The 57,671-nt window shown below is 59.6% G+C and carries 46 protein-coding genes and 3 pseudogenes (1 of these 49 cut by a window edge); 12 read left to right on the plus strand and 37 right to left on the minus strand.

Features of this window, described 5'->3' with window-relative positions; genetic code table 11:
- Positions 1–225 precede the first annotated feature (225 nt).
- The 8 genes from adhE to AC1AWK_RS05410 form a co-directional block, all read right to left on the minus strand.
- Positions 226–2,958, minus strand: a complete 2,733-nt coding sequence (gene adhE, locus AC1AWK_RS05375) for a bifunctional acetaldehyde-CoA/alcohol dehydrogenase (protein WP_476568769.1) — start codon at positions 2,956–2,958, stop codon at positions 226–228.
- Positions 2,959–3,352: 394 nt separating this feature from the next.
- Complete coding sequence (gene rpsI / locus AC1AWK_RS05380) at positions 3,353–3,844, minus strand: 30S ribosomal protein S9 (protein ID WP_476568771.1); 492 nt, start codon at positions 3,842–3,844, stop codon at positions 3,353–3,355.
- A 21-nt stretch (positions 3,845–3,865) separates the two neighbouring features.
- Positions 3,866–4,315 carry a 50S ribosomal protein L13 gene (gene rplM / locus AC1AWK_RS05385; protein ID WP_476568773.1) on the minus strand — a complete coding sequence of 150 codons (450 nt, stop codon included), beginning with the start codon at positions 4,313–4,315 and terminating at the stop codon, positions 3,866–3,868.
- A 214-nt stretch (positions 4,316–4,529) separates the two neighbouring features.
- Positions 4,530–6,698, minus strand: a complete 2,169-nt coding sequence (gene malQ / locus AC1AWK_RS05390) for a 4-alpha-glucanotransferase (protein ID WP_476568775.1) — start codon at positions 6,696–6,698, stop codon at positions 4,530–4,532.
- A gap of 76 nt (positions 6,699–6,774) precedes the next feature.
- Positions 6,775–7,380, minus strand: a complete 606-nt coding sequence (locus AC1AWK_RS05395) for an AbrB family transcriptional regulator (RefSeq protein ID WP_476568777.1) — start codon at positions 7,378–7,380, stop codon at positions 6,775–6,777.
- A gap of 6 nt (positions 7,381–7,386) precedes the next feature.
- A complete protein-coding gene (locus AC1AWK_RS05400; RefSeq protein ID WP_476568779.1) occupies positions 7,387–7,905 on the minus strand; it encodes a low molecular weight protein-tyrosine-phosphatase in 519 nt (172 codons plus the stop codon).
- Between the two features lie 142 nt (positions 7,906–8,047).
- Positions 8,048–8,719: a dihydrofolate reductase gene (locus AC1AWK_RS05405; protein WP_476568781.1), complete on the minus strand. Its 672-nt coding sequence runs from the start codon at positions 8,717–8,719 to the stop codon at positions 8,048–8,050.
- A 49-nt stretch (positions 8,720–8,768) separates the two neighbouring features.
- Complete coding sequence (locus tag AC1AWK_RS05410) at positions 8,769–9,641, minus strand: thymidylate synthase (RefSeq protein ID WP_476568782.1); 873 nt, start codon at positions 9,639–9,641, stop codon at positions 8,769–8,771.
- A 125-nt stretch (positions 9,642–9,766) separates the two neighbouring features.
- Here AC1AWK_RS05410 and AC1AWK_RS05415 point away from each other — a divergent pair, with 125 nt between their 5' ends.
- Positions 9,767–10,180 (plus strand): OsmC family protein, encoded by a 414-nt coding sequence (locus AC1AWK_RS05415; RefSeq protein ID WP_476568784.1) that lies wholly within the window; start codon positions 9,767–9,769, stop codon positions 10,178–10,180.
- 140 nt (positions 10,181–10,320) lie between these two features.
- On the opposite strand, the gene AC1AWK_RS05420 is transcribed toward AC1AWK_RS05415, so the two are convergent.
- From AC1AWK_RS05420 to AC1AWK_RS05430, 3 genes are all read right to left on the minus strand, one after another.
- Positions 10,321–11,364, minus strand: a complete 1,044-nt coding sequence (locus AC1AWK_RS05420; protein ID WP_476568786.1) for a universal stress protein — start codon at positions 11,362–11,364, stop codon at positions 10,321–10,323.
- 166 nt (positions 11,365–11,530) lie between these two features.
- Positions 11,531–12,265: a C40 family peptidase gene (locus AC1AWK_RS05425; protein ID WP_476569637.1), complete on the minus strand. Its 735-nt coding sequence runs from the start codon at positions 12,263–12,265 to the stop codon at positions 11,531–11,533.
- A gap of 203 nt (positions 12,266–12,468) precedes the next feature.
- Positions 12,469–13,431, minus strand: coding sequence for a CHAP domain-containing protein (locus AC1AWK_RS05430; protein ID WP_476568788.1), 963 nt, complete (start codon positions 13,429–13,431; stop codon positions 12,469–12,471).
- Between the two features lie 318 nt (positions 13,432–13,749).
- On the opposite strand from AC1AWK_RS05430, the gene serC reads away from it, so the two are divergent.
- Positions 13,750–14,922 carry a phosphoserine transaminase gene (serC, locus tag AC1AWK_RS05435; protein ID WP_476568790.1) on the plus strand — a complete coding sequence of 391 codons (1,173 nt, stop codon included), beginning with the start codon at positions 13,750–13,752 and terminating at the stop codon, positions 14,920–14,922.
- Between the two features lie 36 nt (positions 14,923–14,958).
- On the plus strand, positions 14,959–15,213 hold the full coding sequence (locus AC1AWK_RS05440; protein ID WP_476568792.1) for a DUF2530 domain-containing protein: 255 nt from the start codon (positions 14,959–14,961) through the stop codon (positions 15,211–15,213).
- A 92-nt stretch (positions 15,214–15,305) separates the two neighbouring features.
- Here the strand turns inward: AC1AWK_RS05440 and AC1AWK_RS05445 are convergent, their stop codons facing one another.
- Complete coding sequence (locus AC1AWK_RS05445) at positions 15,306–16,595, minus strand: sensor histidine kinase (protein ID WP_476568794.1); 1,290 nt, start codon at positions 16,593–16,595, stop codon at positions 15,306–15,308.
- A gap of 198 nt (positions 16,596–16,793) precedes the next feature.
- Between AC1AWK_RS05445 and phoU the strand changes: the two genes are divergently transcribed.
- Entirely contained in the window at positions 16,794–17,474 is a 681-nt protein-coding gene (phoU, locus tag AC1AWK_RS05450; protein ID WP_476568796.1) for a phosphate signaling complex protein PhoU, read from the plus strand.
- A gap of 180 nt (positions 17,475–17,654) precedes the next feature.
- On the opposite strand, the gene AC1AWK_RS05455 is transcribed toward phoU, so the two are convergent.
- From AC1AWK_RS05455 to hflX, 5 genes are all read right to left on the minus strand, one after another.
- Positions 17,655–18,395, minus strand: coding sequence for a phosphoglyceromutase (locus AC1AWK_RS05455; protein WP_476568798.1), 741 nt, complete (start codon positions 18,393–18,395; stop codon positions 17,655–17,657).
- 112 nt (positions 18,396–18,507) lie between these two features.
- The gene (locus AC1AWK_RS05460) at positions 18,508–19,608 is read right to left on the minus strand and encodes a UbiA family prenyltransferase (protein ID WP_476568800.1); all 1,101 of its coding nucleotides are present in this window, start codon (positions 19,606–19,608) and stop codon (positions 18,508–18,510) included.
- Complete coding sequence (locus AC1AWK_RS05465; RefSeq protein WP_476569639.1) at positions 19,605–20,252, minus strand: IMPACT family protein; 648 nt, start codon at positions 20,250–20,252, stop codon at positions 19,605–19,607. The genes AC1AWK_RS05460 and AC1AWK_RS05465 overlap by 4 nt, the downstream gene beginning before the upstream one ends.
- A gap of 365 nt (positions 20,253–20,617) precedes the next feature.
- On the minus strand, positions 20,618–21,580 hold the full coding sequence (locus AC1AWK_RS05470; RefSeq protein ID WP_476568802.1) for an L-lactate dehydrogenase: 963 nt from the start codon (positions 21,578–21,580) through the stop codon (positions 20,618–20,620).
- A 153-nt stretch (positions 21,581–21,733) separates the two neighbouring features.
- Entirely contained in the window at positions 21,734–23,296 is a 1,563-nt protein-coding gene (gene hflX / locus AC1AWK_RS05475) for a GTPase HflX (RefSeq protein WP_476569641.1), read from the minus strand.
- 181 nt (positions 23,297–23,477) lie between these two features.
- Here hflX and AC1AWK_RS05480 point away from each other — a divergent pair, with 181 nt between their 5' ends.
- The 3 genes from AC1AWK_RS05480 to AC1AWK_RS05490 all read left to right on the plus strand — a co-directional run bounded on the left by AC1AWK_RS05480 (position 23,478) and on the right by AC1AWK_RS05490 (position 29,323).
- Positions 23,478–24,155, plus strand: coding sequence for a class I SAM-dependent methyltransferase (locus AC1AWK_RS05480; protein WP_476568804.1), 678 nt, complete (start codon positions 23,478–23,480; stop codon positions 24,153–24,155).
- Positions 24,156–24,212: 57 nt separating this feature from the next.
- Entirely contained in the window at positions 24,213–28,286 is a 4,074-nt protein-coding gene (hrpA, locus tag AC1AWK_RS05485; RefSeq protein WP_476568806.1) for an ATP-dependent RNA helicase HrpA, read from the plus strand.
- A gap of 62 nt (positions 28,287–28,348) precedes the next feature.
- Positions 28,349–29,323 (plus strand): hemagglutinin, encoded by a 975-nt coding sequence (locus AC1AWK_RS05490; RefSeq protein WP_476568808.1) that lies wholly within the window; start codon positions 28,349–28,351, stop codon positions 29,321–29,323.
- 81 nt (positions 29,324–29,404) lie between these two features.
- Here the strand turns inward: AC1AWK_RS05490 and AC1AWK_RS05495 are convergent, their stop codons facing one another.
- The 7 genes and pseudogenes from AC1AWK_RS05495 to hisD all read right to left on the minus strand — a co-directional run bounded on the left by AC1AWK_RS05495 (position 29,405) and on the right by hisD (position 36,283).
- The gene (locus tag AC1AWK_RS05495) at positions 29,405–30,742 is read right to left on the minus strand and encodes a glutamine synthetase family protein (protein WP_476568810.1); all 1,338 of its coding nucleotides are present in this window, start codon (positions 30,740–30,742) and stop codon (positions 29,405–29,407) included.
- Between the two features lie 146 nt (positions 30,743–30,888).
- Positions 30,889–31,611 (minus strand): bifunctional 1-(5-phosphoribosyl)-5-((5-phosphoribosylamino)methylideneamino)imidazole-4-carboxamide isomerase/phosphoribosylanthranilate isomerase PriA, encoded by a 723-nt coding sequence (gene priA / locus AC1AWK_RS05500; RefSeq protein ID WP_476568812.1) that lies wholly within the window; start codon positions 31,609–31,611, stop codon positions 30,889–30,891.
- Positions 31,612–31,688: 77 nt separating this feature from the next.
- Positions 31,689–32,321, minus strand: a pseudogene (gene hisH / locus AC1AWK_RS05505) (imidazole glycerol phosphate synthase subunit HisH); the annotation flags it as partial.
- Between the two features lie 71 nt (positions 32,322–32,392).
- Positions 32,393–33,046: a hypothetical protein gene (locus AC1AWK_RS05510; RefSeq protein WP_476568814.1), complete on the minus strand. Its 654-nt coding sequence runs from the start codon at positions 33,044–33,046 to the stop codon at positions 32,393–32,395.
- Positions 33,046–33,645, minus strand: a complete 600-nt coding sequence (gene hisB, locus AC1AWK_RS05515) for an imidazoleglycerol-phosphate dehydratase HisB (RefSeq protein WP_476568816.1) — start codon at positions 33,643–33,645, stop codon at positions 33,046–33,048. Before hisB ends, AC1AWK_RS05510 begins: the two co-directional genes overlap by 1 nt.
- Positions 33,646–33,695: 50 nt before the next feature.
- The gene (locus tag AC1AWK_RS05520; protein ID WP_476568818.1) at positions 33,696–34,892 is read right to left on the minus strand and encodes a histidinol-phosphate transaminase; all 1,197 of its coding nucleotides are present in this window, start codon (positions 34,890–34,892) and stop codon (positions 33,696–33,698) included.
- Positions 34,889–36,283, minus strand: a complete 1,395-nt coding sequence (gene hisD / locus AC1AWK_RS05525) for a histidinol dehydrogenase (RefSeq protein WP_476568820.1) — start codon at positions 36,281–36,283, stop codon at positions 34,889–34,891. Before hisD ends, AC1AWK_RS05520 begins: the two co-directional genes overlap by 4 nt.
- 193 nt (positions 36,284–36,476) lie before the next feature.
- Here hisD and AC1AWK_RS05530 point away from each other — a divergent pair, with 193 nt between their 5' ends.
- Positions 36,477–37,364 (plus strand): PPK2 family polyphosphate kinase, encoded by an 888-nt coding sequence (locus AC1AWK_RS05530; protein WP_476568821.1) that lies wholly within the window; start codon positions 36,477–36,479, stop codon positions 37,362–37,364.
- Positions 37,365–37,429: 65 nt separating this feature from the next.
- On the opposite strand, the gene dnaE is transcribed toward AC1AWK_RS05530, so the two are convergent.
- The 9 genes from dnaE to AC1AWK_RS05575 all read right to left on the minus strand — a co-directional run bounded on the left by dnaE (position 37,430) and on the right by AC1AWK_RS05575 (position 48,954).
- On the minus strand, positions 37,430–40,981 hold the full coding sequence (gene dnaE / locus AC1AWK_RS05535) for a DNA polymerase III subunit alpha (protein WP_476568823.1): 3,552 nt from the start codon (positions 40,979–40,981) through the stop codon (positions 37,430–37,432).
- A gap of 151 nt (positions 40,982–41,132) precedes the next feature.
- Entirely contained in the window at positions 41,133–42,050 is a 918-nt protein-coding gene (locus AC1AWK_RS05540) for an RluA family pseudouridine synthase (RefSeq protein WP_476568827.1), read from the minus strand.
- Positions 42,047–42,610, minus strand: coding sequence for a signal peptidase II (locus AC1AWK_RS05545; RefSeq protein WP_476568829.1), 564 nt, complete (start codon positions 42,608–42,610; stop codon positions 42,047–42,049). The genes AC1AWK_RS05540 and AC1AWK_RS05545 overlap by 4 nt, the downstream gene beginning before the upstream one ends.
- A 26-nt stretch (positions 42,611–42,636) precedes the next feature.
- Positions 42,637–43,950, minus strand: a complete 1,314-nt coding sequence (locus AC1AWK_RS05550; protein ID WP_476568831.1) for a DivIVA domain-containing protein — start codon at positions 43,948–43,950, stop codon at positions 42,637–42,639.
- Positions 43,951–44,049: 99 nt separating this feature from the next.
- On the minus strand, positions 44,050–44,340 hold the full coding sequence (locus tag AC1AWK_RS05555) for a YggT family protein (RefSeq protein WP_476568833.1): 291 nt from the start codon (positions 44,338–44,340) through the stop codon (positions 44,050–44,052).
- Between the two features lie 104 nt (positions 44,341–44,444).
- A complete protein-coding gene (locus tag AC1AWK_RS05560; RefSeq protein WP_476568834.1) occupies positions 44,445–44,918 on the minus strand; it encodes a cell division protein SepF in 474 nt (157 codons plus the stop codon).
- Positions 44,919–44,949: 31 nt separating this feature from the next.
- Positions 44,950–46,143 (minus strand): cell division protein FtsZ, encoded by a 1,194-nt coding sequence (gene ftsZ / locus AC1AWK_RS05565; RefSeq protein WP_476568836.1) that lies wholly within the window; start codon positions 46,141–46,143, stop codon positions 44,950–44,952.
- 83 nt (positions 46,144–46,226) lie between these two features.
- Positions 46,227–47,489, minus strand: a complete 1,263-nt coding sequence (gene dusB, locus AC1AWK_RS05570) for a tRNA dihydrouridine synthase DusB (RefSeq protein WP_476568838.1) — start codon at positions 47,487–47,489, stop codon at positions 46,227–46,229.
- Positions 47,476–48,954 carry a glycine--tRNA ligase gene (locus tag AC1AWK_RS05575; protein WP_476568840.1) on the minus strand — a complete coding sequence of 493 codons (1,479 nt, stop codon included), beginning with the start codon at positions 48,952–48,954 and terminating at the stop codon, positions 47,476–47,478. Before AC1AWK_RS05575 ends, dusB begins: the two co-directional genes overlap by 14 nt.
- A gap of 315 nt (positions 48,955–49,269) precedes the next feature.
- Between AC1AWK_RS05575 and thiM the strand changes: the two genes are divergently transcribed.
- From thiM to AC1AWK_RS05595, 4 genes and pseudogenes are all read left to right on the plus strand, one after another.
- Positions 49,270–50,283 carry a hydroxyethylthiazole kinase gene (gene thiM / locus AC1AWK_RS05580; RefSeq protein WP_476568842.1) on the plus strand — a complete coding sequence of 338 codons (1,014 nt, stop codon included), beginning with the start codon at positions 49,270–49,272 and terminating at the stop codon, positions 50,281–50,283.
- A 217-nt stretch (positions 50,284–50,500) separates the two neighbouring features.
- Positions 50,501–51,187: pseudogene (gene thiE, locus AC1AWK_RS05585) on the plus strand (thiamine phosphate synthase); the annotation flags it as partial.
- A 162-nt stretch (positions 51,188–51,349) separates the two neighbouring features.
- Positions 51,350–52,132: pseudogene (gene thiD / locus AC1AWK_RS05590) on the plus strand (bifunctional hydroxymethylpyrimidine kinase/phosphomethylpyrimidine kinase); the annotation flags it as partial.
- Positions 52,109–52,492 carry a thiamine-binding protein gene (locus AC1AWK_RS05595; protein ID WP_476569643.1) on the plus strand — a complete coding sequence of 128 codons (384 nt, stop codon included), beginning with the start codon at positions 52,109–52,111 and terminating at the stop codon, positions 52,490–52,492. The pseudogene thiD and the gene AC1AWK_RS05595, both read left to right, overlap by 24 nt.
- Before the next feature lie 6 nt (positions 52,493–52,498).
- On the opposite strand, the gene AC1AWK_RS05600 is transcribed toward AC1AWK_RS05595, so the two are convergent.
- The 4 genes from AC1AWK_RS05600 to kdpB all read right to left on the minus strand — a co-directional run.
- Positions 52,499–53,212 carry a response regulator transcription factor gene (locus AC1AWK_RS05600; protein WP_476568844.1) on the minus strand — a complete coding sequence of 238 codons (714 nt, stop codon included), beginning with the start codon at positions 53,210–53,212 and terminating at the stop codon, positions 52,499–52,501.
- The gene (locus AC1AWK_RS05605; protein WP_476568846.1) at positions 53,193–55,976 is read right to left on the minus strand and encodes an ATP-binding protein; all 2,784 of its coding nucleotides are present in this window, start codon (positions 55,974–55,976) and stop codon (positions 53,193–53,195) included. Before AC1AWK_RS05605 ends, AC1AWK_RS05600 begins: the two co-directional genes overlap by 20 nt.
- Before the next feature lie 132 nt (positions 55,977–56,108).
- The gene (kdpC, locus tag AC1AWK_RS05610; protein ID WP_476568848.1) at positions 56,109–56,741 is read right to left on the minus strand and encodes a potassium-transporting ATPase subunit KdpC; all 633 of its coding nucleotides are present in this window, start codon (positions 56,739–56,741) and stop codon (positions 56,109–56,111) included.
- Between the two features lie 41 nt (positions 56,742–56,782).
- On the minus strand, positions 56,783–57,671 hold the end of the coding sequence (gene kdpB / locus AC1AWK_RS05615) for a potassium-transporting ATPase subunit KdpB (RefSeq protein WP_476568850.1). 1,253 nt of this gene lie beyond the right edge of the window; only the last 889 of its 2,142 coding nucleotides appear in the window; its start codon lies off the right edge, out of view; the stop codon is at positions 56,783–56,785.

Below are 57,671 nucleotides of genomic sequence, written 5' to 3' on the forward strand. Positions count from 1 at the left end.
ACCATTGAGGGTAGCCTTATGCATGCCGGGCGTGTCGCGTCAACCACGGACACAACCCCAAGCTATGTGGACGTCCTGGCGTCATCATCGAATCTAACCATAGGCACGCCGAAAGCAACAATGCGACCCCCTTCACAACGCGTTTGGGGATGGCCCCGTACGGAACCATCCCCAAATCCATCAGCCAATACTGGACACAACCAGTTTGACCGTCGCTTCGGCTATTTAAGCGCGCTCAGAAGCCTCCACCGTGGCATCCTTGCCCTCACGCTCAACGCGAAGACGATGGCCCTCGGCCTGGCTCACTCCGTAGTAGGCCGCGATGGCGATATCCTTCATATCCTCAATCTGGGGGATACGCGGATTAGCCGGGGCGCACTGATCCTCGTACGCACGCATGCCGATCTGCTCGAGCACCGACCAGAAGTAATCCTCATCGACGCCGCAATCCTGGAAGCTCTTGTTCATACCCAGCTTGTTGTCGCGGTAATCCTCCACGGCCTTGGCCAGGTTCTCCACAGCTTCCTGTGCGTTCTTGCCCGGATCGACGCCCAAGTTGCGCGCCAGATCCTGATAACGCTCCGGAGCGATGTACTTGTTGTACTTCGGCCAGCTTGTCGGCTCCTCGGGAATGGAACCGTTATAACGGATCACATACGGCAGCAGGATGGAGTTCGTGCGGCCGTGCGCCACATGGCACAGCGCGCCGATGGTGTGTGCCATCGCATGGCACATGCCCAGGAAGGCCGAGCCAAATGCCATGCCGGCCATCGTGGCGGCATTGTGCATCTTCTCCTGCGCCTGCGTGCGCTCCTCTCCAGGCTCGGCGTTCACCGACGGAGCGAGGTTGTTCCAAATCAGCTTCGCCGCATGCAGCGCCATGCCATCTGTGAAGTCGTTGGCATACACGGACACATACGCTTCGAAGGAATGCGTCAAAGCATCGAAGCCAGCATCGGAAGCCAGCTTACGCGGCTGAGTGCGAGCCAGAACCGGATCGACAATGGCGACCGACGGAGTCAACGCATAATCCGTAATCGGATACTTGTAGCCGGTCTTGTGGTCGGTGATCACCGCGAACGGCGTCACTTCCGAACCTGTACCCGACGAGGTCGGGATGCACACCAGCTTGGCCTTCGATCCCAGCGGCGGAATCTTGAACGCACGCTTGCGGATATCGAAGAACTTCTCACGCACATCGGAGAAGGAAATTTCCGGGTGCTCGTACAGCAGCCACATAATCTTGGCCGCATCCATTGGCGAACCGCCGCCAACCGCGATGATGGTATCCGGCTCGAACTCCTCGCGCATCATCTCAGCGCCACGCTCAACCGTCTCCACCGAAGGCTCCGGCTCAACGTAATCGACGATACGGAACGTAACGTTGTTGGCACGGGCACGCAGCTGATCGATGATCTTGTCGACCACACCCAACTGCTCCATCACCTTGTCACACACGATGACGGCCTTTTCAATGCCGTCCATATCGCGCAGGTACTTGATGGCATTCGGCTCGAAGTAGGTCTTCGCCGGAATCTTGAACCACTGCATGTTATTGTTCCTCCGCGCAATACGCTTGACATTGATCAGGTTCACGGCCTGGACGTTGCCAGACACGGAGTTGCCGCCGTACGAACCGCAGCCCAAGGTCAGCGAAGGAGCGATGGCATTGTAGATATCGCCCACGCCACCCAGTGAGCTGGGAGAATTCCAAATGATACGGCAGGCGTGCATACGCAGACCATACTCACGCACCAAATCCTGGTTGTTCGTATGAATCGCAGCGGTGTGGCCGGCGCCGTGCACCAGCATCTGCTCGCACATCGCAAACGCCTGATCCTTATCATCGGCCTTGAGCACAGCCTGCACCGGAGCAAGCTTCTCCATGGTCAACGGCTCATTCTCACCAATCTCCTTGCATTCTGCGGCCAGAATCGTGGCATCCTGCGGAATGTCGAAACCGGCGGCCTTGGCGATGAACTGCGGCGACTTGCCCGGCACCACCGAATTGAGCTTCGGCGTATTGCCCGAATACGCGGTGCAGCCGAACATGTACTGCTCCAGCTTGGCCTTCTCCTCATCGTTGACGAAGTACGCCTTGCGGTGCTTGAGTTCCTTGACCAGCGGCGCATACACGTCCTTGTGGGCGATGATGGCCTGCTCGGTGGCGCAGATCATGCCGTAATCGAAATGCTTCGACAGGATAAGGTCGTTGGCGGCACGCACGATGTCCACATCGCTGTCGACATACGCCGGAGCATTGCCCGCGCCCACACCCAACGCCGGCTTGCCCGACGAATAGGCGGCCTTGACCATGCCGGGACCACCGGTGGCCAGAATCGTAGCGATGCCCGGATGCTTCATCAGCGCACCGGTGGCCTCAATTGAAGGATGCTCGATCCACTGGATGCAATCCTGCGGAGCGCCTGCTTCGACAGCGGCATCACGCACGATGCGGGCGGCTTCGACGGAGCACTGCTGCGCGAAGGGATGGAAGCCAAAGATAATCGGACAACGGGTCTTCAAGGCGATCAGCGACTTGAAGATGGCCGTCGAGGTCGGGTTCGTCACCGGGGTGACGCCGGCGACCACGCCAACCGGCTCGGCGATCTCATCGATACCCATGACGTCATCCTCGCGGATAACGCCCACAGTCTTCTGACCGGCCAGGTAGTTGGTGACGTGCTCGCAGGCGAAGATGTTCTTCGTAGCCTTGTCCTCAACCAAGCCGCGGCCCGTCTCATCCACGGCCATCTTGGCGAGCACCAGATGCTTGTTCAAGGCAGCGATGGAAGCCTTGGCGACGATGCGGTCCACCTGAGCCTGATCCAGCTGCTCAAATTCCTTCAAGGCCTTGAGGCCTTTTTGTACCAGGGCATCAACCTCGGCTTCAGCGGCGGCCTGAGCGTCTTCGGGTGCAGGCTTTGCCACGGCTTCGGCATTCTTTGCTTTTGCCACTTGGTCCTCCTCGATCGTGATAGGTGCAAGGTGTATGTCCGCCTTACGGCAGTATGTCTCAGCATTGGATTCTGTGACCTGCATCACAATGTAGCGGAAGAGTGGTACGTTTAAGCCCCTTCACCGTGTTGAGCGTTTCGTGAGTTTCTCCGCAATATTTATGTGAGATTTTGTGCATAAAATGTCAATTTTTATGTTCACATATATACAGTAATACTTTTCAGATGCAATCCCACCGGGGACATCGCCACTGCCGCACCGATCCATCGTTTCACAGCACCATCACCACAACCTGTCACCGACACCGACCGCCACTATATGTTCTTCCACAAATATCAGCAAGGCCCCAGCCATAACGGCCGGGGCCTTGCATGATGCCAGTAGTAGGCAACAATTAACGCTTCGAGAACTGAGGAGCGCGACGAGCCTTGTGCAAACCAGCCTTCTTGCGCTCCACGACGCGAGCGTCGCGAGTCAGGAAGCCGGCCTTCTTCAGCGCGGCGCGGTTCGCATCACGATCGATGGCGTTCAGCGCGCGGGCCACGCCCAAACGCACCGCACCGGCCTGGCCGGTGGTGCCGCCGCCGTCCACCAGGACGATGACGTCGAACTTGCCCTCGAGCTTGAGCAGCACGATCGGGGAGTTCACTTCACGCTGCAGCAAACGCGACGGGAAGTACTCCTCCAGCGTGCGACCATTGATGGTCCACTTGCCAGTGCCCGGAACCAGACGAACACGGGCGACAGCTTCCTTGCGACGGCCTGTGCCGTAGCCCGGAGCAATCGCGGAAGTGCCGGTGCCAGCACCAGCGTTGGTTTCGGTGGTGTACGAGGTGAGTTCCTCTTCGGTCTCGAGAACCGCGGAGTTATTGGTATTTTCAGCCATGTTTCTCTATCTCCCTTCGGCTCACTTGCCCTGCTGCGAAACCTGAGTGATTTCGAACACCTGCGGCTTCTGCGGCATGTGCGGATGCTCCGCACCACGGAAGACACGCAAACGGTTCAGCTGCACCTTGGACAGACGGTTCTTCGGCAACATGCCCTTAACCGCAGCCTTGATGATGCGCTCGGGGTTCTTCTCCAGCAGCTCAGCATAGCTGTCACGACGCAGACCGCCGGGGCGACCCGAGTGCGAGTAGAGTTCCTTGCCCATCTTGCTGCCGGTCAAGGCAATCTTGTCGGCATTGAGGACAATCACATGGTTGCCGGAATCAGCATGCGGCGCAAAGGTCGGCTTGTTCTTGCCACGCAGCAAGGTAGCCACCTGAGTGGCGAGACGACCGAGCACCACGTCAGTGGCGTCAACGACATACCAGTCATGAGTCAGATCAGCTGGCTTCGGTGTGAAAGTTTTCACGATGTACCTTTTCTATTCATTGTGTTCCGGACCTCACCGCCATGCCCCGCGTTGAAGCGTCGCAAAGCATAACCGCTTGGTCTCATTATCCGTGGGCTCCCTGAAAGTCCTCGATGGCGAGTGGGAAAGCGCTTTGAAGGACCCCGTAGGGAAACACAACAATCCTCTAGTATATCGCCAGTCTTGACTTTCGGCAACACGAATGACAAACCGGCTATTCGCCACGCATAATTGCCGACAGCGACCGCAAACGCTCATTGGAGAACAACGACTCCAGCGGCACTACATCGCCATGAGCATCGGCCAGCGGCACACGCCAATTGGGATACTCATTATTCGTCCCCGGTTGATTCTGTGCGCGGCGTTCACCCACGGCATCAACCAACGATGCGGCCAGCAACTTGCAAGGCGACGCCTTCAACGCGCGGTACAGTGCCTCAACGATCTGCTGGCCATGAACCGACTCATCCTCCAGCGCCGCAGCATCCAAGAAACCTTGCTCCACCAGCATTGCCATCATGGCTCGATGTTCGCGTCGGGCATCGCTCATAAACTCCTCAGTCGAGCATGTCAGCAGATGCAAACGCTCACGAATCGCCACGTGCTCATAGGCAAGGTACCCGGCAGCCGGAGGCATATCGTGCGTATTCACCGACGCCAACGCATACTCGCGCCACTGCGATGGTGGTACAAACCGCCCATCATGCTGCTCGAACCACTCCACCGTGCAGCCCAACACGCCGTGCTCGCGCAGCGACTCCTGCACATAGTCAGGAACCACTCCCAAATCCTCGCCGACCACCACGCCGCCGGCACGTGACGCTTCCAACGCCAAAATGCCCAACATCGCTTCGGCGTTGTAATGCACGTATGCACCATCGGCGGCACCGCGTCCCTGCGGGATCCACCACAAACGGAACAAGCCAAGGATATGGTCAATGCGCACCGCACCTGCCTGGGCAAACATATCATGCACCATATCGCGGTACACGCGGTAGCCCGTACGCTCCAACTCCATCGGATGCAACGGCGGTTGGCTCCAGTCCTGACCTTGTTGATTGAAGTAATCCGGAGGAGCGCCCACCGTCGCACCCTTGGCAAATCGCTCCGGATGCCACCACACGTCGGAGCCGCACGGATGAACGCCAACCGCCATATCCGCCATAATGCCAATGCGCATGCCAGATTGACGCGCCACATGCTGCGCATGGCGCAACTGCTCAACCGCAATCCACTCCAGCCAACGATAGAATTCCAAGTGCTCGGCAAACCGCTCACGCAACGCCTTCACCGGTGCGCTGTCCTTGCCGTATCGATGCGCCCAATCCGTGGACGAACCATCCGGCATCCCCCACTGCTCCACGCATAAACACCACGTCGCATACGATTCCAGCTCATCGCCGCATGACTCGCAATACCGCTGGAACTGCAAGCGCCGCGCATCGCTCATGCCCGAGCGGAACACAATCCACAACGCCTCGCGTTTGGCATTCCACATGGCATCACGGTCAATCAACTGCGCATCGCCGTTCAACGCATCCACCTGCTCGTGCAATTGCTCAATGCGCTGGCGATCCTTGGCCGACAACAGCAAATATTCGGCAACACGTTCCGGACGGATATACGTCACATTCACAAACCGGCGGGAAATCGGCAGATACGGAGACGGCGTCAACGGCGACACCGGTTCCGCAGCATGCAAGGGATTCACCAACATAAAATCAGCGCCGGTGGCACTTTTAGCCTGAGACAGCATCGTTGCCAAATCCTCAAAATCACCCACGCCCCACGACTGTGACGACCTCACCGAATACAGCTGGGCCATCCATCCCCACAGCTGGCCCTGCTTCATCGCATCCAGCATCGGCACGCGACGCGGCGCGCTAATCAGCGTAGCCTCCTCAACGCGCTCGCCCACCCGCACACGCAGCGTATGATACCCAAGCGGTAAATCCGCGGGCAGCACCAAACCGGCAGTAGTCAAAAAACCCTCCGCAGTCGGATAGGCCGCTGACCCATCGCCTGATTGCCACCGCAAACGCCCCTCGAACGGCATACCGTTTTCCAACACGATATCCGCATGCGGCATGGTATGCACTTCCGTACGCACCAACAGCACCTGCCGTTCCCCAGCCATATGCAGCACCGTCGGCGGAACCAAACGACGCAAGCGCTCGTCAAGCATACGATTCGTTGCCTCATCGATCGCCGCAGCCGACGAGGCATCGATGCCCAACGCCGCCAATACCTCGACCAAGACCTCATCGCCGATTTCGTGATAATCGCCGGTCTGCCCCACATAACTAGTGGCGACGCCTGCCAAACGAGCCAAACGAATCAGCGGACGCGCAAGGCGTTCCTTATGTTCACTATGAGCAACCATAGTCCCAATTCTATGGTGTCTGTCACACAAATCGCCGTAAGGACGCGCTCCTTTTTGACAACGTATGCAGATAAATTCACGACTCCATACGGCACTGCGCCGCATGAGCAACATCATCCGATGCATCCTGCGCCAACACAGCCAACGTCTGTGCATCCGTATTCGGGTTCAACGCCACGGCACGACGCACCATTGCCGACAACACGCTCGGTGCATCCGGTTCTGTCTCAACTCCCAACTTCGCCAAAAACGCCAGCGTGTCAGCATCGCAATCCGTCGACTGCGCCCCCTCAAGGCGCATCTTCCATGAGGTGCGAGGATTGCGCAACGCCGCGGACCGCACCTGCGGGTCAGCATCTTTGGTCAACCGCCCCACCAGCCAGTTTTTGTCATCCTCGTTGCCGGCCACCGCGCAACGCACCTGCGGATCGGCATCCCGAGACAACTTCACCAGCACATTCGGAAACGGCATGGTCTTGGCCAGCATAATGCGGTCTTCCACCGGTGTATGCACATTGCCCGCCACCGCCTCCAACAATGCGGTGGCACGGGAAAACGCCGCTTGCTCGGAACGGTCAGGCAGCGTGCGACATGCAAATTCATGCAACTGCGCAACATCTTCGGAATGGCGAAGACGCTCATACGTCGCCGTCAACGGCTCTCCCTCATGATCCTGCGCCATGCCCGTTCACTCCTGTTCCAGCTGCTGCTCAACCCAATCAACAATATATGGCGCAGCCTGTTCGATCTGGTCAATCGCAACCTCAAACTCATGAGTACCGCCATACCACGGGTCAGCCAAATCCAACGCGGCGGCATCCTCACCGTGGAGGGGCTTGACCTGCGGATCAAAGCTGCGGTACATCTTCACCGCATCACGACGGGACGCCGGCAGCTGACGCAACAACGCGCGCATATGCGACACCGTCATGGGCAGGAACACATCCGTCTGCTCAATTTCATCGGCACCAATACGATGCGCAAAATGATGCGACGGAATCTCATATCCACGCTCCCGCAACACCCGTACCGCACGCCGATCAATCGGATTGCCATATTCCTCATCGCTCACGCCACTCGATTGCACCCGCACGCGGTCGGACAGTCCACGCCGCTCAACCTCCGTACGCAGCACAATCTCCGCCATCGGCGAACGGCAAATATTACCGGTGCACACCGTCATAATCGTCCAAGGATAATCCCTCATGACCATGCCTTTCTCTGTCTGAGACCCGTCCGTCATTGCCTATCCAACTGTGTGCTGCCATCAATAGCGACGTCGTGCGCCTTGCGGCGGTGACGCCATGAGCCGACTCAACAACAGCCCAAGACCGCCATAGTGCCATAGCCTATGCGGCATCATGATGCACGCGAGCATACGTGACAAAACGATACGCACGAATATTCGGTTCCTCATGAGCGGGAACCTCCCACTGGCCTTCCTCCACCAGCTCCCAAGCACCCTGCCGCACCAAGTCATCGATATCCGGCGCATACGTATCGGCATCCACCCGAGCATCAATCTGCGTGACAAACGCCTTGTCCGCGAACGGCAACACCTGACGGAACAACTCGCCGCCACCGATCACCCAAATCTCGCCGCGATCCATGCCGTCGTCAGGAATCGCCTCCTGACGCGCCAAATCAAGTGCATCTTCAAGATCATCGACCACCGTGGCACCGGGCGCGGCAAACATATGATTGCGCGACACCACGATATTGTCACGATTCGGCAGCGGGCGAAAACGCGCGTCCAACGACTCCCACGTACGCCGTCCCATAATCACCGGGTGCGACACCGTAAGCTCCTTGAAACGCCGCATATCCTCAGCCAAATGCCACGGCATGCCGCCCCGAAAACCCAACACGCCCGCGCGACCGTCATTGTCGAACGCCTGCGCCCAAATCACATTCACGGAAAACGTCTTGGGAAAATCGTCTCCCCAATCCTCGCTCTCCTCCAGCCCGGCTACCCCGGGCACGGGTTCGTGATAGCCACTACGGCTACTGTCATGCTCCATTTCATTCACTCCTTGGAAATTGACTGCTTGAGGAAGTTTACTGGACACCTCAGACCGCGATAGGGGCCTTGATGGTGGGATGATGCCGGTAATCCACTATCGCAAAATCATCGTAGTCATAAGTGAACAACGAGTCGGCCTTGCGAATCTCAATCGTCGGATACGGATACGGCTCCCGCGACAACTGCTCCAACACCTGCTCGACATGGTTGTCATAAATATGGCAATCGCCCCCCGTCCATACGAACTCCCCGGGCTCAAGCCCGGCCTGCTGCGCCATCATCAACGTCAACAGCGAATACGACGCGATGTTGAACGGCACACCCAGGAACATATCACAAGAACGCTGATACAGCTGACAGGACAGCTTGCCATCCGCCACATAAAACTGGAACAAGGCATGGCACGGCGGCAACGCCATATACTCCACTTCGGCAGGATTCCACGCACTGACCACCATACGACGCGAGTCAGGATGATGCTTGATCAAATCAAGCACATTCGTGATCTGGTCGATGGTCCTATTCGGATCCTGCGGTGTGGGAGCAGGCCAGCTACGCCACTGCACGCCATACACCGGGCCCAAATTGCCGTCCTCGTCGGCCCACTCATCCCAAATATGCACATTGTGCTCCTGCAGCCAGCGCACATTGTTCGACCCCTTGAGGAACCACAGCAGCTCATAGGCCACCCCCTTGAAAAACACGGTTTTGGTGGTGAGCAGCGGATACGAATTCGACAAATCAAACCGCATCTGGCGGCCGAACAACGAAATCGTGCCCGTGCCCGTGCGATCCGACTTCAACGTACCCTCGAGAAGAATGGTACGCAGCATATCCTCATAGGGCGTCGGCACATCGCTGTGCGGACGCTCGGGAATGCGGGAACGGATATCGGCAAGTTGGTCATCAGTCAAAGCCATGAGTACCAGCATAACAAAGTCACCAACCAGCGTGTTCATCCCGTGCCAAAGCGGGCACCACCCTGCGGTAGATTGAACATAACGCCGCAATCAGCGGCAACACCGCAAGCAATAAGGAGGCATCAATGGGCAAGCGACTGTGGGTGGAGCGCGACGACCAAGGCACGTGGCACGCCTACCGCGAAGATGGCGCACATCTGGTCTTCGGCAAAGGCCCGGGCGAGTTCAATCCAGGCGACCTCATGAAAATCGCCCTCGCCGGATGCGCGGCGCTTTCCAGCCAAACCGCCATCGAACAGGTATTGGGAGATAACCGCGGCGCACGTATCATCGTCGACGGCACCTATGACCCCGATGCCAACGGATACCTAAACTTCGGCGAACAGATGGTGGTGGACGCCAGCGACGCCACACTCAGCGACGAGCAAGTCGACGAACTACGCGAACGCATCACCCGGCACGTCGACAAAGCCTGCACGGTAAAACACACCTACGAAACCGTTACACCGGTTCGCATGAACATCACTATCAGCCGATAGCGCAAAACGCGTACATACACCCATTTATCAGATTCCTCGCATAGACAAGGCGGGCACTCCCCCACCGGGACCGCCCTCCTTGTCGCAATCTCATCGAATAGTGGCACGGCTATGCCGACAACGCCATCCGACCGGCCTGTTCACTGCCCATCATGCAATGGGTCGATTGTCGATTCGATATGCGCAGCTTGGCTGGCATCGGCCTTCGGCACTGATACCTGCTGCACGCCCGTAATATCGTCCAATGGCTTCGTCGGTACCTCAGCCGGCGACGACGGCACGGTATCCAGTCGAGACTCGGCGGCCTCCACATACTTACGCGGCACCACATACACCGGCGTCACCGCATGCTGCAGCAGACCTTGGCTCGTCGACCCCAACAACAGCCCCGTAAAGCCACCGCGACCCCGAGAGCCCACCACAACCACATCATGGTCATAGCTGGCCTTGGTCAACGTATCCACCGCTGAACCAGGCACCACCGACTTACGCACCACCAGCTCCGGATGCGACTCCATAATCGGCTTGATCCGGGTTTCCAAATCCTCCATGTACGAGTCCATCACGCCCTTGTCGCCATCGACGCCCTGAACGTGCGGCACCGCCGAAATGACATCCAGCTGCGCGCCCCAAGCATCGGCGAAATCAGCAGCGATCTGCAAGGCTTTCAAGCCCCACTTCGATTCGTCCGAACCAACGGCGACCTTGGTAATCGTATTGTTCAAATGCATGAGGTTGCCATCGTCGTCGGTGTACGGTACCACTACAATCGGGCAATACGCATACGCAGGCAGACTTGAACTCGTCGTACCCAAAAGTCGCTCGGCCAAGCCGCCTTTGCCACGGTTGCCAATCACAATGAGATTGTAATTGCGCGACAATTCCACGAACACCGAGGCCGGATCGCCGGTAACAATCAGCGTCGTCGCCTGCACGCCCTGACCGTCGGCGATGGCCTTGGCCTTGGACAAAATCTCCTGCGCATCACTATGCGCCGCATTGTCGTCACCCATCACCGTATACGTGGCATCGAACGACACCGCCGCATAGCTGGGCAAGGAATACGCGCAGATAATCTGCAGCGTCAACCCTGCATGTTTCGCATAATTCGCCGCCCACCATGTCGCCTTGTAACTGGCATTGGAGCCATCCACACCGACCAATATCGCCTTGTCCTGAATCATGGTGACCTCCTTGAGGATCCGACGACGCTACACGCATCGTTCCGTGTGTCCACCTTACCGCGATTCAGACCGTACACACGCGCAACGCTGCCACAAGGTAGCCATACGTTGGGCGAGTCTCCCCTACATGTCGTATATTCAGCGCCGACATATAGCGATGTGAGTACTACAGCACCCGACGAATCGCATAACTGCCGTGGAACACCCACGACACCGGGGAATACATAGTGCCACCCATCTGCGCGTTGACCACCATGCCATTGCCCACATAAATCGCCGCATGCTCCGCATTCGCCACGATATCACCTGGCTGCGCCTGGTCCAGACTCGCCACAGCAGTGCCCACAGTCGCCTGACCACTCGACGAATGCGGCAACGTGATCCCCATAGATGCGTACACATACTGAACGAATCCCGAACAATCCCAACCAGCCGTAGTCGATCCACCCCAACGATATGGAACCTTGCCCACAAACTGATCGGCATATGCGAGCAACGCCGCAACTGACTGACCATCAGGAGGAGTTTCCGTAAACGATTGCGACTGCTGCACAGCGTCACGCTGCGCAGAACGGCTGGCCGCAGCCTGCTGTTCCTGTTCGAGCCGGGCTTGCTCCTGCTCCTCTTGCGCGGCCTGACGCGCAGCCTCGTCGCGTTCCGCCTGCGATTGCGTCTGCGGCACATCCAACTGCTCGACCCCGCCCCAATCAGCCTGGTCATCAACACTAGTAGACGTGGACTCCGCCGTAATATCCCGACGAACCACATTGGCTTTCGGGAAAGACCGTGCAGATGCCAACGTCTGCGGGACATCAGCCAACGCAACCGGCACTATGCCAGCGCCAAGCAAAACCGCAATCAGCGCCACAACCAACATGATGCGCAAACGTAACGTGTCCATCACCAGACAACTGTAGCATGACGACATCGCGCTTAAGGAAATATACCATCATCCGGACACACCATGTCATCTAGCTGAGACATATTGCAGTGGCGCAATCAGGATGATACGGATAAGGAGGCGTCATGCGACACACCGTTATACATTAAGCTCCACACACCACGGCGCCGATAAGCCGACGGCATTAGCAACACCGCCGCTAATCAGTAATGAATGAACTGGAAATCGCTTGTGTTGGTATACGTGCGAGAATACGTCTTGCCCTGCATGGACTCGCCACACTCAGAGGTAACGATGGAACCATCAGGATTAATCTTTTCGACGATTGCCACATGACCATAGAAGGGATCGGAACCGGCTTGACCGGCGGCAAACACCATGATGTCACCCACATGACGCGGTGTATTGTCCACCCAATAGCCCAGAGAACGAGCAGTGCGTGCCCACATAGCGCCATTGCCCATATGCGAACCAACTGGCAATCCCAGCTGATGGCGGCGCACATAGACCCACCACGTGCACTGACTGAACTCATAAGCGTTGCCGACATCGCCCGTAGCGTGATTCGGGTCAAAGCCTTGCGGCAACAATGAAGAATCTTGCTCGACCAACGACGCTACCTGTGGATTATCCGCCAATGAACGAGAAAGCTGATCGACGTCAGCCACCATGTTGGAATCACCCAACTGCCAATCACCTTGGCTAGACGTGGACGACTGCTGCGACTGTTCTGTTTGCGTCTGAGACGACAACGCCGTACGTTCCTCGGAACGTGACACGCTGCTGCCCGCACCAATCGCCTGCATCTGCGTAGTCGTCGTGGCATCATCGGCAACAGCCAGCGAAGCCACCCCCTGTTGATTGGCCAGCGACACCGTCGTTGCCGCAGTACCCACCAATGCCGCCAAGGACGCCGACGCCAACAACAACGAACGCCGCTCAGCGGCACGAGCTGCCTGACGCATGGAACGACGAGTTAACGGAGCCACCTCATTGAGCTTAGCCGCCAACGCAGCATCAATGTCCGACATGACGGTACGCCCCTGCGCCAACTGCGCCATACGCACCGAACCGGCACGGTGAGAGCCCTTGCCAGAAGCAAACAGCGCCGCCGGATCAAAGGGTCGCCTGGAAGCTTTTGCTGCTTTATGGGCACCATGCTTCATGCTGAGGTCACTCCTTGTGGGACGACATAATGTACACAGCGCGCGAATCAGCCCCGCCGATTCAACGCAACACAATTACCCTACCGTCTGACATGCCCAGAGGCAACCACCACCGCGCCCAACACTGAACGGTCGTCCACCGGCCAGATAGGACACAAACACTACGGACCATGCGGTAAACCACCCCCACGGTAAGTTCCCTCAATCAACTGTATATTCTGTAGCGGCCGGGCGTGTCGACAAAACTTCCGTCATCGCTCGCGCTCATAGCGTGAAACATTCGACGCATAGTGTGAGTTCTCCGATAAGCTGGTCATCATGAGCCAGGACATCGTTATCCCACCGAATCTACTGCCCACGGATGGCCGATTCGGTTCGGGCCCCAGTCTTATTCGTACCGAACAAATGGATGAGCTGCGCCAATGCGCCACGACCGTATTGGGCACTTCACACCGCCAAAGCGGAGTACGCCATGTGGTCGGCGACATCCGGGAAGGACTGCGCGAACTGTTCGCCGTCCCCGACGGCTACGAAGTGGTGCTGGGCAACGGAGGCGCCACCGCGTTCTGGGACATCATCTGCTGCAATCTCATCACCCGGCGCGCCGCATGTGGCGTCTACGGCTCATTCAGCGCCGGACTTGCCGACGCCATACGCCACACCCCATTCCTGCACGAGCCCATCATCAACCAAGCACCGGCCGGAAGCTACACACTGCCGCAATACCACCCCGATGTGGACGCCTACTGCTGGGCGCACAACGAAACCTCAACCGGCGTGCAAGCCCCCGTCACCCGCATCCCCGGCAGCGAGCGACAAGCGGCACTGACCATCATCGACGCCACCAGCGCCGCCGCAGCGCTGCCCGTAAACCTACACGAGGCCGACGTCTACTATTGCTCGCCGCAAAAAGCCCTCGGATCCGACGGCGGACTATGGCTGTCCATACTCTCCCCAGCCGCCATCGAACGAGCCAACGCCATCGCCGCCAGCACCCGGCTCGAAGGCGCACGACGATGGATCCCCGGATTCCTCTCCCTTACCGACGCCATCGCCCAAAGCCGCAAGGACCAAACCCGCAATACCCCGGCCATCGCCACACTTATTCTGCTACGCAGCCAGCTACAGTGGCTGAACGACCACGGTGGGCTCACCTGGGCGGTTTCGCGCTGCCAACGGTCGGCCGATACGCTCTACCAATGGGCCGAACGCAGCGACTACGCCTCACCTTTCGTCACCGATCCACACGCGCGTTCGCAGGCCGTCGTCACCATCGATCTTGACGAACGATTGAGCGCCGACACCATCGTGCGCATCATGCAACGCCACGGCATCGTCGACATCGCCGGATATCGCAAACTGGGCCGCAACCAATTGCGCATCGGCGTATTCCCCTCCGTAGACCCCGACAATGTGCGCGCGCTCACCCATTGCATCGACTACGTCGCCGAGCGATGCCTCGACAACGGCAACACAGCATCGCACGCATAACCCCATCTGGACACGGCACGCGCTACAGTTAGAGCCATGAAGTTCGCCCCGATTATCGATCCCAACGTGCGCAAACCAGCTCCCAAGCCGGTACGCGTCGACCTGCGGATCGTCTTCGGCATCGGTACGGCGCTGTGGGCAATTGCCGCCGTCATCTGCGTCATCGCCGCATGGATGGGAGCGAACACACTCAAAGCCTGCGTAGTATGCGTAACCGGCGTGATTATCGGACTGCTCCTGTTGCTCTGGGAATACTTCGACCGCTGGGACTACCGCCGGCTGGGCTTATAAACTCCGACAAATACGGCCGCATCGCACCATTCCCCTCGCCACACCAGCGTGTGGTGTGGCGACTTGTCATCCGATAATGCTCACGCTGCCCACTATCGAGCGGCAGGCAACGTCAAGCTAAACGTACTGCCCTGCCCGGGAGCACTCCACACGCCCACCGAACCATGATGGGTAAGCGCCACATGCTTGACGATGGCCAGCCCCAAGCCAATACCATCCTGCGTGCGATCGGTTTGGTTGCGGCCACGGTAGAAGCGTTCAAAAATACGTTCCTGTTCGTCACGGGAGATCCCCACGCCACGGTCAATCACCCGTATCACCACGCCGTCGCCCGCAGGCGTAGCGGCAGCCGTCAATGCAACCTGCATGCCAGGCGACGAATACCACAAGGCATTGCGCACCATTTTCTCCACTGCCACGCCAATCTGCCCGGCATCGCCATGCACGGTCAATCCCTCATCGGCGCCCACCTGCACCGTCACCTGTGCCGACTCGGCTTCCGGCTGCAATCGCTGAGCCACCCGCTCCAACTGCTCCGCTACCGTCACGCGATTGTTCGCCGACGGCTCCACCGGTGCCTGCGCTTTCATCAGCAGCAGCAAATCAGCCACCATATGCTCCATGTGGGCGCACGAGCGACGCACCTGCAGGGCATCACGGCGGATCGCCTCACGATCATCCATATCCCCGCACTCCAGCGCATCAGCCAAATGACGCAATGCCTGGGTGGGCTTGAGCAACTGCTGTGACACATTCTCGATAAAGGCATCGCGCACCTGCCCGAAACGAATCCCCTCGCTGACATCATCAATCAACACCACGATCCAACGTCGCCCCATACGCCCCACCGTCACCCGCAGCCAATTGGGACGCGACACCATGCTCATGCCTTCCTCGACACGGTGTTCCTCACCACTATGGGCCTGCGAGCTGGAAGGCAAAAACTGCTCCGGCGTCATGGTCTGCAACTCGCAATGCCGACGCCCGCCATACTCGCGCACCTCGTGAATAGCGGCGAGCACTTCCTTGTTGACAATCTCATCATCGCGCATCAAACCAAGTCGATACGCCTCAGGATTGGCCCGCACCACCTCGTTGGCAGGCCCCACCACCAACGAGGCCGTCGGCAATAGCGCCAGCAACGCGGCCGTGGTATCATCCACGTCATCGTCACCATCCCCCCCATCGTCCTCATCGCGCTGAGACCCACGACGATGCACCCATGCCGACAACGATTCCCCCACTGTCACGCCGCCAAGCAAACGCGATACCACGGGCTGCACACGATCCCACACCATGAATCCCACAGCAAGCACCACGGCAAAGCCCACAATGCCAAAAGCCACGAAAATCATCACCGATGACGCATGAATCGATTCCATACGGCTCATTGTCGCATATTACCGACCCGACACGCGTTGTTATCGCTCCCCATGCAATAGGCAAAGTGAACATGGCGTGAATGCCGCAAGAATTTTCAACGGCTATTTTCGCACAACCCGCCAAGTCACCTGCAAAAAACCAATAAACCGCATACACTGGTATGCATTGCACACCATCCATGTAGGAAAGGCACAGACATGCGCGCTATTTTCAATGAAGAACTCAAGGCCGTCGCCGATGACCTCGACCGTATGGTTCAGGACGTGCGCACTGCCATCAACGGCGCCGGCAAGGCGCTGCTCCACTGTGATCTTGAGGCAGCGCAGGCTGTCATCGAGGGCGACATCGAAATCGATGCCCTCGAAGCCAGCATCACCGATCAGTGCGTCAAACTGCTCGCCAAGCAGAACCCGGTCGCCACAGATCTGCGTGTAGTGGTCTCCACCATGCGCCTAGCCTCCACTTTCGAGCGCATGGGCGATTTGGCCAGGCATATCGCCGAAGCCGCGCGACGCACATACCCACAGCCCTCGATTCCCGAAGAAGCCAATGAGCTGTTTACCAATATGTACGACTTCCTCGCGGTAATGGCCGATCGTATGGAACTCATGCTTGCCGAGCGTGACACCAAAACCGCCGAGCAGGTCATTATCGATGACGATCAGCTGGATCATCTGCACCATCGCATCTTCGACATGGTGCTATCCGATTCATGGAGCGGCACCAAGCAACAACTCATCGACGTGGTGCTGCTCAGCCGCTTCATGGAACGCATGGGCGACCACGCCGTATCCGCGGCACGCCGCGTGGTGTACATCGTCTCCGGCTTCGACCCGACCAAGGAGCCGACGCGCGACGAGGGCACCGATATCGACTGATGCGTTTGCCGGGACTGTCCCACGGCCAAGGACGCCCCGTTACATTGGCATATAACGCAAGAACGGGAAGTCACCACAGTGGCTTCCCGTTCTTGTTATGCGCGGCCATGCCTTCACACAGCAACACCCCGAGTCGGTGTGTGCCTCACGCTTGTTGCCGGGCACACACCGACATTCGACTCACTTCTGGCCCTGAGCGGCCACAGCGGCGGCACCGGCGGCGGCGGCCTCAGGATCGAGGTATTCGCCACGAGGCTTGATCGGCTTGAAGTTCTCATCCAACTCGTACAGCAGCGGGATGGCGGTAGGAATGTTGACCTTGGCGATCTCCTCCTCCGACAGGCCGTCCAGCATCTTCACGATGGCACGCAAGCTGTTGCCGTGAGCGGCGATCATCACCGTCTTGCCAGCCTTGAGCTGCGGAATGATGGCGGACTCCCAGTACGGGGTCACACGCTCGACCACGTTTGCCAAGGCCTCGGTTTCCGGCACCGGCTCACCCGCGTAACGCGGATCGCCGTTCTGGGCGTACTCATCGTTCGGATCGATTTCCGGCGGCGGGGTCGCGTAGGAACGACGCCAGATCATAAACTTCTCGTCGCCGTATTCCTCACGAATCTCGGTCTTATTCTTGCCCTGCAGCGCACCGTAATGACGCTCGTTCAGACGCCAGTTGCGCTCCACCGGAATCCACAGACGATCGGCAGCATCCAGCGCGATGTTCGCCGTGTTGATCGCACGACGCAGCAGCGACGTGAACACGATGTCAGGAAGAACGTTCTTCTCCTTGAGCAGCTCGCCGCCACGCTTGGCTTCCTCGACGCCCTGCTCGGTCAGCGGGACATCCACCCAGCCGGTGAATTGATTGGTTTTATTCCATGCGCTCTGACCATGTCGGAGCAATACTAGTTTGTAAGTCATGCCCTTCAGTCTAGGCCGGGCAAGGGACGAACCGCATGATTGCTAGCGCAGACTCACACCAACGGATACTCCCATTACACACACGCGAACACCTACTCACGCCCCTACAGGCCTATACCGTCACCAGCGTCCATGTGACCACCACCAGCAACGGCAACACACCCGCGCAGGCCAGTGCACCGGCATATCGATTCTCCAGCATGGCCGCACGCAATCGCTGCAGCCCTGTCAACACCGCAGCCAGTGGCACCATCATCACCGACAGACGCACCACCACCGACCACCAGCCCGGCAATGCCATCCGAACTGCAGTAGCCTCTGATACCCCGAAAATATCCAACGCCGTAGCCGTCAACACCAATGTCACCAATATCATCATCAACGCCACTTGGGTGACCATCATCAACCCCATCGCCCATGAGACCCCATACCGTGTTGCCAAGGTATGTTTGCCATGAGCCTCATCCGAGCCCACATCACGAATATTGTTCACCAGCATCAGCAACACGGCAGGAAAACCCGCCGACAACGACGCCAACGCCAGCATCGCGGCCGTTCTCCAACCACCATACTCGAGCACCGGCCAGCCAACCAACGCATACGCGGTACCGCATACCGCCACCGGACCGAATACCAGCAACACCGCCACTTCCCCACAGGCATGATAACCATAAGGATGTTTGCCCCCGGTGTACCCCCACGCCGCCAGCACACACGCCAGGCCAAGCAGCAGCAATCCCCAGCGTACACTGGCCAACGTCACAACAACACCCGTCAGCGATGCCACCGCCGCCGCCATGACTCCCGCACGTCTCACCGCACGGACAGGCACTCCAGACGCCACCAATCGAGCTGGCGCCTCCATCCCTTCGCCACCCGGCGAAGCCACCCGATGATCATCCAGTCCGCGTGCACCATCATCGGCGTCATTGAACAGATTCGCGGCAATCTGCAAACCACATGCCACCACAGCGCACCCCAACGACACCGCAATCCACCATAGAGGTGAGCATAGCGGCGCCTGCACAGTCAAGCCGCCAGCACCACCACCGGAGTCAGCACCAGCGCTGACCACCGGCCGACAGATCAGCCAGGCCGCGCACACACCCAAACATACGCTGGAGAACGACACCGACAGCGTGCGCAGTCGCATACCCCGCAACCAGACACGCCAAGACACGTCATTCCTACCATCCATCACATCGTGATTCATGACGCTTCCACCGGTACGGGCCGAGCCACCACACCCAACGGCTGGGGCGTCACCGACGCATGGAACCCCTCGCGCACTTTGCGTACAAACATGTCAGCCGCCGCCATCGGCACCGACACCGTCAGCTCCACATCGGCACCATACGATACCGCCTCCTGCACGCCATCAACGGAGGCCACCACATACTGCATCGACCCCAATTGCGCATAATCCAACGACAGTCGATATTGCTGGCACGGTACAATCAACGCCTTATGTGCCGCTTTAAGCGCCACCGCAGCGCCGGTGGCATACGCGCGAATCAACCCGCCGGAGCCCAACAACACCCCGCCGAAATATCGTGTCACCGCCACCACGCAATCGGTAAGCTCCTGAGCTCGAAGCACGTCCAAAATCGGCTTGCCAGCCGTACCGGATGGCTCACCGTCATCGCTCATGCGTTCGGACAAGGCGCCATCCGCACCACCGCAAATCGCCGCATACGCCACATGCCGCGCTTTGGGATGCATCTGACGAATCGTCTCCACCACTTCCAACGCCTCCCCCAGCGTCGCAATATGGCAGGCGTCTCCGATAAACTCCGATTTGCGTTCCACAAACGCATCATGCGCCGGATGGGCGGCATCCTCCGTCAACGTCCACATCATCATCCTCCCACATAGTCCCCATCCAGCCTAACCGATATCGGCCTTGCCCCGCGCCGCCGAAACCGCGACACACCCAACAAGGATGTCCCGATATCCACCGCGGCACAAGCCCCATCCGTAATAATGCTGATTGGAGACGGAAGGACAACGGCGTGCTTCCGGCTCCACTTTTAGACACCACGGCTTGCCCGCAACCAGTGGATCCATACGCACGAAACGCCCTACAGTACCCGAACATAAGACTCGACTTTACTACGACAAGGCGGGCACGACCCTGTGATCGCACCCGCCTTGAGCGGCATCCTAGGATTATCGCCCGACGCCGATTCCGCACGCCGGAAATACGAAGTCGTCAGCCGTGCTTAGAAACCGAACTTTGCCGCGGTTTCCTTCAACGTCTCCGCCGAACGCTTCAACGCCGCCAGCTCCTTATCCGACACCGGCGTGTTGATACGCGAGTTCACGCCGGAACGGTTGATCAGCGTCGGCACAGACATGCACACGTCGGAAATGCCATGGAAATCATCCAAGAGCGAGGACACCGGCAAAATGCGGTTGGTGTCACGCATGACGGCTTCGATGATATCCACGCCAGACATGGCGATGGCGTAGTTCGTCGCACCCTTGCCGTTGATGATGCGGTACGCAGCGTTCTTGACTTCCTGATGGATTTCCTCACGCTTGGCGGCATCCAGCGGTTGATGGCCCGGCAACTCCTTCCAATCGCACATGGGTACGCCACCGATGGTGGCGGACTCCCACAGCGGCACTTCGGAGTCGCCGTGCTCGCCGGCAATGTAGGCGTGCACGTTCTTGACGTTCACACCGGTCTGCTGCGCGATCAAGAAGCGTAGACGAGCCGAATCCAAGTTGGTGCCCGAGCCGAACATCTGGTTCGACGGCAAGCCCGAAAGCTTGAGGGACACATGGGTAACCACGTCAACCGGATTGGTGATGAGCATATAAATCGCGTTCGGCGCGACGTTCACCACATTCGGGATGATGGACTTCATGATATTGATGGTCGCTCCCGCCAAGTCAAGACGGGTCTGCCCGGGCTGCTGGCGAGCGCCGGCGGTGATAACCACCATGTCGGCGTCACGGCAGATTTCGACATCGTCGGAACCGGCGATGGAAACGGTGGGATAGAAGCTGGAGCCGTGCTGCATATCGAGCACTTCGGCCTCCACACGTTCCTTGGCAATGTCCTGCAGGACAATCTGACGGGCGAGGCCGCGCTGGGCGGCAGCGAACGCCAGTGTGGAACCGACTGCGCCGGCACCGATAATCGCAAGTTTTGTGGGTTTAATTGGTGAATCCACCATAGTGTTTGAACCTCTCTACACACACATGCCCGTCCCTTGACGGGTATCACGATACACGCCCTTCTACTGTACCGAGATACATTGACCCACACAACCTCGCAGCGCGTAGTGCAATGTGGAACTAGTCACATTGTGCAGTCGGCATCATGGCACTTATGCCGCAGTAGGTTGCGGCCCGTCTGACGAAGGTATCGAAGTGTCGGACGGCAATGCCTGATCCATAATCTGCGCGGCCAGCGCCCCATCGACGTCGGCTTCCAGCAGCACGCCGTCGTCACGATATTCGATCTGGTCCACCACACCGTATTCGCGTACTTTCGACAGCACCGAACCACTGGAGTACGGCAGCACCGCGCGCACATGCACACGCGGCACCGGCAGCAACGATTCCACCGCATCGCGCAAATCCTCGATACCCTCGCCACTGGCAGCCGATACCTGCAAGGCATCCGGCATCAACTGCGCCAATCGTTCGCGCGCCGCCCCATCCATGCGGTCTGCTTTGTTGAACACCACCAGGCAGGGAATTTCGTCAACACCTGCAATCTGCGACAGCACGGCGTTCACGGCATCGATCTGCGACATCGGGTCGGGATGCGACCCATCCACCACATGCACGATAAGGTCGGCGTCGCCCACTTCCTCCAGCGTCGACTTGAACGCCTCCACCAACTGTGTGGGCAGACGGCGCACGAAACCGACGGTATCGACCAACGCATAATAACGCCCGTCGCGCGAGCGAGCACGGCGTACCGCCGTATCCAACGTGGCGAACAGAGCGTTCTCCACCAATTCGCGCGAGCCGGTGAGCTGATTCGTCAACGACGATTTGCCCGCATTGGTGTACCCCACCACCGCCACCGTCGGCAGCGCATAGCGTCGGCGAGCGCCGCGTTTGACATCTCGCGCGGGTGCCATGTGTTCGATGTCGTGACGCAATTTGGCGATGCGGCTGCGTATGGCGCGACGGTCCATTTCGATTTTCGTCTCGCCCGGGCCTCGCGAACCAATGCCGGCATCTGCGGCCGCGCGTCCGCCCGCCTGCCTCGACAGCGACGCGCCCCAACCGCGCAGTCGCGGCAGCATGTACTGCAGTTGCGCAAGCTCCACCTGCGCCTTGCCTTCGCGGCTTGTGGCGTGCTGGGCGAAAATATCAAGAATCACGGCTGTACGGTCCACCACCTTCACTTTGGTGGCGTCCTCCAGGGCACGGCGTTGGCTGGGCGGCAGATCGTCGTCCACCACGATGGTGTCCGCTTCCTCACGCGCCACGACGCCGGCGATCTCCTGCGCTTTGCCGGAGCCGACATAGGTGGCCGCGTCGGGACGGTACCGATGCTGCAACACGCCGTCGCACACCACGGCGCCTGCGGTTTGCGCCAATGCCGCCAACTCGCGCAAGGATTCCTCGGCCTGCGCCAGCGTCGTCTCCCGGCTGGACCATACGCCCACCAACACCACGCGTTCCAACCGCACCTTGCGGTATTCGACTTCGGTGACATCCTGCAACTCGCCCAAACCGGTGACATGCTTGAGCGCATTGCGCGAAGTACGCTCCTGCCACAGGTCGTCGCGTTCTTCGCCGATCAGCCAGGACCGCCCCTTGTCGGCAATCAGCACGTCGGATTCGTCGGAGAGGATGCCACGCGATTCATCACGCGCGGCGTCTTGGTCGGCGACGGTCGGTTCCGCAACGAAATTCTGGGCAGTATCCATAGGAATATCCGAATACGACTCGTTCATGAGCTCCTCGTCGCGTTCACGATTGTGTTCTTGATTCAACGGCACCTCTCAGTATTGCACTATGGTCGTTATTATCATCATCTTGGCAGACATGCCGCGCGAACGCCATCCGTCCGGAGCTCACGCGCGGCACACCCTTGGCGAAGGAGTACCCATGGCACGGCGACAGCGCGAACACCAGCACAGCGAATCCAGCCGCACACCAGACGCGCAGCCGCGCGGCGGCGAGCAATATTTTGCCTCGGCACCCGCCTCCCAAGACGTGCGGCGCACCCTGAACGTCACCTTGCGCGGCATACCGGCCGCCGTGGAAACGTCAAACGGCGTATTCTCCGCCCACCGTTTGGACCTAGGCACCTCCGTGCTGCTGCGCGAAGCTCCCGAGCTGCCCGCGCATGGCACCTTCCTTGACATCGGATGCGGCTGGGGCCCCATCGCATTGTCCATGGGCCTGCAATCGCCCGAAGCCACCGTATGGGCCGTGGACATCAACGAACGCGCCCGTGACCTGACCCGCGCGAACGCCGAGGCCAATGGCCTGTCCAATATCACCTGCGTCGAGCCCGAAGCGGTTCCCGAGACCGAGCGTTTCGACGTCATCTGGTCGAATCCGCCCATCCGCGTCGGCAAGGAGGCCTTACATGCATTGCTGATGACCTGGCTGCCGCGCCTGTCCGAGCAGGGCGTCGCCTATCTGGTCGTCCAACGCAACCTCGGCTCGGATTCACTCATCCCCTGGCTGGCCGAACAGCTTGGACAAGGCTACGAAGTCAGCAAATACGCCAGCGCCAAAGGCTTTCGCGTCATCGAAGTCGCACGCGTCGACGCCTGACCGCGCGCCGCACCTCACGCCAGCCACACCAGCGCCCCTTTCCAGGTAAGGACATCCATGCGTTTCACGTATCCGCCGCAACTGCCGGTCAGTGCCTCCCACGACATCATCATCGAGGCCATACGCACCCATCAAGTGGTGATTGTTTCCGGACAAACCGGCTCGGGCAAAACCACCCAGCTGCCAAAAATGTTGCTGGAAATGGGGCGCGGTGCCGACGGCAGGCAAATCGTGCACACCCAACCACGCCGGCTCGCCGCCCGCACCGTCGCCGAACGCATCGCCGAAGAAATGGGCGTACGACTGGGCACCGAAGTGGGCTACCAAGTCCGATTCACCGACGAAAGCTCCGCGGACACACGGTTGCGCGTGGTCACGGACGGCATTCTGCTCGCGCAAATCCAACGCGATCCCACACTCAGCCGATACGACACCATCGTGATCGACGAGGCGCACGAGCGCAGTCTGAACATCGATTTCCTCCTCGGCTACCTCACCGCACTGCTGCCCAAACGCCGCGATCTCAAGCTCATCATCACGTCCGCCACCATCGACTCAGAGAAATTCCGCGAACATTTCGCCAACGCCCTGCATGAAGACGTGCCGGTCATCGAAGTGTCGGGACGCACCTACCCCGTGCAGATCGTCTACGAGCCGCTTGGATCCGCACCAACGCTGATGCGGCACGTGCCTGGATTCGCCGATGGTGTCATGCCCGGCAGCGACGATTACGGCGATCCCGACGCGACCGCGATGGACATGCCCACCGCGGTGGCCCGCGCCTGTGCCGAGCTGGTCATCCACTCCAGCCATGTGCAAGGTCCGCGCGACATCCTGGTGTTCGCCGCCGGAGAGCGCGACATCCATGACTTTGAAACCGCGCTGCGCCGCCATTTCGGCACTCGCACTTCGGATATGCGCCGCCCGGACGCCCTCGAAATCATGCCGCTGTTCGCACGGCTCTCCTCGCAGCAGCAGCACAAAGTCTTCGAGCCACACGCTCACCAACGCATCGTCATCGCCACCAACGTTGCAGAAACCTCGCTGACCGTGCCTGGCGTGCGTTACGTCGTCGACCCAGGCATGGCCCGCATCTCGCGCTATTCCAAAACCGCCAAGGTGCAGCGTCTGCCCATCGAGCCCATCTCGCAAGCCAGTGCCGACCAACGCTCGGGACGTTGCGGACGTATCGCCGACGGCATTGCGATACGCCTCTACGCGCGCGACGATTATGAAAACCGACCGCGCTTCACCGAACCGGAAATCCTACGCACTTCGCTGGGAGCCGTCGTACTGCACATGCTGTCGGTGGGCGTGGCGAAAAATGCGGACGACGTGACGCATTTCGGATTCATCGACCCGCCCGACACCAAAGCCGTATCCGATGGATTCAATGAATTAACCGAGTTGCGTGCCATCGGCCGGCGACACGGCGAAGTAACCCTCACCCGTATCGGCCGCCAGCTCGCCCGTATCCCCATCGACGTGCGGTTGGGGCGCATGGTTATCGAAGCGGCAGCCAATACCACGCCGAACACGCTGGCCGCCGTACTGGTCATCGTGGCGTTCCTCAGTTTGCAGGACCCACGCGAACGGCCCGACGAGCAGCGCGAGGAAGCCGATCGCATCCACCGCCGCTATGCCGACCCCACCAGCGATTTCCTCACTGCGCTGAATGTGTGGGATCATGTGTTCCAAGCCGACGGCGAACCCAGCAACAGTGCCCTGCGCCGTTTGTGCGCCGCGGAGTTTCTTCACCTGCCACGCATGCGACAATGGCGCGATCTGGTCAGCCAACTGCGCCAGATGTGCAAGGAGCTGCATTTCAAAGTCGGCGATCCGCTCCCCATCAGCCGCCCGGAACTGACTGTAAGGCAACTGCCCAACAACCAGCAGGCCGCCCATAGCCTGTGCTGTTCGTGGGACAGCCAAGGCATCCACACCTCCATGCTGGCCGGCTTATTATCCATGATGGGTATGCAGGTGATCCGAGAACCCAAGGCCTCCGATTTCGCGGGATTGTCCGGAGCCGCCAAGGCACGCGCCATGAAACGCGCCGCGAAGATGGCGTACAACGACTACCAGGGCGCACGCGGCACGCGCTTTTCGCTGTTCCCCGCCTCCGCAGTCGCCAAAAGCACGCCACCATGGGTGATGAGCACCGAACTGGTGGAAACCTCGCGGCTATGGGCACGCTACTGCGCGGCCATCGATCCGGCATGGGCCGAACCGCTCGCCGGATCGCTCACCCGCATCACCTATGCCGAACCCCATTGGTCAGGTTCGCGCGGAGCGGCCGTCGCCAATGCCACCGTACTGCTATATGGATTGCCCATCGTACAAGGACGAGCCGTGCAATGGGGACGCATCAACCCCGCCCAAGCGCGTGATTTTCTCATTCGCCAAGGATTAGTCGAGGGCGACATCCAACAACGGTTTGCCTATGACGGTTTTGTCCAGGGCAATCTGGACATCCTGCAGAACGCCGCCGACGACGCCAATCGAACCCGGCATACCGCCGGCACGGTCAACGACGAAGATCTGGTGGATTTCTACCAATCCGTCATCCCTCCGAACGTCACTTGCGTCTCCGAGCTGGCCGCATGGGTCAAGCGCGAGCATGCCGACAATCCCAACGCACTCACCTTTGATCCACAGGCCGTCGAGCGCTTGCAGGACAGCGAATCCGTAAGTCTGGACGACTACCCCGACCGATGGCATACGCTCGGCACGGACGGCACGCCGTTCAGCCTGCGATTGAGCTACGTGTATGATCCACACGACCCCGCTGACGGCGTCACCGTACACGTGCCGCTTTCCGCGCTGTCACGGCTCACCCCGGAACAATTCACCTGGAGCGTGCCAGGCTTGCTCGACGAGCTGATTCTTGCGATGATCAAATCCCTGCCCAAAGCATTGCGCGTGCAATTCGTCCCCGCACCGGACAGCGCACGCGCCATCCGCTCCTGGATTGACGAGCATTATCCCGATTTGCCCGGCCGCGCCGACGGAGACACCCCGCTGCTACCGCCGCCCAACCCCCATACCGGCACCGCCGCCTGGCAGGATTTCGCGCATGTGTTCACCCAAGCGGCCATCGCCACCGTAGGCGCGCAAATCCATCCGGAGGTCTTCACCGAAGCACAGCTTGCCAAACTCGCGCCTCATCTGCGCATGACCTTCGCCATAGAAAAGCCTGCCCCTGTGTCCAACAACCGACGCCGCCGGCAGACACGACGCACCATGACGGTGCTGGGTACCGGCAAATCGCTGGTGGAGCTGCAGCGCCGCTTTGCCGACGAAGCTACCCGCAGCGCCCGCCATATGGTGCAACGGCGAGCCGAGCAAGCCCAAGCGCAAGGCCATGTGGTCGAACGCGCCAACCTGTTGCACCAAGCCGGAGCCACTACCCAACGACGCGCCAGCATGCTCTGGCAAGGGGCGATGGACGCCCTGAAGTTACCCGACGAGCGTATCACCTCACGATGGCTAGGCACCGAAGCATTGATGCTGGCCTCCGCCCCCTACGATTCCTCGGCAGCGCTGGCGCAAGATCTGCAGCTGGCGGCCGTCAAACGATTGCTGCCCACCATCGATGAACTTGCCGACGACCTGGCCCTGGCCCAAGCCATCGACGGAGCACGCGAACCATTTGAAGACACCGTGTATGCCGTCGCCCACGACGTAATCGCCATATTGCGCCGATACGCCGACGTACAGCATGCGGTATCCGGCCCCGCGGATTTGCCCATGCTTGCCGTACTGCAATCGATACGCGAACACGCGGCGGCATTGGTACGCCCCGGATTCATCGGCAGCACACCACCGGCGTACCTTCCGCATATCGACCGTTATCTACACGCCGACATCATGCGTCTGGACAAAGCCAAAACCGACAAAAACCGCGATGTACGATGGGCATGGCAGGCAGACGAGGCCAAACAACTGGTGGACGCTGCCACCAAACGTGCCGCATCTACCCCGCCGGGACCACGCCGCGATGCGCTTGAACAGCAAGCCGAACACGCACGATGGCTGTTGGAAGAGTTCTATGTCTCCCTCTGGGCGCAGGAACTGGGCACGGCACACCCCATCAGCATCCAACGCCTACGCAAGGCGTTGACCGCATAACACCACGGCTGCACGGACCCCCAGACCTCGACTGCGCAAGTCCACGAACGAAAGGCAACCCCATGAACGCCCCCACACAATACCAGCAACGGCAACGACGCCAGCGGCAAGGTACCCCTCGGCGAGGAGGAACACGATCCCACAGCCGTCACCCGCTGCCGGTCCGCATGATACGCGCCTACGTCCGCCGTTGGAAACGCGGCAACCGGCAACAACGACGCCGCCAAGCCGCGATCACGCTGGTGGCCTTATGCTGCGTGATCGCGCTGGTGGCCGCACTCGTGCAGGTCGTGCGCTACCATATCGCCGTCACCGCCGCACGAAGCAACCAAGCCGCACTCAGCGCACTATATGACTTCAATCCCGGCAACATCATCGACGACGCGCACTTCTTCAATCCCGACGCCATGACCCGCGACGAGGTGCAACAGTTCCTTGATGACCATGTGTCCCAAGGCTGCTCCGAAGGGCAATGTCTCAATACCATGACCTTCGACACCACCGATCAACCAGCAGACGACTACTGCAACGCCTACGCAGGCGGCACCGGGCAACGCGCCGCGGATATCATTGACGGTGCTGCACGAGCCTGCGGCGTCAGCCAGCAAGTATTGCTCACCATGCTGCAAAAAGAACAGCAACTTATCTCCACCGTCAACCCCAGCGACTTCCAACTCAAAGCGGCCATGGGCTTAAGCTGCCCCGATAACGATCATTGCGATCCGCAATACGCCGGATTCTTCCAACAGGTGTATGGCTCGGCCAAACGCTACCAGTATTACCGCGTCCACGAAGACCAGTACGGCTACCATGCCCGACGCCTCAACTACGTGGCGTATAATCCCGACCCGTCCTGCGGCGGCGACACCATCTACATTGAAAACGACGCCACCGCGCTGCTCTACATCTACACGCCGTACCAGCCCAACACCGCTGCACTGAAAGCCGGCGCAGGTACGGGAGACTCCTGCTCGACGTACGGCAACCGCAATTTCGCTCTCATCTACACCGGCTGGTTCGGTTCGGCACATAACTGACACGACCGCAGCCGATATGCAATCAGTCTCCTACACAACTGGCCGGGACCGCAACTATCGACACAGCCCCGGCCAGTTCGCTCACAATTTGGGCAGATACTTCGCCAACTCGTACGGCGTCACCTGACGGCTGTATTCATCCCATTCCTGACGTTTGTTGCGCAGGAAATACTCAAACGCATGCTCACCCAGCACACCAGCTACGAAATCGGACTTCTCCATCAACTTGAGCGCCTCGTCCAACGAAGACGGCAGCGGCTGGATGCCCATCGCCTGACGCTCGGCATCTGTCAGCTCCCACACATCGTCGCTGGTAGGCTCGCACAAGGTCATCTGCTGTTCGATACCGTCCAAACCGGCTGCCAACAGCACCGAATACGCCAGATACGGATTCGCCGTCGGATCGAGCGCACGAAACTCCATACGTGCCGAATTGCCCTTGCCGGGCTTGTACTGCGGGATGCGCAGCAACGCCGAACGATTGTTATGCCCCCAACACACGTAGCTGGGTGCCTCATTGCCGCCCCATAGACGCTTGTATGAATTGACATACTGGTCGGTAACTGCGCAGATCTCCGCTGCGTGATACAGGATGCCGGCCGCAAACTGCCGGGCGGTCAACGACATGTTGAACTCCTGACCGGCCTCATAGAAGGCATTCGTGTCGCCCTCAAACAAGCTCAAATGCGTGTGCATGCCCGATCCGGGTTGGTCCGGCAACGGCTTGGGCATGAAGCTCGCATACATGCCACGTTCCAAGGAAATCTCCTTCACCACCGTACGGAACGTCATGATGTTATCCGCCGTGGCCAGCGCGTCGGCGTAGCGCAAATCAATCTCGTTCTGCCCAGGGCCGCCCTCATGGTGGGAATATTCCACGGAAATGCCGACCTGCTCCAACATACTCACTGCGGCATGGCGGAAATCCATGCTCGAACTACGCGGCACATGGTCGAAATACCCGCCTTCATCGATGGGTGTCGGCGGGCGGGACCAGTCTTCCTGATTGTCAAAGAGATAAAACTCGATCTCCGGATGCACGTAGAAGGTGAAGCCCTTTTCCTTCGCTTTCGCCAAGGCCTGCTTCAATACGTGACGCGGGTCGCCCAAGGATGGCTCGCCATCCGGCGTCAAAATATCACAGAACATGCGGGCCGTGCCCTGCTCACTGCCACGCCACGGCAGAATCTGGAACGTGGACGGATCTGGCTTGACAATCATATCGTCCTCGGATACGCGGGTCATGCCCTCAATGGCCGAACCATCGAAGCCCAAGCCTTCCTCGAAGGCCGCCTCCAACTCGGCCGGCGCGATCGCCACCGACTTCAATGTGCCCAACACATCAGTAAACCAAAGACGAATGAACCGCACGTCGCGCTCTTCGACGGTGCGCAACGCAAATTCTTGCTGCTTATCCATGCATTTATCGTCTCACACGCATGTTACGAATGTCGTGTTCGTGTCAGTAGGTAAACACGTACCCGACATCGCGCCAGGATCATACCGGCAGACATACGACAAACACCGACGAACGTCACGTACTCATCCGGCAAAATCCGGCGAGCTCAGGCTACGGCCAGCGCCTGAGGCAGCGTAAACGCCCCCGCGTACAAGGACTTGCCCAGAATCACCGCATCCACGCCCACGGATTGCAGCGTCGCCACCGCGCGCACATCATCGAGACTGCCGATGCCTCCCGAAGCCGTCACATGCGCACTCGTACGGCTCGCCACCTCGCGGAGCAAATCCACATTCGCCCCCGACAGCATGCCGTCACGGCGCACATCGGTAACCACATAGCGCGAGCAACCCGCCTCGTCCAGCCGAGCCATCACGTCGAACAGATTGCCGGCATCCCGCACCCAGCCACGCGACGCCACCGTGTGCCCACGCACATCAAGCCCAACGGCCACCCGATCGCCGTACTTGGCGATCATACGCGCGGTCCACTCCGGACGTTCCACCGCAGCCGTGCCGATATTGACTCGAGCCGCGCCCGCATCCAAGACGGAACGCACGCTGTCGTCATCACGCAGTCCGCCGCCCACCTCAATGCGCACACGATCGCCCAAACGCTCCACAATCTCGCGGATATGCGCGCGATTATCCCCCGTGCCAAACGCCGCGTCCAAATCCACCAGATGAATCCACTGGGCACCGTCATCCACCCACCGACTGGCGGCGTCCAACGGCGAACCGTAATCGGTTTCCGACCCCGACTCGCCCTGCCGTAACCGCACGGCACGGCCATCTCGCACATCCACAGCCGGTAACAATGTCAACGTCATGATGCCACCTCATCCTTTCCAACTTGCACACCGCCGGCCTGCATCTCGCCATCGCGCGTAGCATGCACCGCCAGGCGCACCCAGTTGCGCAACAGCCGCATACCCGCCTCGCCCGATTTTTCCGGATGGAACTGCGTGGCGCACAAACTGCCGCGTTCATAGGCCGCCACAAAACGTGCCTGTCCATACTCGCACCACGTCACCAACGACGGCGGATCGCCCACCGCACGCCACACCTCATCATGCGCGTCACGCGCCTGACTCACCCCATACGAATGCACGAAATAGAAGCGCTCCTGCGCCACGCCATCCAACAGCCTCGAGCCAGACGGAGCCTCAACGGTATTCCATCCCATATGCGGCACCACGGGAGCGTCCAGCAAGCTCACCTCACCATCAATCAGCCCCAGTCCATCGGCGTGGACGCCATGCTCGACACCGCGACCAAACATAATCTGCTGTCCGACGCACACGCCCAACACCGCCTTGCCGGCACGCACACGACGACGAATCAGCTCGTCGCCGCCAGCCTGACGCAGCCCCTCCATGCACGCGGCGAACGCACCCACCCCGGGCACCACCACGCCATCGGCCTGCCATGCCTGGTCAATGTCGGCGGTAAGCATCACATCCACGTTCAGCCCCATCAGCGCACGCATCATCGAACGCACATTGCCGAATCCGTAGTCGAACACCACAATCGAGGTCATTGCCCCGTCCTTTCCACCCATAATCCATGCCAATCACGCTCGGCCCGCCGCATACCGCGGCCCGACAACCGTCAGATCCCGGACGGATCCCTGCCAATCCGCATATGGTCGGCAATCACACGCATGGCTTGCTCACGCGATAACGACGACACGTCCACCATATCGGCACCGGACTGCGCCACTTCACTTACCGTGCTGATACCCAGCAACAAATCCTCAACAAACGGCGCAGTCGCCGCGAACAACACCGGCGGCGGCACCAACTCACAAGGCCTCCCGTCCCGATAAACGTGCGTATCCAACTTATCGGCACGATTCACGGACAACACCACTTCCAAACCGGACACCACTTCGGTGATATCACGCGCCGCCGCTTCAGGAGCATCGCCATCCAGCGCACGCAGTACCGCCGTGGCACCATGCTCGGTATACAGGCATTGCGCCGAAATATCGGACAGTTGGCAGAACGCCGCCAGCAAATCCGCCGAACTTATGCTGGTGACAATCAACGCCATCTTTGCCTTATTGCCCAGCAAACCCTGTAGTTCGTCGTCGAAACTCGTCGCAGATTCGCCCTCGCCAACCGAATCATCGCGCGCCGACATATCGGCGAGTTCGCGCTCGAACCCGGCCATCGCCGCGGCAATGGCCTCGTCGCTTAACGCATCGCCCATATCGTGCGACTGCATCGCATCCTCACGCGCGTCGTCATCACCATCGCTCATTACAGTGCCCCTTTCGTGCTGGGAATGCCCTCCACGCGAGGGTCCAACTCTACAGCGTAGCGCAACGCCCGCGCCAAGGCCTTGAACTCCGCCTCCGCGATATGATGCGGATCGCGCCCGGCCAGCAGCCGCATGTGCAGGCAGATGCCCGCATGGATGGCAATGGATTCCAACGCATGACGCACCAAAGAACCGGTGAAATGTCCGCCGATCATCGCATAGGCGAACCCCTCGGGCTCGCCGGAGCACACCACGTAAGGACGTCCGGATACATCAACCACGGCATGGGCCAACGCCTCATCCAACGGCACGGTGGCATCGGCAAACCGGCGAATGCCACGCTTGTCGCCCAATGCCTGCCGCAGGGCCTCACCGACCACAATCGCCACATCCTCCACCGTATGATGGGCGTCGATATGGGTGTCTCCCGATGCCCGAATGGTCATATCCATCAAGCTGTGCTTGCCCAGTGCAGTCATCATATGGTCGAAAAACGGCACGGACGTATCAATATTCGTCTTGCCGCTGCCATCAAGATTGAGCGTCACCTCCACGCTGGATTCGCTGGTGTTGCGCACTATCGAAGCCGTTCTTGCCATATCGCACTCCTTGGTTGCTTCGCGGATGGCCACCGCCACCGCCCTGATCGTTACGCCTGCCGTGATTCCACGGCACGCAAGGACTCCACTAGCGCTTCGCGGAACGCCGCCATTTCCTCATCCGTGCCCATGCATACGCGCATCCAGCCACGGGGGCCGACGGCGCGAATGAGCACACCGCGCGAAAGCATCTCGTCAAACAGTGCGTCGCGGTCCTCGAACGCGCCGCCGAACATAAGGAAATTCGATGCCGACTGAGCAACGTTCAACGGTACGCCCCGATAGGTCTGCTGCGCCAACCATACTGCGGTTTGCTCACGTAGTTCGCGCAAATGAGCCACCTGACGAAGCTGTTCGTCGGCATGCTCCAACGCCGCCACCGCAGCAGCTTGCGTAATGGCCGACAGATGATACGGCAGTCGTACCACACGCAGCGCGTTGATCACGCCGCTGGCAGCCACCACATATCCCACACGAGCACCGGCGAAGGCAAAAGCCTTGCTCATGGTGCGGCTCACCACCAGATGGTCCCACTCGCCCAGCAGACTCACCGCAGATGCCGTTGACGGGTCACGGAATTCGATATATGCCTCGTCGACCACCACCAACGGATGCACGCCCTCACCAGCGCCCCGCACTGAACATTCGCGGCATGCCGCCATAATGGCGCACAACTCATCGACGCCCAACATAGTGCCCGTAGGATTGTTCGGACTGGTGAGCACCACCATGGCCGGACATATCTGCGCAATCGCCTCCACCGTGGCCGCCACATCCACCGTGAACACATCGGTACGCGGCACCGTGCGCCATGTGGTGAACGTGTCACGGGCGTATTCGGGATACATGGAATACGTCGGATCGCAGCCCAACACCGTGCGACCGGGACCACCGAACGCTTCGAACAGCTGCAGCATGATCTCGTTCGAGCCATTGGCCGCCCACACCTGGACCGGATCAAGCCGCACGCCGGACTCGCGTACCAGATAGTCGCACAACGCCCGACGCAACCGCATATGCTCACGGTCCGGGTACCGGTTCAGGGTTACGGCCGCCTGACGCACCGCATCGGCAATGGCATCCGCCACCACCGGGCTTAGCGGATACGGGTTCTCATTGACATTCAGACACACCGGCACATTCAGCTGGGGAGCGCCATACGGCTCCTCGCCCAGCAAATCATTGCGCAACGGCACGTCGACAGGAATCGCCGACTGCGCCGCGCCCTCAGCGACAGCATCGCTCATCGCAGTCCCGCCTCTCGCTCCTGCTCAGCCAAGCTGGCCTTGTCATACGGATCCGCCACGAAACGGCTCAGCACGCTTTCGCCATGCGCCGGCAAATCCTCCGACACAGCGAAGGTGTTGATGCGGGACGCCAACTCACGCAAACCAGACTCGTCGTATTCGATAACCTCCACCGGCTTGAGGAAGACATGCACGCCCAATCCGGCGGCGAACCGCGCCGTGCCTCCCGTAGGCAGTACATGGTTGGAGCCACTCATGTAATCACCCAACGGCACCGGCGAATATGGCCCACGGAAAATCGCACCAGCATTGCGGATACGCGGCACCACCTCGTCCGGATCAGCGGTGTGAATTTCCAAATGCTCGGCCGCATAGGCGTTCGCCACGGCAATCGACTGATCCAGGTCATCGGTGAGGACCACCGCCGACTGCGTACCAGTCAACGCGGTGCGCACACGATCGGCATGCTTGGTATGCGGCACACGACGAGCCAGCGACTCCTGCACCCGCTGCGTCAGCGATACGCTGTCGGTAATCAGCACCGAACCAGCCAGCTCATCATGTTCGGCCTGGCCAATCAAATCAGCAGCCACCCATTCGGCATTGGCACCCTCATCGGCCACAATGCCGATTTCCGTAGGACCTGCCACCGCATCGATGCCCACGATACCCGACACCAGACTCTTGGCGGTCGCCACAAAAATGTTGCCCGGCCCGGTGATCTTGTCCACCGGCTCGCACAGTATCTCGCCATCCTGCGGCTCGCTGCCCTTGGCACCGTAAGCGAACATCGCCACCGCCTGTGCACCGCCAACCGCATACACCTCATCAATACCCAGCATGGCGCAGGTCGCCAAAATCGTCGGATTGGGCAGGCCCCCATGCTCGCGGCTCGGCGGCGTCGCCACTGCCAAGGACGACACACCCGCCACCTGCGCGGGCACGGCATTCATAATCACCGAGCTGGGATACACCGCCTTGCCGCCCGGCACATACAAGCCCACACGCTCCACCGGCACCCACCGTTGACTCACGCGAGCGCCATCGGCCAAATCCGTGTGGAAATCCTGCGGCACCTGCGATTGACACACCGCACGGCTGCGGCGCACCGATTCGGCAATGGCTTCTCGCACGTTCGGATCAAGCTCGTCCAACGCCCGTTGCATCGCTTCGGCGGGCACGCGAAGATCGTGTACCTGCACATGGTCGAACTGCTCCGCATATTCACGCAATGCCGCCGCTCCCCGCGTGCGTACGGCGTCCATGATGGGTCGTACCAATTCGCTGGCGGCGCTGGTGCCCATTGCGGCGCGCGGCATGGCTTCCAACAATGCCGCGCGAGTCAAGTGTTGTCCCCGTAAATCAATGATGCGCATGAGATTGTCAGTCATGCCACCATCGTAACAACGCCATCTCCCCAACATTCATTTCCCCACAGCAAAATGCCACATCGTGAGATATGCATGAGGTCTCGATACGCCCACAGATAAAACGTATACAGCGCACACGGACGCATAATGGAATCAATCCGCCACACGGCAAAACGACGGCGGTTGTCAGTATTTTCCACGGCAGGAGCCTTTTATGACCACATCCATCACCCATCGACTCACCGACACCCTATGGGACAGCGACCCGCGCCCCCTACTCCGTTGGCATGGCGAAACATCTGTCGCCGACATTGCCGCCGACGGTACGCCCGGCTTCACTGGAAACAAAAAACAAGCGCAACGAGCCATCGAAGCGTATGGTGAGCGCATCGCAGACCTGCAGGATGTGCTCTACGCCAATGGCATCGCAGGCGGCTCACGCAGACTCTTGCTGGTACTGCAGGGCATGGATGCTTCAGGAAAAGGGGGTATCGTTCGGCACGTCTTCCACCAAGGCAATCCCATGGGAATCCACTATCATGGCTTCGGCAAACCCACGGAGGAAGAGTCCTCGCACGAATTCCTCTGGCGCATCCGCAAGGAGCTGCCGGAACCGGGATGGATCAGCGTCTTCGACCGTTCACATTACGAAGATATCGTCGTCCCTCATGTCACCGGAAGCTTCCCCGAAACCGTATGGCGGCCCCGATACGAAACCATACGTGAGTTCGAAACCCAACTCGTCAATGACGGGTGCGCAGTCATCAAGGTATTCCTGGTCAGCAGCAAACAAGCGCAGCTCGTACATTTTCTTGAACGTTTGGATAATCCTCAGAAGTACTGGAAATTCGACCCTTCCGATCTGCAAGCCCGCGCACGTTGGGACGATTATATGGATGCATGGCGAGAAACGTTCGAGCACACCGACGCGGATGCGGCGCCATGGTATCTCGTGCCCGCCGACCACCGCTGGTACTCGCGCCTAGTCGTATCCACACTGCTGTATCACGCACTCCAGGACATGGGTCTCAACTGGCCTTCCGCCACATGTGATTTGGCAGAGGCGAAGCGCTTACTCAGCGAGGAAACCTGTACCGACTAGTCATGGATGCGACCTGCCCGTCCGGGACGCATTCGCACCCAAGATCTGGACAGGTCGCCGCTTCTCTATGCCCCCGGCAAGCTTGCCGAACCAAATAGCATCTTCAACTCGCCGAACAAACTTGTATCTCGACGCACGCGGAAGCGATCGCCCAAAGTCAGCACTTTGGCGTTGCCTGCCTCGTCCAGCACGGCAAGCTTCACCTCGCAATATCCCGGATAGGCGGTGAGCACTCGTCCCAAACGCTCAACATGATGACGGTCCAAAGCACGTTCGGCAATAGCGATCACCAATGGGCGCTCATCAGCCGCTTCCAAGCTGGGCACTTCCATCTCCGTAGCGCGCAAACTCACCGTCTCCTCACGCACATCGACGTGACCACGCACACGCACGACGGTATCCACTGCTAGATCAGCGGCAGCCGCCTCATAGGCTTTGCCGAAGAACATGCACTGAATCGAGCTTTCCATATCTTCGATGGTGACCAATCCCCACGCGTTGCCCTTTTTGGAAATCCGTCGTTCCACCGAAGTAATGAGACCAGCGATAGTCACTTCCTGACGATCCGGCATGGTCGGCGCACGGTCGATCACATGTGCGATGGACATTTCCCGCAGACCCGCCAAAATGGCGCTCATGCCACTGAGCGGATGGTCGGAAACATACAAGCCCAACATTTCACGCTCGAAATTCAGCTTGGTTTTCTTATCCCACTCTTCAATATCAGGCACGCTGACGTTCATATCGCCCATCTGGTCGTCGTCATCATCGGCGTCGGCGAACAGATCGAACTGTCCTTCGGCTTCTTTGCGCTTCAATCCCACCACCGAATCGATGGCGGCCTCATGAATCTGCACCAGCGCCCGGCGATTCGGGTCGATGGAGTCGAAGGCTCCCGCTTTGATCAAGGATTCGATCATCCTGCGGTTCAACGCCGTAAGCGGCACACGCCGAATGAAATCCATGAAATTGACGTATTTGCCACGTTCTCCGCTGCGCTCGGCGATGATATCCGCCACCGGCTTCTCTCCCACGTTGCGCACCGCGCCCAATCCAAAACGCACCACATCGCCGACGGCTGAATACTCCAACACCGATTCGTTGACATCCGGCGGCAGCACCTGAATGCCCATACGGCGCGCCTCGCCCAAATACAGGGCGGTTTTGTCTTTGTTGGTACTCGCTCCCTGCAACAACGCCGCCATGAATTCCACGGGATAATGTGTTTTCAAATACGCCGTCCAATAGGAGATCAGCCCATATGCCGCAGAATGCGCTTTGTTGAATGCATATCCCGAGAACGGCACGAGCACATCCCACACCGCTTGCGCCGCCTCCTGCGAGTAGCCATGTTCCTTCATGCCGGCAAAGAACGGCACTTGCTCCTTGGCCAGCACTTCCGGCTTCTTCTTACCCATAGCACGACGCAACACATCGGCTTTGCCCAAGGAATATCCTGCCAAAATACGTGCGGCTGACTGTACCTGTTCCTGGTAGACGATCAGACCATAGGTCTCGTCCAGCACCGCTTTGAGCGGTTCCTCCAATTCAGGATGAATCGGCATGATCTGCTGCTGGCCATTCTTACGCTTGGCATAATTGGTGTGCGAATCCATATCCATAGGGCCAGGGCGATACAACGCGATCAGTGCGGAAATATCGTTGAAATTATCGGGGCGCAGGATCTTGAGCAAGGCGCGCATACCGTCGGAATCGAGCTGGAACACACCGAGCGTATCCCCCCGCGACAGCAGTTCATAGGTCGCCCGGTCATCAAGCGGAATGTCACGATGATCAATGGACTGCTTGCCATTGGCCTCGATATTGCGCAGGGTGTCACGAATCACCGTCAAGTTGGAAAGCCCCAGGAAATCCATCTTTACCAGTCCCAGGGTTTCACACGTATGGTATTCAAAGGTTGTGGTCACCGTACCATCCGTACGTTCCATCAACGGCGAGGTGTCGGTGATGGGTTCCGAACCCATGATAGTAGCGCACGCATGCACACCGGTCTGACGAATCAGTCCCTCAATACCCATCGCCTCATCCGTGATGCGGCGCACATCATTGTCGGACTCGTACAGCTCCCGGAATTCACGCGCTTCGGCATACCGCTTGGAATGCTCGTCAAAAATATCATGCAACGGAATATCCTTGCCGCCGGTTGCCGCCGGAGGCAGCGCCTTGGTCACCCGCTCGCCCATCGAGAACTCATATCCCATAATGCGGGCAGAATCCTTAAGCGCCTGCTTGGTTTTGATGGTACCGTAAATCACGCACTGCGCCACCTTGTCATGACCATACTTATCCGCCACGTATTCCAGTACACGGGCGCGACCTTCCGGATCGAAATCCACATCGATATCCGGCAGCGACACACGCTCAGGATTAAGGAAGCGTTCAAAAATCAGGCCATGTTCCAACGGGTCGAGCTCGGTAATCCCCATGGCATAGGCCACCATCGATCCTGCGGCCGAACCACGGCCAGGCCCCACCATCACCCCGTGATGCTTCGCCCAATTGATGTAATCCGCCACCACCAAAAAATAGCCGCAGAACTGCATCTGGCAGATCACGCCGCACTCATAATCCGCCTGCTGCAGCACGTGCTGCGGCACATTGCCGTGATAGCGGTTCTCCAGACCTTCTTCGACCTGTTTCAAGAACAGTGACGTTTCGTCCCAGCCTTCCGGGCAAGGAAACTGCGGCATGAACGCGCCATCCTCACCATCATCAAACATCACATTGCAGCGTTCTGCAATGGCCAAGGTATTGTCGCAGGCATCAGGGAACTCTTTGAACAGTTCGCGCATCTGTTCGGCGGTTTTGAGGAAGTAACCGGAACCATCAAACTTGAATCGATCTGGGTTGTCCAATTGCGATCCAGAATTGATACACAGCATGGCATCCTGCGCATCCCTATCGGACTCCAACACATAATGAGCATCGTTCGTCGCCAGCAACGGCGCATCCAAGCGTTTGGCGATATCCAGCAACTCCTTCGTCACCCTGGTTTCGACGTCCAGCCCATGATCCATCAGTTCGATGAAGAAATTCTCTTTGCCGAAGATATCCTGTAACTCACCGGCGGCACGCAATGCCTCATCAAATTGCCCCAAACGCAACCTAGTCTGCACAATGCCCGACGGACATCCCGAACCGCAGATAATGCCTTCGGCGTAGGTGGACAACACATCCTTATCCATACGAGGATAGCGCATCACACGCCCCTCGAGGTTGGCCACTGACGACGCCTTGATGAGATTGCGCAATCCCTCATCCGTCTGCGCCCACAAGGTCAAATGCGTAATCAAACCACCGCCTGAAACATCATCCGAACGCTGTGCTTCCGTACCCCAATGCACACGGCTTTTATCCTGACGAGCGGTTTCCGGCGTCACATAGGCTTCGATGCCAATAATCGGCTTAATGCCCTTACTCACCGCAGCGGACCACAACTCGTATGCACCATGCATATTGCCATGATCGGTAATGCCCACCGCCGGCATCCCCAACTCAGCCGCACGATCGACCATCTGCGGAATCTTGGAAGCACCATCCAACAACGAATAGTGCGTGTGATTGTGCAGATGAACGAAATTTCCGGATTGAGCCATGAGTCCAACTCTACCTCATGGCATCCGGCTCACCACGATGGCAGGACGACACTCCGCGTAGCCAGCCGAAGTCACGGCGTGTATTGCCATGCCGGGGCTACATCATCTCTGCAATGCCCCATTCACCCAGACATATCCCACGAACGCCAGCTTATTCGTGCCGCCGACGCATCGCGACCAAAGCCTGCATCAAATCCGTGGGATACTGAGATTCCACGCACGTCCATACCTTGGTGCGCGGATGGCGGAACTCAAGCTTCATAGCATGCAACCACTGCCGCCGCATACCCAATTCCTGAGCCAATGTGGGATTCGCGCCATACATGGCATCGCCCACCAGAGGATGCCCTATTGAAGAGAAATGCACCCGAATCTGATGGGTGCGCCCGGTTTCTAAGTTCACCGACACCAATGTCGCCTCACCAAAACGCTCCACCACATCCCAATGAGTAATCGCAGCTTTGCCCGCAGGAGTCACGCAAAATCGAAAATCCGACACCTTAGCCCGGCCAATAGGGGCATCAATCGTCGCCTTATCCTCGCGAATATTGCCCTGCACCAGCGCATGATAGGTTTTCTGCACCTCATGTTCGGCAAACTGGCGACGCATCTCCTTATACGCCAACTCCGACTTGCATACCAGCATAAGACCGGAGGTTCCCACATCCAAGCGGCTCACAATCCCCTGACGACCAGCAGCACCATACGAGGTGATGCGCACCCCGCGCTCCAACAGGCTGCCCAACACCGTGGGACCAGTCCACCCGACGGAAGCATGGGCTGCCACGCCAACCGGTTTGTCCACCACGACAATGTCGTCATCCTCATACACCACGGCCATATCGTCGGCAATGGGTTCAGGTTCCTCATGTTCCTCGACCAGCGAAAACTCGACCATGTCGCCGACAAGCAGCGTCGCCGATTTGCCGGAATCACGGCCTACGATGCGTGCCTGTCCATCGGCAATCAGATCCGCAGCCTTCGCCCGCGACACACCCAACATCTTGGCGACCGCCACGTCGAACCGTTTACCAATCAACGCATCAGGAGCAGGAACCATACCATTCATTGAGCAGCCGACTCCGTTCCCTCATCCACCGAAGCCCGACCAATTGCCGTAGACTGCACATCGCTGCGAGCACGCACCGGCACGCCCACCGCGATTAACACGACGATACCGATGCCCGCAAGCATAAGAATAATGTCAGCCACATTGCCGACCGACCAGCCGTAATTCAGAAAATCCACGACCTTGCCGTCCAGCAGGCCCTGCGCATAGGCCACACGGTCAATCAAGTTACCCAACGCTCCGGCGCAGCCCAACGCGGCGCACACCGTCCAACGACGATCGGTTGACCACAAGGACAACGCCGCCAACGCCACCACCGCAACCATGGCCAGTAGAGAAATCAGCCACGTCATCGACGAACCGACCCCCAACGACGCCCCCGGATTGTGATACAACGTGAACGACAGCAAGCCCGGAATCACCGGCACCGTGCGCCCATCTGCCAAGACGACCTGCGCCCACCATTTGGTGAGCTGGTCAACCGCCAGCGATGCCACCATGACACATGCAAAGACGGCCACGCGTATGCGCAGCCGTCTTTCGCTATACGTATTCACCATATCGAATGCCTACGTCCACTGTGCCTTTACTCGGCAGGCTGCTCGACACGGTTGTAGTTGTTGGTGTCCGACACCTGAGCCTGCAGTTGGGTAAGGAACTCGGTCAGGCGAGCACGATACTCCGTCTCGAACTGCTTGAGACCCTGAATGTTGCCCTCGATAACCTTGGACTGCGATTCGAGGTTCTCACGCACCTGACGGGCATAGGCATCTGCCGAAGAGCGGGTGTTGTTGTCGTACTCGGCGGCACGGCGCTGCACCTCGGACTCATACTGGTCGGCTTCCTCATGCTTGGTCTGCACATACTGGTCGGCCTCGGCACGCTGGTTCTCCATGTACGTGTCGGCGTCCTGTCGGGTGCGGGCCGCATAGCCGTCGGCATCCGAACGCGTCGTTTGCGAGTAGGCGTCGGCCTCGGTGTGCACCGTGGCGTTGTACTCGTCCGCCTCGGCGCGTGTACGATTGGAATACTCGTTCGCCTTGGCTACGGTCTGCTCGTACTCGCGCTGGCTGGTCTCCGTGATTTCCTTCGCCTTGGCCTTGCCCTTGTCCACGTACTGGTCGTGCAGCTGCATGGCCAACGTCAACATGGCCGTGGCACGCTCCGGCTCGGTGGACGCAGCGGCAGCGGCGCCAGCGATCTTTTGCAAGCTGCCGGTTTCGGTGCTCGGCTCCATCTTGGTGAGCTGATCGCGCAACTGCTCCTCACGTAGCTGGGATTCCTTGAGACGCTGGTTGAGCGCCTCGATCTGCGCTTCCTGTTCCTTGGACGCCAGCAACTGCTGCCGGGCGGCCTTCAGCTGCTCCTGTGATTCGGTGAGCTGATGATCAAGCTGTTCAATACGTACGCGGAACTCGTCACGCTCATGCTGCGCGGCTGTGAGCTGCTCACCCAACGCCTTGCTGCCAGCGGCTTCGGCGGCCTGCGCGGTCAACTGGTCAACCTGCGCGCTCAAACGGTCAATCTGTCCCTTGAGCTGCTCATTTTGCGACGCCAACGCACGGTTGCTTTCCTCGGCTTCCGTGAGCTTGGTCTGGGCAACCTGCGCCGCCTGCGAATCCTCATCCGACGACGACGCCGCAGAACGCAGTCCCTCGTTCTCCTCACGCAGGGATTCGACCTGCGCCGTCAACTCGGAAATCTTGCCATTGAGGTTCGCCACATCCGGCCCCAGCGACTGCGTGGACTGGCTGCTCTGCGCCGCCTGCTTACCTAACGCCTCAACCGTTTCGGTAATCTGGTCAAGGAAATCATCAACCTCGTCGACGTCATAGCCTTCCTTGAAACGCACCGTCTGGAAGGTATGCTCCCTAATATCCTTCGGAGTCAACAGAGCCATAAATCTACACCTCGCTTTGAGGGCATACGCCCCTCTACATGTGGGTATCCGTTACCGATGCTAGCACGGAGTGAGCATCGGCACATGCATCGGCGCCGATTAGATGATCACCTGCGCCACCACCAGCACGAAATACAACACCAAAAAGCTGGTGTCGAACATGATGGGGCCCATCGGAATCGGTGGAATATAGCGCCGCAGCCAACGTAGCGGCGGATCGGTGAGTTGGTACACGGCGTGCACCAATGTCGCCACCACACCGCGCGGATACCACCGCGGAGCCAGCACTGCCACCCAGTCAAGAATCATGCGACACACCAGCACCGTCATGTAGGCACCAATCAGCCAATGCACCACGCGAAACAACAACGCCACAAGAAAAAACAGCATGCTCACCAGACTAACAAACCGAGCCTAGGAGCACGCTGTATATACGCTGAACGCGAGTACGGGCATGCCTCCCACACACGACACGCCATACTCATCTGAGGAATTTACTGGGCAAACAGGTCATGCGCCGAGCCATTGGACTGCGGCTCCTCAACCTTGATATTCACCTGCGCCGGACTCAGCAGGAACACACGCGGCGTCACCCGTTCGATGGAGCCACGCACGCCGAACACCACACCAGCGGAAAAATCAACAATGCGATACGCCACCGCTTCCGACACACCGGTAAGGTTCAACACCACCGGCACGCCATCGCGCAAGGCACGCCCTACCATCTGCGCATCCTCATACGACTTGGGATGAATCGTGGTGATGCGGCTGACGCGCCCCTGGAAAGGGTTGGAAGTAGCAGACGAAGACGACGCCGTACCCGACGAGGCGGACGCCATGGGCGTTACCGAATGATCGGAATCAAACGATGACTCCGACTCATGCTCGTCCTCATAGTATTCGGCGTCCTCCTCCGGAACATCGGACATGCCCAGATAGGACATCACACTTTTTAGTTTGCCTGCCATGACGGTTCCTTTCGTTACAGCGCACCCTCAATCAGCGCAGAAAATCGGGGATGTCCAAATCGCCCGGATCATTGGAGGAAATCACCTCATGTTCGGTGGTCTCGTCAAACAGCTGGGCCGACTGATCGGCAGCCGGAGCAAACTGCATGGGCTCGGTCAACGGCGCGGCGTTCACCATCGGCTGAACCGGCTGCGCAGGCTCAGCACGAGGCTCCTCGCGCTGCTCCACCAAAGGAGCCGAGGCCGGTTCCTCCTGCTTAGGAGTGCCATCGAAGCCGGCGGCAATCACGGTGACGCGCACCTCATCGCCGTAGGCGTCATCCAATGTCAGACCCCAAATAATCTGCACCTCCGGATGGCTGGAATTACGAATCAGACTTACCGCGGCAGAAGCCTCCTGCAAACCAAGATCGGTGGAGCCGGCCACGTTGATCAGCACGCCGTGAGCGCCCTCCACGCTGGATTCCAACAGCGGCGAGCTAATGGCGATTTCGGCGGCCTGCACGGCGCGATCCTCGCCGCGGGCCGAACCAATGCCGAACAACGCAGTGCCAGCACCGTTCAGCACGGAACGCACGTCGGAGAAATCGACGTGAATGTACGAATTCATGGTGATGATGTCGGTAATGCCCTGCACACCAGCCAACAACGCGGTATCGGCGGTTTTGAAGGCATCCATAATGCTGATGCTGCGGTCGGCCAATCCCAACAGACGGTCGTTCGGAATGACGATCAGCGCATCGACTTCCTTGCGCAGGTTTTCAATACCGAAATCAGCCGAAGCCGCACGCTGCGGGCCTTCAAAGGAGAACGGACGAGTGACCACCGCTACCGTCAAGGCCCCCTGCTGCTTGGCCGCACGAGCGACAATCGGACTGGCACCCGTACCGGTGCCACCACCCTCACCGCAGGTGACGAACACCATATCGGAGCCCTTCAGCGCCTCTTCGATCTCCGACTGATGGTCCTGCGCGGCCTTAGCCCCCTTCTCCGGGTCGGCGCCAGCGCCAAGACCACGGCTCGTGGCATCGTTCAGCGCAATCTTCACGTCGGCATCGGAACGCAACAAATCCTTGGCATCCGTATTGATCGCCACGAACTCAACGTTCTGCAAGCCTTCATCAATCATGCGATTTACGGCGTTGCCACCGGCACCCCCGACACCGACCACCTTGATATTGGTCTTGCCGTTGAATTCTTCAATCTGGGCAATCTCGCTCACCATTGTCTCCTGTCACTCGCGGTTACGCATAACTTTAGCGCAGAACCACGGATAATGGGTCAATTATTTCGGCGTGTACCGTCATTTTAGTAACTTGCGTCCATCGGATCGTCGCCAAACAGCGCCTCACGCTGCTCATGCGTACTGCTTCTGGACTCAAGCCACCCATACGGTAAGTGTACTTTCTTCGCAAAGCGAACGCGCCCACGGGGCTTGTCCACTACACGCTCAGGAAACGGCACGGCGCTGTCTAGGCCGTCCACCTGCCTTTGTAGATCCTCCAGGCATTCACATTCCATGAAGGCCTTGCGCGTCGCACCCCCCACAGGAAACCCCTTGAGGTACCACGCCACATGCTTGCGCATATCATGCACCGCCATGCATTCGTCGCCGTCATAGAACTGCGTGAGCAACCCGGCGTGCCGCATGATGATGCGACCCACCTCGCCCAACGTAGGATTGCAGCGCGTGGGCTCGCCCGCAAACGCATGGGCGATATCCGCGAACAGCCAAGGACGGCCCTGGCAACCGCGCCCAATGGCCACACCAGCGCAACCGGTTTGCGTCATCATGTCCAACGCATCCTGCGCGCCCCAAATATCGCCATTGCCGAACACGGGAATATCCAGCACCTCAACCAACTCGCCGATACGGTTCCAGTCGGAATGCCCACCGTAATACTCCGCAGTGGTACGCGCATGCAGCGTCACCGCCGCACAGCCTTCGTCCTGGGCGATACGACCAGCCTGCAGAAACGTCTCATGCTCGTGGTCAATGCCGACGCGAATCTTCGCCGTCACCGGAATATTGGCTGGCGCACACACCGCCACCACACGATGCAACAGCTCTTGGAAAATATCCGTTTTCCACGGCAATGCCGAGCCGCCACCGCGACGAGTCACTTTAGGGACCGGGCAGCCAAAATTCAAATCGATATGATCCGCCATACCGTCTTCGACGACGATACGCGCCGCCTGCTCCACAATGGCTGGATTCACACCGTACAACTGCAACGAACGCACGCGTTCGCTAGGCGCGAAACGGCACAGTCGCAAGGCTTTGGGATTGCCGGCCACCAAAGCGCGAGCCGTCACCATCTCCGCCACATACAGCCCTTGCGGACCATACTCCTCGCACAGCACGCGGAACGGCCAATTCGTCACACCCGCCATTGGCGACAACACCACCGGCGTCGGCACATGCACCGGCCCCACATCCACCGGCGCAGCATGAAACGCGCCGTTCGACGGCGCAGAGTGTCCCTCCCCCGGCTGCGCCGTCGAATGTGGATCAAGCGATAGCACGGTATCCGCGCGCGTGTCAATCACCTGGGTCTTAATAGAGGCCACCGGCTTGCGCCACCTCCAGCGGCGCGAACTGCACCGCATCGCCCACGATGGAAGCCGGCCCCTGCGGATAGCGCACCCGACGCTCGCCAATGCGCTCGGCCACATACTGGGTGACCTTATCCATCGCCACACGCTCCTGCGCCATGGTGTCACGCTCACGAATGGTGACCGCGTGATCGTCCAGACTGTCGAAGTCCACCGTAATGCACAGCGGCGTGCCGATTTCGTCCTCACGACGATAGCGGCGGCCAATGGCACCCGCCTCGTCGTAATCGATCATCCAGTCATGCTGACGCAGATCGGCGGCCAAATCCTGAGCCACGGACTGCAGCTCCGGCTTCTTGCTCAGCGGCAGCACCGCGGCCTTCACCGGCGCCAGACGCGGGTCGAGACGCAGCACCGTGCGCTTATCGACGCCGCCCTTGGTATTCGGCGCCTCATCCACGTCATAGGCGTCCACCAGGAAGGCCATCAGCGAACGGGTCAAACCGGCGGCCGGCTCGATGACATACGGCACGAAGCGCTCGCCCGTCGCCTGGTTGAAGTAGCTCAAATCCTCGCCGGAATGTTCGGCGTGCGCCGACAGATCGAAGTCCGTACGGTTGGCGATGCCTTCCAGCTCGCCCCAATCGGAACCCTGGAAACCGAACTTGTATTCGATGTCCACCGTGCGCTTGGAATAATGCGACAGCTTCTCCTTGGGATGCTCGTATAGACGCAGATTTTCCGGCTTGATGCCCAGATCCGTGTACCAACGGGTACGCATGTCGATCCAATACTGATGCCAATCCTCGTCCGTGCCCGGAGCCACGAAGAATTCCATCTCCATCTGCTCGAACTCACGGGTGCGGAAAATGAAGTTGCCCGGCGTGATCTCATTGCGGAACGACTTACCGATATTGGCGATGCCGAACGGCGGCTTGGAACGCGAGGACGTCATCACATTCTTGAAGTCCACGAAAATGCCCTGCGCGGTTTCCGGACGCAGATAATGCAGGCTGTTCTCGTCCTCCACCGGACCCAAATGCGTGCGCAGCATCATGTTGAAATCACGAGGCTCCGTCCAGTTGCCGCGAGTGCCGCAATCCGGGCAGACGATATCCGCCAAGCCATTTGGCGGCAGCTGGTCGCCATGCTTTTCGGCATACGACTCCTCCAGCTTGTCGGCACGATGACGCTTGTGGCAGTTGAGGCACTCGATCAGCGGATCGTTAAACACGGAGACATGGCCGGAAGCCACCCACGCGGCCGACGGCAAAATCACCGACGTGTCCACGCCCACGACGTCGCCACGCGTCGTCACCATGGCACGCCACCATTCGCGCTTGATGTTGTCTTTCAACGCGACGCCAAGGGGACCGTAATCCCACGCGGAACGGGTGCCGCCGTAGATTTCTCCGGCGGGGAATACGAAGCCACGACGCTTCGCCAGGGATACGACTTCATCAAGTTTGCTTACAGCCACAATGCACCTTCTGGTTTGAACGGTTTGGGGACTTTACAAGCACCCCACAGTACCGCCATGCTGTGACAGCAAACCCTTCTGCCGACGCGGAAGTGCCCAAACGGCACACGCACCCACATACACGCCGCCGCAACCAAGCCGACCTACGGCAATCCGACCTGCGGCAGGCCGACCCGCCGCACCGTCCACCGACATGCGTATGGTGGAGCGCGTTCAACCGAACGCAGGGGAACCGAGGGCACACACCCAAGGTTGAGAGTGGCTTTGCCAGACCCTTAGAACCTGTTGGCTAACACCATCGTAGGGAGCAGCATCATGAGAGCAAGCGCATCTGCATACACCAATGTATCCAATAATCCGTCGAAGGATTCCATCAACACCACATCGGCCAATGCCGTCGACCATCCGCTTGGCTTGGACCGCAATCTTCCCGCAGACCACCCGCTGCGCGACGACATCCGCCGGGCGGCGCACATCGTGCGCGACACCACGCCGCTGGCGCAATCCTTCACCAACTTCGTCACCATCAATCTGGTGGCCAACGCCCAACTGGCCGCGGGCGGCACGGCGGCCATGAGCTTCCTGCCCGACGACATCATGGATATCGCCGCCATCGCAGGAGCCACCTACATCAACGTCGGCACGCTGCTGCCGTTCTATGCCGAGGCGTTGCCTGACATCGCACGCCGCCTGCACGAGGCTTCGCATCGTTGGGTGCTCGACCCCGTAGCCGCAGGACTGGGCGCGACCCGCACGGCGATTTTGCAATCCTTCGCCGCCGTGCCGCCCACCGTGGTACGCGGCAACGCTTCGGAATTACTGGCGTTAAGCACCCTATGGGGACTGGATGACCACGCGGACAACACCGGTCCCGTGGGCGTGGATGCCGCGGACGAAGTGGACGCCAGTCTCGAAGCCGCCGTGCGCGTGGCACGTCATCTGACGCAGCACAGCGCCGACGGATTGGGGGCAGTGGCCGTATCGGGCGCACGCGATTTGATTACCGATGGGCAGCTCGTGTACCGATTGGGCGGCGGCAATCCCATGATGACCAAAATTACTGGCGCGGGCTGCGCACTGGGCGGTGTGGTCGGCACCTATCTGGCGGTCGCCGATCCCCTGGTCGCCGCCGTAGCCGCCAGCGCGCATTTCAACCTTGCGGGTTCCATCGCCGCGCGGCACGCGCAAGGGCCGGGATCATTCCAAACGGCTTTCCTTGACGCACTGTGGCAAGTCACTGCCGACGACATCGCCAATGCCGACATCACCTGTGTCGACGTCAACGGAGCCGACATCGCAGCCATGCCGACGGACGCCCGCAGCGCCTAATCGAGCCGCGCCGGTTTGCGTGGCCGGTACAACACAGCCAGTCACGGAAAACCGGCATATGCCGAAGCGTTGGACAGGCCACGGCGCCCCAGCCGTTACCGGCATATCCATAGGTGTGCCGATTGCCCCGCCGCACGTTTCCATATTTCGCTCTTGTCGCCAATCACTCGAAGCAGCGCATCGGCGTCCAACCACCATCATCCGCAAAGGAGTCATTATGACCGATATCCACCCCGCGCCATCACGCATCACCACCCGTTATCCACACGCCCTGCACGCCTATCTGGTGCTCGGCCCGGATGACACCGACGGCCGACCTGTGGAACAGATCGTCGCCCAAGCCGTGCGCGGCGGCGTCTCCATCGTGCAGCTGCGCGCCAAAAACGCCGACCTTGCCGACATCGTCGACATGGCTTCCCGCATCGCTGACGTACTTGCCGAAGCCGACACGCATATTCCGTTGCTCATTGACGACCGCGTGGACGCCGCCTGGCAATGCCGCGCCATGGGCATCGCCGTCGATGGAGTGCATATCGGACAAAGCGATATGGACCCTCGGCAAGCCCGGGGACTACTCGGCGACGAAGCCATCATCGGCCTGTCGGTGGAAACCATAGACCATGTGCTCGCCGCCAACACCCTGCCCGACGGTTGCGTGGACTATTTGGGCGCAGGCCCGCTGCATATGACCAGCACCAAACCGGATGCCGCAGTCGTCGAACGGGACGGCACACGCCATGCGCTCGGTTACGATGGCGTGGAACAGCTGGCAAACGCCAGCCGCTACCCCATCGTTGCCGGCGGCGGCGTCCAGGAAGACGACCTTGCCGCATTGGCCCACGCCGGTGTGGATGGATGGTTCGTCGTCTCCGCCATTGCGCGAGCCGCCCACCCCGAACATGCCGCCCGCCAGTTGGTGGAGCGCTGGCGCGAGGTATGCCAGCATCCCGTCAACGCCGAGGCCATCGCCGTGCATGAGGCCGCACACGCCACCACGCAAGACCAGTCGGCGCAGGACCACGCAACTGCTTGCCCCACGCCGCATAACGATACCAACACGCACACGTTGGCTCCGGTGCTCACCATTGCGGGCAGCGATTCTTCAGGCGGCGCCGGCATCCAAGCCGATATGAAAACCATGCTCGCCAACGGCGTATTCGCCATGAGCGCCATCACCGCGATTACCGCGCAAAACACCCTGGGCGTCACGGATGTCGCCGTGATGGATCCGGCCATCGTCGGCGCACAGATTGACGCCGTATTCGCCGATATCCCACCGCTCGCCGTCAAAATCGGCATGGTACCCTCCGCTGACGCCGCGCAACGCATCGCCCAGCGCCTCGAACATTGGCATGCCGCCAATATCGTACTCGACCCTGTGATGGTCGCCACTTCCGGCGCCCAGCTGGTCGACGACGACGCCATGCGCGCAATTCGCGAATCCCTATTCCCTCTTGCCGCAGTCATCACGCCCAATATCCCCGAAGCCCAAGCCTTATGCGGTATGACGATTGCCAGCGACGACGATATGGTACAGGCCGCCCATGCGCTCACCGACACCTACGGCTGCGCGACGCTAGTCAAAGGCGGACACGGTACCCACGACGCCAACGACGTGCTCGTCGAACCCGACGGCAGCGTCACCTGGATGCGAGCGCCACGGATCGACACCACGGATACGCACGGCACCGGCTGCACGCTGTCCTCCGCCATCGCCGCCAACCTTGCCTTGGGACTGCCCTTGTCCGACGCCATCCGCGCCGCCAAACGCTATCTCACCGGCGCATTGCAAGCACGGCTGCGTCTGGGACACGGCAGTGGACCAATGGATCATGCCTGGCAGTGGCGCGCACCGCGCTTCAACCATGCGGCACATCGGCACGCCGATAACCATGCAGCCAACACCGTGGCCGCCGTCGCCATTGCTCCCAGCGGCGTGGGCGACGAGCTGAGCTCTTATGTCAGCCAAGTCGTGTCAGTGATTCGCAATAGTGGCCTGCCCAATGAGACCAACGCCATGTTCACCAACATCGAAGGCGATCTCGATGCAGTGCTCGCCGTTGTGGGCGACGCCTCCCACGTATTGGCCGACCAAGGATACCGCACGCAAGTGAGCCTCAAGCTCGACATACGTCCGGGGTTCAGCAACCAACTGCAGGCCAAACCTGCACTGGTGGACCGGCTGCTCGGCAACAACGCTGTGATGTGATCTGCGCTAGGCGTTGCCTTCCGGCTCGCACGCCAAACGATAGCCCATGCCCGACTCCGTGCACAAATACTTGGGATGGGCGGGATCAGCTTCGATTTTCTTGCGCAACTGCGACATGTACAGGCGCAAATAGCCACTGTCGCTAATATGGTCGCTGCCCCAAATCTGGGTCAATAAATCCTGTCGCGTCACCAACTTGCCGCGGTTGCGTACCAAAATCTCTAACATCTTCCATTCGGTGGGCGTCAATTTGATGGGGATCTGACGACGCTGTACGGCACGCACCACCGTATGGGACGTCAGATCGACCGTCACCGAGCCAAGCCGCACCACCGGGTCACTCGCCTCCGCGGTGGGCTGCTGCACCACACGCCGAGCCAATGCACGGATACGTGCAAATAATTCCTCGATGGACACCGGTTTAGTGACGTAATCATCCGCACCTGCATCCAAAGCCCGTACTTTCTCACGCGCATCGGCACGACCCGATACCACCAAAATCGGCGCCTGCGTCCATCCACGCACGCCCTCGATCACCTGCATGCCGTCCATGCGCGGCATGCCCAAATCGACGATAAGCATGTCGGGATGTTCTTTCACAGCCTTATCGATGCATTCGATGCCGTCACCAGCAGTCACAATCTCATACCCCTGCGAATGCAAGGTAATGCGCAGCGCCTTGAGGAACTGCGGGTCATCATCAGCGATCAAAAGCTTCATCGCGCGTGCCTCCCGTCGTCATATCGCCCGCCTCGGCAGGTTCGCCATCACTGTCTCGCTTATCAGCCAGCCCTTCACTGGATGTCTCAACATCCGTAGATTCGCCGTCAGAACCCTCCTGAACACGCAGCTGCGCTCCACACATCGGCGGTAAAATCAGCGAACCGACATCCCAGGTATCCTCCACAGCATCATGCGCGGGTATGTTCACCGGCTGGCCCACCGCCACGCCCTGCGCGGCAATCCGCAAGGCAATCACCATGGTCAGGCCGCCGCCCGGCGTATCCTCGGCACGCAGCACACCGCCCATGCCTTCGACGAAGCCCTTCGACAAGGCCAATCCCAGGCCCAGACCAGCGGTATTATCGGTATCCCCGATACGCTGGAACGGCATGAAAATCATATCCTTGCGCTCGTCGGCAACACCCGGACCGTGATCGACCACGCGAATCTCTACCGTGGAGCGGAAACTACTCACCGAAATGCCCACGCGCTCACCGTGCGGCGTAAAGCGCTGCGCATTGGCCAACACATTCGCCACCGCACGCCGCAACAACGGCGGATCGGCACACACCAACGGCACGGGATCGATGTCCAAACTCACCAACGACGGGCCCAAATCCACATCGTCCAACGCCGCCACTATCACCGACTCAGGGTCGGTCGCCACCAAGGAAATCGGCAGCGCATCCTCACGCAAGCGGCTCACGTCCAACAAATCCGTCACCAACGTAGACAAGTCCTGCAAACCATCTGCCGCCACATCCAGCAACTCACGCGCATCCTGTGGCCGCAACCTGCCCTGGTCCTCGCGCAAACCGCTGACCGCGGCCGTGGCCGACGCCAGCGGACGACGTAAATCATGACTCAGGGCGTTGAGCAAGGCACGACGGATGTTATCCGCGGCCGTCAATGGTTCGATCTGGCTGGCACGCTGCTCCAAATCGTTATATTCCAACACAGTATCCACCTGTGTGACGATGGTGTTGAGCAAGCGCTGCTCGTTAGCCTCCACATCACTGCCGTACGCCCGCAAGGTTGCCTTGCCGTCGTTGAGCGGAAACACCATGCACGTATCGTCATCCGTCGCGCCTTGCACCCCCACGCGGTCCACGTCCAACGCAGTCAACGCCTTGCCGGGTGCCACACTGATGATGCTGGGCGCATCCTGGCGGGTAATCACAATATGCGAAAACCCAAAAGCCTCGCGCATACGATCCACCAATGCCTGCAGCGGATCCTTGCTGCGCAGCACCGAACCGGAAATCGATGCCAGCAGCTCTGACTCGGCACGTGCGCGCTGCGCAGTGGCATACCGACGCTCCGCCCGGTCGACCACATAGCTGACGATCAAGGCAATCGCCACGAACAACGCCAGCGACATCAATCCAAAACGCTCGTAAATATGGAAAGTGCCCAGAGGCTCGATAAAACAAAAATCAATAATGAAACCACTGGCCAAAGCCGTAAGCACCGCCGGCAACGCACCGCCAATGGTGGCAACGATCACCACCAGCAACTGGTTGGCCAGAATATCGCGCGGCAAGCTATAGACATCCTGACTGCGCATCAGCGCCATCGTCAGGATCGGCAAAGTCACCGCCGCAAACAGCAACCCCAACAGTTTACGTTTCCACGGCAACACACCATGCGTGCGCGGCAGCGCCCATCCCTTGGCCACATAATCGTGCGTCACCATATGCACATCGATGGTACCGGCATGTCGCACCAGATTCTGCGACACCGAAGGACGCCCCAAATAGCGGCTTAACGAGCTGCGCGATGATACTCCTACAATAATCTGTGTCGCGTTCACTGCCTGCGCGAACTCAATCACCGATTCGACGATGTCCTCGCCTACCACCTGATGGAACGAGCCGCCCAATTGCTCGACCAACGCACGCTGTTCATCGAGCTGACGCACCCGCCCGCTACGCAAACCATCGGCACTGGTCACATGCACCGCAATCAATTCGCCGCCACCGGAATGCGCCGCCACACGGGCGCCTCGACGCAACAGCGCCTCACCCTCGGGACCTCCCGACAAGGACACCACCACACGTTCACGCGTCTCCCACTTGGCGTGGATATCCTGCTCCTCGCGGTATTTGCGCAGGGCTTCGTCCACATTGCCCGCCAACCATAGCAAGGCCAACTCGCGCAGGGCGGTAAGGTTACCTACCCGGAAGTAATTTGACAATGCCGCGTCAACGCGATCCGAGGGATACACCAACCCAGCCGACAACCGCTCGCGCAGCATCTGCGGCGGCAAATCCACCAACTCCACCTGGTCAGCGTTGCGCAGCACCACATCGGGCACCGTCTCGCGCTGCTCGCTGCCGGTAATCTGGCGAACCACATCATTCAACGATTCGATATGCTGCACATTGATGGTGGTGATGACGTCGATGCCGGCAGCCACCAGTTCCTGCACGTCCTGCCAACGCTTCTCGTGTTCGCTGCCCGGCACATTCGTATGCGCCAATTCATCGACCAACGCCACCTGAGGATGGCGCTCCAATACCCGCCGTACATCCATTTCCTGCAGGCGCATACCTTTGTATTCCATCGTACGCAGGGCAATGCGCTCCAAGCCTTCCGCCTGCTCGCCGGTGGCCTGTCGCCCGTGCGTCTCCAACAAGGCGATCGCCACATCGCGGCCCTGCTCGACCAAACGATGACCTTCACGCAGCATGGCATAGGTCTTGCCCACTCCGGGAGCGGCGCCAATGAGCACCTTCAACGAACCTTTGGCCACTGCCATGCCATCACCGTCCTTATCCGCGCCTCGCACGACACGTGCATCACTGGTGTACCACGTCGCCGCACCGCCCGCATCGTGCGCCGACGGCCGTTATGTCCATCATGCCATGACAGCCGTCGGCACGCCGAGCATTTACCGCTGCAACGCATCCAATGCCGTGTTGAGCTTGAGCACATTCACTCCTGGCTCACCGATAAAGCCCAGGCCACGGCCGGTAGTGTACTGCTTGACCAAGTCACGCACCTGGCTTTCCTCCAAGCCTCGCGCCTGCGCCACGCGCGCCACCTGGATATCGGCATAGGCAGGGCTGATCTGATAATCCAACCCCGATGCCGAAGCCGTCACTGCATCCGCCGGCACCTGATCCGGTTCGACGCCCTCACGCTGGGCGATGCTCTCGCGCAGCTGCTCGATGCGCTTGGTCAGCCGCTTGTCGGAAGCGCCCAAGTTCGAACCGCCGGACGACGCCCCGTCATAGGGATGCGCGTTGCCATCGGCATCCGTCGTCGCCGAGGGGCGTGATTGGAAATACTGCGGGAGCGCGTTGCCATCGGCGTCGGTAAACGACTGGCCGATATACGCCGAGCCAATCGCCTCGCCCTGCGCATCGCGCACCAACGAACCGTTCGCCTGTTCGGGGAACGCCACCTGACCGACCGCAGTCACCGCCGCGGTATACCCCACGCCGATCACCACCGTGAACACCACCATGGCGCGCAACGCCGCACGGCAACTGCGCAACTGCAATGCCACCGATGATTTCATGTCTGCCTCTTTTCCTTACCTTGCCATCTATCCAGTCGAACTTAGAAGCCCGGAATAAGCCGAACCAGCAAGTCAATCACCCAAATGCCGACGAACGGAGCGACCAAACCACCCAATCCGTAGATGCGCAGATTGCGCGACAGGATACGGTCACTGCTTTCCGCGCGGTACTTCACGCCCTTCAACGCCAGCGGCACCAAGGCCACGATGATCAGCGCATTGAAGATAATCGCGGACAGCACCGCCGACAGCGGCGAATGCAATCCCATGATGTTCAACGCTCCCAATCCCGGGAACGCATTCATGAACATGGCCGGAATGATGGCGAAATATTTGGCGATATCGTTGGCGATGGAGAACGTTGTCAACGCACCTCGGGTAATGAGCAGCTGCTTGCCGATGCGCACCACGTCGATCAGCTTGGTCGGATCGGAGTCCAGATCGACCATGTTGCCAGCCTCCTTGGCCGCCGACGTACCTGAATTCATCGCCATGCCGACATCGGATTGCGCCAAGGCCGGAGCGTCGTTCGTACCGTCACCGGTCATGGCCACCAACTGCCCCTTGGCCTGCTCGGCCTTGATATAGGCCAACTTGTCCTCGGGCTTGGCTTCCGCGATGAAATCATCGACGCCCGCCTCCTTGGCGATGGCTTGGGCGGTCAGCGGATTGTCACCGGTCACCATCACCGTGCGGATGCCCATGCGACGCATATCTTCGAAACGCTCGCGCAAGCCTTCCTTCACTACGTCCTTGAGCTCGACGACGCCCATCACGTCAATGGCGCCGCCCGGTTCCTGCTTCGCCACCACCAACGGGGTGCCACCGGACTTCGAGACGGATTCCACCTGCAGATGCAGCTGGTCAAGCACCTCCTGAGCAATGGTGCCTCCCTCGGACGCTATCCACTGTTCGACAGCCGAACCAGCA

The organism is Bifidobacterium sp. LH_491, assembly GCF_056356495.1.

What these genes read in the sequence shown, in the direction of transcription:
- rpsI (WP_476568771.1), bottom strand. Translation starts at nt 3,844, where the DNA reads ATGGCTGAAAATACCAATAACTCCGCGGTTCTCGAGACCGAAGAGGAA.
- malQ (WP_476568775.1), bottom strand. Translation starts at nt 6,698, where the DNA reads ATGGTTGCTCATAGTGAACATAAGGAACGCCTTGCGCGTCCGCTGATT.
- AC1AWK_RS05395 (WP_476568777.1), bottom strand. Translation starts at nt 7,380, where the DNA reads ATGGCGCAGGATCATGAGGGAGAGCCGTTGACGGCGACGTATGAGCGT.
- AC1AWK_RS05400 (WP_476568779.1), bottom strand. Translation starts at nt 7,905, where the DNA reads ATGAGGGATTATCCTTGGACGATTATGACGGTGTGCACCGGTAATATT.
- AC1AWK_RS05405 (WP_476568781.1), bottom strand. Translation starts at nt 8,719, where the DNA reads ATGGAGCATGACAGTAGCCGTAGTGGCTATCACGAACCCGTGCCCGGG.
- AC1AWK_RS05410 (WP_476568782.1), bottom strand. Translation starts at nt 9,641, where the DNA reads ATGGCTTTGACTGATGACCAACTTGCCGATATCCGTTCCCGCATTCCC.
- AC1AWK_RS05415 (WP_476568784.1), top strand. Translation starts at nt 9,767, where the DNA reads ATGGGCAAGCGACTGTGGGTGGAGCGCGACGACCAAGGCACGTGGCAC.
- AC1AWK_RS05420 (WP_476568786.1), bottom strand. Translation starts at nt 11,364, where the DNA reads ATGATTCAGGACAAGGCGATATTGGTCGGTGTGGATGGCTCCAATGCC.
- AC1AWK_RS05425 (WP_476569637.1), bottom strand. Translation starts at nt 12,265, where the DNA reads ATGGACACGTTACGTTTGCGCATCATGTTGGTTGTGGCGCTGATTGCG.
- AC1AWK_RS05430 (WP_476568788.1), bottom strand. Translation starts at nt 13,431, where the DNA reads ATGAAGCATGGTGCCCATAAAGCAGCAAAAGCTTCCAGGCGACCCTTT.
- serC (WP_476568790.1), top strand. Translation starts at nt 13,750, where the DNA reads ATGAGCCAGGACATCGTTATCCCACCGAATCTACTGCCCACGGATGGC.
- AC1AWK_RS05440 (WP_476568792.1), top strand. Translation starts at nt 14,959, where the DNA reads ATGAAGTTCGCCCCGATTATCGATCCCAACGTGCGCAAACCAGCTCCC.
- AC1AWK_RS05445 (WP_476568794.1), bottom strand. Translation starts at nt 16,595, where the DNA reads ATGGAATCGATTCATGCGTCATCGGTGATGATTTTCGTGGCTTTTGGC.
- phoU (WP_476568796.1), top strand. Translation starts at nt 16,794, where the DNA reads ATGCGCGCTATTTTCAATGAAGAACTCAAGGCCGTCGCCGATGACCTC.
- AC1AWK_RS05455 (WP_476568798.1), bottom strand. Translation starts at nt 18,395, where the DNA reads ATGACTTACAAACTAGTATTGCTCCGACATGGTCAGAGCGCATGGAAT.
- AC1AWK_RS05460 (WP_476568800.1), bottom strand. Translation starts at nt 19,608, where the DNA reads ATGAATCACGATGTGATGGATGGTAGGAATGACGTGTCTTGGCGTGTC.
- AC1AWK_RS05465 (WP_476569639.1), bottom strand. Translation starts at nt 20,252, where the DNA reads ATGTGGACGTTGACGGAGGATGCCGCCCATCCGGCGCATGATGCGTTT.
- AC1AWK_RS05470 (WP_476568802.1), bottom strand. Translation starts at nt 21,580, where the DNA reads ATGGTGGATTCACCAATTAAACCCACAAAACTTGCGATTATCGGTGCC.
- hflX (WP_476569641.1), bottom strand. Translation starts at nt 23,296, where the DNA reads ATGGATACTGCCCAGAATTTCGTTGCGGAACCGACCGTCGCCGACCAA.
- AC1AWK_RS05480 (WP_476568804.1), top strand. Translation starts at nt 23,478, where the DNA reads ATGGCACGGCGACAGCGCGAACACCAGCACAGCGAATCCAGCCGCACA.
- hrpA (WP_476568806.1), top strand. Translation starts at nt 24,213, where the DNA reads ATGCGTTTCACGTATCCGCCGCAACTGCCGGTCAGTGCCTCCCACGAC.
- AC1AWK_RS05490 (WP_476568808.1), top strand. Translation starts at nt 28,349, where the DNA reads ATGAACGCCCCCACACAATACCAGCAACGGCAACGACGCCAGCGGCAA.
- AC1AWK_RS05495 (WP_476568810.1), bottom strand. Translation starts at nt 30,742, where the DNA reads ATGGATAAGCAGCAAGAATTTGCGTTGCGCACCGTCGAAGAGCGCGAC.
- priA (WP_476568812.1), bottom strand. Translation starts at nt 31,611, where the DNA reads ATGACGTTGACATTGTTACCGGCTGTGGATGTGCGAGATGGCCGTGCC.
- AC1AWK_RS05510 (WP_476568814.1), bottom strand. Translation starts at nt 33,046, where the DNA reads ATGAGCGATGGTGATGACGACGCGCGTGAGGATGCGATGCAGTCGCAC.
- hisB (WP_476568816.1), bottom strand. Translation starts at nt 33,645, where the DNA reads ATGGCAAGAACGGCTTCGATAGTGCGCAACACCAGCGAATCCAGCGTG.
- AC1AWK_RS05520 (WP_476568818.1), bottom strand. Translation starts at nt 34,892, where the DNA reads ATGAGCGATGCTGTCGCTGAGGGCGCGGCGCAGTCGGCGATTCCTGTC.
- hisD (WP_476568820.1), bottom strand. Translation starts at nt 36,283, where the DNA reads ATGACTGACAATCTCATGCGCATCATTGATTTACGGGGACAACACTTG.
- AC1AWK_RS05530 (WP_476568821.1), top strand. Translation starts at nt 36,477, where the DNA reads ATGACCACATCCATCACCCATCGACTCACCGACACCCTATGGGACAGC.
- dnaE (WP_476568823.1), bottom strand. Translation starts at nt 40,981, where the DNA reads ATGGCTCAATCCGGAAATTTCGTTCATCTGCACAATCACACGCACTAT.
- AC1AWK_RS05540 (WP_476568827.1), bottom strand. Translation starts at nt 42,050, where the DNA reads ATGAATGGTATGGTTCCTGCTCCTGATGCGTTGATTGGTAAACGGTTC.
- AC1AWK_RS05545 (WP_476568829.1), bottom strand. Translation starts at nt 42,610, where the DNA reads ATGGTGAATACGTATAGCGAAAGACGGCTGCGCATACGCGTGGCCGTC.
- AC1AWK_RS05550 (WP_476568831.1), bottom strand. Translation starts at nt 43,950, where the DNA reads ATGGCTCTGTTGACTCCGAAGGATATTAGGGAGCATACCTTCCAGACG.
- AC1AWK_RS05555 (WP_476568833.1), bottom strand. Translation starts at nt 44,340, where the DNA reads ATGCTGTTTTTTCTTGTGGCGTTGTTGTTTCGCGTGGTGCATTGGCTG.
- AC1AWK_RS05560 (WP_476568834.1), bottom strand. Translation starts at nt 44,918, where the DNA reads ATGGCAGGCAAACTAAAAAGTGTGATGTCCTATCTGGGCATGTCCGAT.
- ftsZ (WP_476568836.1), bottom strand. Translation starts at nt 46,143, where the DNA reads ATGGTGAGCGAGATTGCCCAGATTGAAGAATTCAACGGCAAGACCAAT.
- thiM (WP_476568842.1), top strand. Translation starts at nt 49,270, where the DNA reads ATGAGAGCAAGCGCATCTGCATACACCAATGTATCCAATAATCCGTCG.
- AC1AWK_RS05595 (WP_476569643.1), top strand. Translation starts at nt 52,109, where the DNA reads ATGGATCATGCCTGGCAGTGGCGCGCACCGCGCTTCAACCATGCGGCA.
- AC1AWK_RS05600 (WP_476568844.1), bottom strand. Translation starts at nt 53,212, where the DNA reads ATGAAGCTTTTGATCGCTGATGATGACCCGCAGTTCCTCAAGGCGCTG.
- AC1AWK_RS05605 (WP_476568846.1), bottom strand. Translation starts at nt 55,976, where the DNA reads ATGGCAGTGGCCAAAGGTTCGTTGAAGGTGCTCATTGGCGCCGCTCCC.
- kdpC (WP_476568848.1), bottom strand. Translation starts at nt 56,741, where the DNA reads ATGAAATCATCGGTGGCATTGCAGTTGCGCAGTTGCCGTGCGGCGTTG.